Raw genomic sequence first — 57,009 nt, 5'->3', positions numbered from 1 at the left:
GCGAGTACCCGGTGGAGCGAATGCACCGCGACAGCGCGATCTACACCATCTTCGAGGGCACCAGCGAGATCCAGCGCCTGGTGATCGCCCGCACCCTCTCGGGCATGCCGATCCGCTAGCGCGGGGCTCGAACGGGGAAGGGCCCCCGGCGCCACGAGGCGCCGGGGGCCCTTCCGCTGCCGGTTGCCCGGTCAGCGCAGCGGCGTCAGGCAGTAGGGGACGGTGCCTTCGGGGCTGTAGGCCGGCAGGGCCAGGAAGTCGCCGGGGGCGCAGGACCCGCCCGGGGCCAGTGAGGGGCGGGTGGCGCGGTACTGGGCTTCCGGCGCGCCGCAGTCCGTGACGAGGAGCTTCTGGTGGCTCCAGTCGCCCTCGTTGCGGACGCACTGCCCCGACACCAGCGGGTGCGGGGTGTCGTCCCCGGCCGGCACGCCGATCAGGATCAGGGTGGGGATTGCCAGGAGGAGGAACAGCGCCGGTACGAGGAAGAGCAGTGCGGCCGGCCGGCGGCGCAGCGGCTTGCCCGGGTCGAGCGGGGGCCGGTGGCCGCCCGTCGGGGGAGCGAGCCGGCGGAAGGCCGCGCGCGGGCCGAGGTTCAGCAGCAGGGTGAGCGGCGTGATGAGCAGCGACAGCGGACCCCACCAGCCCTGCCACAGGGTGTCCGAGGACATGCGGCGGTAGGTGGCGAGCCCGCAGTCCCGGCAGAACGGCCCCCGCCGGCTCAGGAACCGCATCAGCACGACCATCCCCTGATGGCCGCGCACGGTCGCCTCGGCAGCCGGACCGGCCCCGCAGAACCGGCAGCCGTACGAGGGCTGCGGCGCGGACCAGGAGCCGTACGGACCCGGCTGCGGCAGCACGTGCGGCGCGTGGGCCGCGTACGGGCCGTAGGGGCCGGCGGACTGCGGCGGGGCGTACGGGCCCGTCGGCCCGGGCTGCTGCGGCTGCTGGGCCGCGTACGGACCGTACGGGCCTGCCTGCGGAGGTGGCGGGGTGGCCACGGAGATCCCCCTCGGTCGCGCGGTGATCACCGGGTGCGGTGACGGGGGAACCTTAGCCGCGGCCCTCAGGGCCGCAGCAGTCGGTCCAGGGCGCGGGTGAAGAAGAGCCGGGCCGCCGCCGTCACCAGGGGGTCGAAGGGGCGGCCCAGGCCGCGCACCCGCAGGTCCTCGCGCCATTCGGCCTCGCAGCCGCCCGCCGGCGAGGGGCGGAGCTCGATCTCCGCCCGGCCCCGCACCACGCGGCCGTGTTTGACCAGCCGGACCAGTCCCGCGGACCCGGTGTGCGGGGGCTGCCAGAGGGTGACCTCCATCGGGTCGTCGAAGGTGATGCTCCCCACGCCCGTACGCATGGTGAAACGGGTCCCGGTGTGCGTCGGAGGCGGCGTTTCGATGATCGCCCGGGTGAGCGGGACGGCGGCGGCGTGGCGTTCCCAGTCCGTCAGCCTCCTCCACGCCTCCCCGGTGTCGAGAAGTGTGTGGCGAATGATCCGGATAGCGGGCATGAGCGCATCGTAAGCGGGCATACACACCCTGAACTGGGCGGCGAATATGGGTTCCGCCCGGGGGTGGCGATCAGCAATACTCACCGCCACCGTGGATCGCGGATTCGACCGGGTGACCACCGGCCTTCCCGCCCCACTCTGCGAGGAGGTGCGCCATGTGCTCCCACCAGCCCCCCTGCCCGACCGCCGACAGCGTCGACCACGACGCCGCACGCACCGTGGCCTTCCACCCCGAACAGGGCTGGAACCTGCTGTGCAACGGTGCCGTGGTCTTCGATGACACAGGTGAACTGCTCCCCGACGGCCGCACGGTGGAACCCCGCCGCCCGGCCCTGGTCTGAGCGAGGAGGCAGCATGCGCCAGCAGCTGATCCGAAAGCCCGTCCCGAAGCCCGCACCCCGAGACCTGGACCTGCGTACACCGTCGGGCAGACCCCTCCCGTACTGACGGGAGCCCCGGATTTACGCCACGGCGCCATCGGCTGCGTCCACTGCTTGGGCCCACTGCTCGGGTCCACGGATCGGGCTCAGCCGGTGGACGCCGCCGCGCCGCCCAGGAAGGCGTTCTCGTACGCCTCGTCGCCGATTGCCGCCCTGGCCTGCCGTTCGCCCTGCTCGCGCACGGCCGTGAGCGAGGGGGAACCCATCTGCGGCCGGCCCACCGTGCGCCACCAGGCGTGCCCCGTGCCCAGCAGCCGGGCCGCCAGCTCGCCGTCTCCCATGGCCGCCACCGCCGCCGCCAGCAGGTCGAGACCGAGCGCGATCCCGAAGCGGTCGCCCAGCAGCCGTTTGCCCGACAGCATCGCCCGCGCGTGCCGGGCCGCCTCCCCGTGGTGGCCGAGCCCGAACGCCGCCACGGCCAGGATGTAGTCCGCGTACGCCCGCAGCCAGCGCTCGCCGAGCTCCGCGCAGGCCTCGCGCAGGCCCCGCGCCTCCTGCTCGGCCTCCTCGAAGCGCCCGAGGTCGCACAGGGCGTAGCCGGTGGCCAGCCGGCACAGCAGCCAGCCCACGCCGGTGGGTCTCCCGCCGTGCCCCCCGCGCGCCCGGGGGCCGGCGAGCGCCAGGGCCCGTAGGGGATCGCCCGGCATCAGCACCGCCACCGCGTGCAGGTACGCGGCGCGCAGCTCCGGCTCCGGGTCGGCCAGGGTGGCCGCGGCGCGGGTGCAGGCCTTGCCGAGCTCTTCGGCCGTGGCCAGGTCGCCCTGGAGCAATGTGGTGAGCCCCAGGGCCCACACGGCCTGCACGTACGCCGCTCCCGAGCGCGGGCCCCGGCTCAGGGCCCGTTCCAGGAAGGACCGGCCCTCGTGGACGTGGCCGCAGGAGAACCAGAAGAACCAGAGCGCGCCGGCCGTCTCCAGGGCCGCCGTGGGGTCCGAGCGGAGCAGGTGTTCCAGGGCGGTACGGAGCTGCGCCTGCTCGGCGGTCATCCTGCGGTACCAGTCCAGCTGGCCCGGGCCCATCCAGCCCGGGTCGGCGGCCTTCGCGAGCGCCGCGTACCAGTGGGCGTGCCGGTCGGCGACGACGCGTTCCTCGCCGAGTTCCGCCAGCCAGTCCTGGCCGTACTCGCGGATGGTGTCCAGCAGCCGGTAGCGGGCGCCCGCGCCCCGTTCCCGGCTGCACCGGACCACCGATTTCGCCACCAGGCCCGCCAGGACCCGCTCCACCCGTGCGGCGGGCAGGGGGCCGCCGGAGCACACCGCGCGGGCCGCGGCCACGTCGAAGTCCCCGGTGAACACCGACAGCCGGGCCCACAGCAGCCGCTCGACCGGCTCGCACAGCTCGTGGCTCCAGCCGATCGCGGTGCGCATCGTCTGGTGCCGGGGGAGCCGAGGGGCGGTGGTGCCGCAGAGCAGGTCGAAGCGGCCTTCGAGGCGCTGCGCCATCTGTTCCAGGCTCCACAGCCGCATCCGGGCGCCGGCCAGTTCGAGGGCGAGGGGGATTCCGTCCAGGCGGCGGCAGATGTCCGCGGCGAGGGCCACCCGGTCCGGGTCGGCGAAGGCGGCCGCCGCGTGCGGGGTGGCGGAGATCGCGCGGGCCCGGAACAGGGCCAGGGCGTCGCTGTCGGGTCCGCCGCTGGGCAGCGGGCTGACCTCGACCAGGTCCTCCCCGGGGCTGCGGAGCGGTTCGCGGGTGGTGATGAGCACCGTCAGGCCCGGTGCGGACTGCAGGAGTTCGCCCACCAGGTGCCGACAGGCGGCCACCAGGTGCTCGCACGTGTCGAGGACGAGCAGCAGCTCCTTGTCGGCCATCCACGCGCACAGTTCCTCGTCCAGGGGGCGCGGGGACTGGTGGGCGAGGCCGAGGGCGTGCGCGACGGTGGCGGTCAGCAGGTCGGCTTCGCGCAGCGGGGAGAGCTCCACCCACCACACCCCGTCGGGCCTGCGCTGGCGGGGGTCGCCGGCGGCCCGCAGGGCCAGCCTGGACTTGCCCACGCCGCCGACGCCCGTGAGCGTCACGAGTCGACGCTCGCGCAGCAGGTCGTACAGGAGGCCGAGTTCACGCTCGCGGCCCACGAAGCTCGCCGTTTCCGGCGGCAGGTTTCCCGGCACGGCGCCAGAGTCTGGCCCAGGATCGCCGTCCGTGGAATCTGCCTGATTGTTGTTGACCGAGTACTCACCGAACACGGGAGTATTCTGCGCGATCTTCTTTCTCCGCAGTACCGTTCGGGGCAGATCGAACGAACAGGTTGTCAGGAACTGCTCCCTCGGCGGGAGTTCGGGAAGCCGTTCGGGAGGGCGTTCAGGAGGCCAGTACGACCCGCCGTTCGGCGGAGAAGGCGCCCCAGGTGCCGTCGGGGAGCCGGGCCCGGAGCTTCACCGTCCATGTGGTGCCGGGCGGTTCGGCGACCGTGAGGCGGTGTTCCGCCCGGCCGGCCGGGACGGCGCCCTCTCCGAATTGGATGACGGTGGTGGGGCGGCCGTTGACGTAGAGCTCGTACGCGGTGGTCTGCCGGCCGGTGGCCGGGGCGGTCCAGGCGAGGGTGACCGCGCCCGGCGAGGCGACCGCCGTGAAATCGGCCGGAGCGGTGCCGGTCCGCTGTCCGGGCCCGGGCGGGGTGGTCACGTCCGCGGCGGGACCGGCGGGGGAGGAGTTGTCGGCGCCGTCGCGGGCCCGGACGGTGAAGGTGTACACGCTGTCGGGTCGGAGGTCTTCCAGGACCGTCGTGGTGGTGCCGGGGCCGACCGTGTGGATCCGGGCTTCGCCCTGGTAGACGTCGTACGCGGTGACACCCGTGTCATCGGTGGCCGCGGCCCAGGTCAGCCGGGCGGAGGTGGGCCCGAGGGCCCGGCCCTCCGTACGGGGCGGGGCGGTCGGGGCCAGCCGGTCCTCGGCCGTGGCCGCGGGGGTGGTGGCCGAGGCGGCCGCGCCGGCCGGGGAGGTGTTCCCGGCGGCGTCCCGGGCGCGGACCGTGAACGCGTAGGCCGTCCGCGGGGTGAGGCCGGTGATGTCCGTCATCGTCTTGTCGGCGGGCAGTTCACGGACCAGCCGGTCCGCCTGGTAGACGAGGAAGGAGGTCACCCCGTCGGAGGGCGCGGGCGATTGCCACATGACGTGGACCGAAGTGGCGCTGCCCGCCTGGGCGGTGAGCCCGGCCGGGACCGCCGGGGGTGTGGTGTCGGAGTCGCCGCACGCCGTCAGCGAGACCGCCGCGAGGGCCAGGGCCAGAGTCAGGGCCAGCGCGGGCGCGGCTCCGCGTGTGGACGGCCGACGGGAGCGGCGCGGGGAGCGCGGCGCGGTGCTGGGTGCGGGGTCGTGCACGGCGGGCACCCTCTTCTTCCGTTCTTCGGGTCTTCCGGCTCCTCGGAAAGGTCTAGACATATATGGCATGCTCCGCGGCGGCCGGGCAAGACCCCTGCGCGGCCCTTCCCGCCGGTGCGGCCCGGTTCGTGTTCCTCCGTCCCCGTCTGGCATTATTGCGAGCTCTTTGCAATAACGAAGGAAGTGCACCAGATGAAGGCCCGGACCGTACGGGGAATGGCCGGGGCGACCGCGGCCACGGTGATCGTCATGGGGGCGGCGGCCTGTTCGAACCCCGGGGGAGGCGCCGCGGCGGGCGCCGGGGCGGCCGATTCCGCCGTGGTCGGCATAGCCACCGAGCCGGAGAGCCTGAGCCCGCTGCTGGGCTACGGCAAGGACGGCAACTCGAAGATCTTCGACGGACTGCTGGCGCGCGGCGCCGACATGAAGCTGAAGCCCGCGCTGGCCGAGGCCCTCCCGGAGGTCTCCGCGGACGGACTCACCTACACCTACCCGCTGCGCCGGGGCGTGAAGTTCAGCGACGGACGGCCCTTCGGCGCCAAGGACGTCGTCTTCACCTACCGGACGATCCTCGACGCGAAGACGAACAACGCGTCCAAGTCCGAGCTCGACGCGATCGCGGACGTCACGGCGCGCGGTGAAGACGCCGTCGTCTTCACCCTGAAGTACCCCTACGCCCCCTTCGCCGAGCGGACCGTCCTGCCCATCGCACCCGAGCACGTCGCGGGCGGACAGGACGTCAACAGCGGCGAGTTCACCACCAAGCCCATCGGCACCGGACCCTACGTGCTCACCGCCTGGTCCAAGGGCGAGAAGCTGAGCTTCAAGGCCAACCCGTCCTACTGGGGCGGCGAGCCCGCCGTGAAGAAGTTCACCATGGCGGTCATCAAGGACGACGACGTACGCGCCACCCGGCTGCGCTCCGGCGAACTGGACGGGGCCGTCCTGCCGCCGAACCTGGCCAAGGGGTTCAAGGCCGACACGGCCGACGGGAAACTGAAGACCTACGCCGCCAAGACCTTCGACTACCGCAACGTCACCCTGCCGACCGAGCACCCCGTCACCGGTGACACGGCCGTCCGCCGGGCCCTGGACATCGCCGTGGACCGCGGCGCGCTGGTCGACAAGCTCCTGGAGGGCGCGGGCAAGCCCGCCTACGGCCCCGTCCCGACCGGCAGCCCGTGGTTCGCCGCCGGCACCGAGCGTCCGTACGACCTCGCCAAGGCCAAGAAGATCCTCGACGACGCCGGCTGGATCCCCGGCGCCGACGGCATCCGCGCCAAGGACGGGGTCCGCGCCGCCTTCCCGCTCTGGTACACCTCCGGCGACAAGCTCCGCCAAGACCACGCGCTCGCCTTCGCCTCCGACGCCAAGAAGGCCGGCATCCAGGTCACCACCGAATCCGGCAGCTGGGAGGTCATCGAGCCCCGGATGAAGACCGACGCCGTCCTCGCGGGCGGCGGCTCCCCGGCCGACCCGGACTTCGACCAGTACCTGACGCTGAACTCGGCCCTCGCGGGCGACGGCTTCAACAACATGGCCCGGTACGACAACCCGGCCGTCGACAAGGCGCTGCTCGACGGCCGCAGGAGCGCGGACCCGGCCGTGCGCAAGGCCGCGTACGACACGGCCCAGCGCGAGCTGGTCAAGAACCCGGGCTACGTCTACCTCACCCACATCGACCACCTCTACGTCGTGGCGGACCGGTGGGACGGGCCCTCCACCCAGATCGAGCCGCACGACCACGGCCTCGGAACCGGCCCCTGGTGGAACGTCGAGAGCTGGAAGCCGAAGCGGAAGTGACCCGTCTCCACCGTCTCCACCGCCTCCGGCGTTTCCCCTGGGGGCCGATGGCGCGCATGGCGGGCCGGCGGACCCTGTTCGCCGGCCCGGTCCTGCTCGTCGTGACCTTCGGGGTGTTCGCGGTCGCCTCGCTGTCTCCCTTCGACCCCGTCAAGGCGTACGCCGGCACCGCCGGGCTCACCGCCTCCCAGGCCGGACTCGACCAGCTGCGGATCAACCTCGGCGCCGACCAGCCCCTGCCCGAGCGCTGGTGGGAGTGGCTCACCTCGGCGCTGACCGGCGACCTCGGCACCTCCGCCGTCATGCGCCAGCCCGTCTCCGACGTGATCGCGCAGCGGCTCGGCTGGTCGGCGCTGCTCGCGCTGTGCGCCTTCGCCGTCGCCGTGCTGCTGGGCACCGGGCTCGGCGTCCTGGCCGCGCGCCGGCAGGGCGGGCGCCTGGACCGGGCCGTCTCCGGGCTCGCGTACACCCTCGAAGCGGCCCCGGCCTTCTGGCTGGGCCTGCTCGCCGTCTGGTTCTTCTCGGTGCGCCTGGGCGTACTGCCGTCCGGCGGCCTCACCGACGCGGGCAGCGACGTGGTCACCGCCGGGCAGGTGGCCCGCCACCTGGTACTGCCCGCGCTGGTCCTGGGCATCTCCCAACTGCCCTGGTTCTTCCTGTACGTCAGGCAGGGCGTGGCCGACGCGCTGGAGGAGGATCCCGTACGGGGCGCCCGTGCGCGGGGCCTGGCGGAGCGGCGGGTGCTGCTCGGCCACGGCCTGCGCTCCGGCATGCTCCCGATGCTGACCCTGATCGGGTCGCGGGTGCCGGAGCTGATCACCGGAGCGCTGCTGGTGGAGACCGTCTTCAGCTGGCCCGGCATCGCCGCGGCCACCGTCCAGGCCGCGACCTCGGTGGACTTCCCGCTGCTGGCCGCGCTGACGGTCCTGGCCACGGCTGCCGTGCTCGCAGGGAACCTGCTCTCCGACCTGCTCTACGGTCTGGCCGACCCGAGGGTGGGCTTCGATGGCTGACGCGACCGACGCGACCGACGCGACCGACGCGACCGACGCGACCGAGCCGACCGACCCGACCGGAGAGCGGCTCTGGCGGCCCCACGGTCGCGACCGGAGCTCCACCCGGACCCTGCGGGTGCGGACCTCGGCGGTGATCGTCGCCCTCATCGCGCTGGCGGTACTGCTCGTGCCACCTCTGGTCCAACTCGACCAGCAAGCAGTCGACTTGTCGGCAAAGCTCCTGCCGCCCTCCTGGGCCCACCCCTTCGGCACCGACGACGTGGGCCGCGACCTGCTGCTGCGTTGCGTGTACGGGCTGCGCGTCTCGCTGCTGGTCGGGCTGGTGGCCGCGCTGGTCGCCACCGTGCTCGGCACGGCGGTCGGCGCGCTCGCCGGGGCGCTCGGCGGGTGGCCGGACCGGTGCGTCATGCGGGTGGTGGACGCCCTGTCCTCGATCCCGCACCTGCTGCTGGGCATCTTCATCGTGGCGATGTTCCGGCCGGGGGTGTGGCCGGTGGTCGTCTCCGTGGCCCTGACCCACTGGCTCTCCACGGCCCGCATCGTCCGCGCGGAAGTCCTCTCGCTCCGCTCGCGACCCCACGTGGACGCGGCCGTCTCGGGCGGTGCCTCGCGGTGGCGGGTGGCCGTACGTCACCTCGTGCCCGGAGTACTGCCGCAGGCCGGGCTCGCCGCCGTGCTGATGATCCCGCACGCCATGTGGCACGAGTCGGCCCTGTCCTTCCTGGGCCTCGGCCTGCCGGCGCACCAGGCGAGCCTGGGCAACCTGGTCCAGACGGCCCGCGGTTCGCTGCTCGCCGGCGACTGGTGGCCCACGCTGTTCCCCGGGCTCCTCCTGATCGTCCCGACCCTGGCGATCGCCGGTCTCGCGGGCGCCTGGCGCGAGCGCCTCAACCCCCGCCGCCGCTCGGAGCTGACGCTGTGAAGACCCCCACCCCACCGGCGCCGGAGCCCGTGGCGGCGCCGGCCGGCGCCCCTCAGGGGCCGGATCGGCGTTCCGCCCGGCCCGTCCTCGAACTGGACCGGCTCTCCGTCCGCTTCCGCATGCGCGGCGGCCGGTACGTGGAGGCCGTCACCGACGCCACCCTCGCCCTGACCCCCGGCGCATGCCTCGCGCTCGTCGGGGAGAGCGGCTGCGGCAAGTCCGTGCTCGCATCCGCCCTCCTCGGACTGCTCCCGGGCAACGCCGAGACCGCCGGCTCGGCCCGGCTCGCCGACGGGACCGACCTCCTCGCCCTCGACGAACGCACCCTCGCCCGGAGCATTCGCGGCCGCCGCGTCGCCCTGGTGCCGCAGAGCCCGGCCGCGCACCTCACCCCGGTCCGCACCATCCGCTCCCACCTGGAGGAGACGGTCCGTGAACTGACCGGGGCCGCCAAGGCGGAACTGCGCGAGGCCGCCGAAGCCGCGGCCCGCCGGGCGGCCTTCCCCGCCACCCACCTCGACCGCCATCCCCACGAGCTCTCCGGCGGGCTCGCCCAACGCGCCGCCACCGCGCTCGCGCTGATCGGCGACGCGCCCCTGCTGCTCGCCGACGAGCCGACCACCGGCCTCGACCGGGACCTCGTCCACCGCACCGTCGACGAACTGCGCGCCCACACCCGGGACGCCGGCCGGGCCCTGCTGATGATCACGCACGACCTCGCGGCGGCCCACCGCATCGCCGACACCGTGGCCGTCATGTACGCGGGCCGCATCGTGGAAACCGCCCCCGCCGAAGCCTTCTTCGGCGCTCCGGGCCCCCGCCACCCCTACGCGCGCGGACTCCTCGACGCCCTTCCCGAGCGGGCCTTCAGGCCCGTCCCCGGCGCCCCGCCCGAGCTCGGCGCGCTCCCGCCCGGCTGCGCCTTCGCCGCCCGCTGTCCGCGCGCCGACTCCCACTGCCGGGCCGAGCGGCCCCCGCTCACCGAAGGGGTGGCCTGCCACCATGCTTGAGCTCACCGGCATCACCGCCGGCTACGACCGCCGGGCCCCCGTCGTCCGCGGCGCCCACCTGAGCCTCGCCCCCGGCGAATCCCTCGGACTGCTCGGCCCCAGCGGCTGCGGCAAGTCCACCCTGGCCAGGGTCGCCGCACTGCTGCACCGGCCCGACCGGGGGACCGTGGCCTTCGACGGCCGCGCCGTGACCGGCTTCCGGCACCGCGCGCCGCGCGCCCTGCGGACCTCCGTCGGCGTGGTGTTCCAGCAGCCCCGGCTGGCGGCGGACCCCCGGCTCAGGCTGCGCGAGCTCGTCGCCGAACCGCTCCGGGCCACCGGCCGGCGTGGCGACATCGAATCCACCGTGCCCGAGTTGGCGGAGCGGGTCGGCCTGGGCGCGGACCTGCTCGACCGGCGGCCCCACGAGGTCAGCGACGGTCAGCTGCAACGGGCCTGCGTGGCACGGGCCTTGGTGCTCCGGCCGCGCTGGCTGGTGTGCGACGAAATGACCGCCATGCTCGACGCGTCCACCACCGCCGCGCTGGTCGGCGTGGTCGAGGAGTACCGGGCGGAGTCCGGCGCGGGCCTGCTGGCGGTCGGGCACGACCCCGTGCTGCTCGGCCGCTGGTGCGGGCGAACGGCCCACTGGGACGAGATCGTCAAGGACTGAACACCGGTCACGGACCGTCAACACCCGTTTGGCGGACACGAGTTTCGCCCGAAGAGCCCTCCCGCTGCGCCACCATGGCGCCGCCTAAGGAGGTGTTCCGATGGTGATCTCCCTCTCCGTCCTCGTCCTGCTCCTCGTCCTCGCATGGATCTTCATGCGCGGCGGCGGCCTCAAGCTGTCGCACGCGCTCGTCTGCGTCCTGCTCGGCTTCTATCTCGCGAGCAGCAGCCTCGCGCAGACCATCCACAACGGGGTGTCGGCCACGGCGAACGTGGTCAGCGGCTTCAAGCCCTGACCCGCACCCGCGAGTTGATCAACTGTTGCGCCTTCGTGAATCATCCGGCCCTTCCATGGACTCCTCAGGCAGTGCGATCTAGCGTCTGGCCCCGGCGCGATGTCAGACGCAATGTCAATAAAAACCGAGGACGACCGAGGACAAGGGAGGAAGTCCGGATGTTCCGAAGAGCGCTGAACTGCGCCGTGGCACCCGCTCTCGCCGCATGTGCGGTGTTGTACGGGGTCTCGCCGGCCGCCGCCGACGAGATACCCCTGGCCCCGGGCCACCGCCTGGTCAGCCATTACGAAGGCGCCCCGGCCGCGGCCGCGCCGCTGCCCGGCGAAGCCCCGCCGCAGCACCCCTACCTCGCGCCCAACGGCCGCAGCGGCATGCACTCCGACGCGGCGGGCAGTGCCACCTCGCCCTGGTCGGGACCGCTCGGCAAGAACCCGAAGGTGACCAGCGAGAAGATCGCCGCCCTCGGCGGCGAATGCGCCACCGCCACCTTCGACTCGGGCGGCCGGCTGGTCACGGTGTGCGGCACCTTCGGCGGCTTCAAGGTCAAACTTCTGGAGCCCCGTACGCTCGCCACGCTCGCGGAGTACCAGCTCCCGCAGCGTTCCTCGACGGTCCAGGCGATCACCTCGCTCGACTTCTCGAAGATCTTCAAGGACACCTCGGGCGGCGCCTACTTCTACCTGGACAACCAGGACCGGGCGGTACTGGCCGACTCCCGCCAGCATGTCCTGAGGCTCTCGCACAGCCGGAATTCCGATGGTGTCTGGCAGTTCAAGGTGGACAACGACTGGGACCTCACCGGCCAGGTCCCGCACGACTGCGTCGACTGGACCAACCTGTGGCCCAGCGGCACCTGTGACCCGGTCACCTCGGTGATGCCCGACTGGGACGGCCGCATCTGGTGGGTCACCCGCCAGGGCCGTGTCGGCACCGTGGACCCGGCGACCTCGGTGATCCGCTCGGTCCGACTGGCGGGGGAGGAGATCCAGAACTCCTTCTCGGTCGGCGAGGACGGGGTCTCCATCGTCACCGACCACGCGCTGTACAGCTTCACCGCCTCCGCCGACGGCACCCCCGTCGTGCAGTGGCGACAGACCTACGACCGGGGTACGGGAACCAAGCCCGGCTCGGTCAACCAGGGTTCGGGCACCACCCCGGACCTCTTCGGCAACGGCTACGTCGCGATCACCGACAACGCCGACGACCGGATGAACGTCCTGGTCTTCAAGCGGGGCCCGGACGTGCCCGAGGGGCAGCGGCTGGTGTGCAAGGTCCCGGTCTTCGGACCGGGTGCCTCGACCACGGACAACTCCCTGATCACCTGGGGCAACAGCATCGTCGTCGAGAACAACTACGGCTACGAGAACGTCACGTCGCTGGTCCTCGGCAAGTCGGTCGTCGGCGGCGTGAGCCGCATCGACGTCCGCGCCGACGGCAGCGGCTGCGACACGGTCTGGCAGAGCGCGATCCGCTCGCCCTCCGTGGTCCCCAAGCTCTCCACCGCGAACGGGCTGCTCTACTTCTACGAGAAGGAGCCGAACGTCTGGGGGATCGACGCCTGGTACCTCACGGCCGTCGACTTCCGCACCGGTGAACGCCGCTGGCGTCAGCTGACCGGCACCGGCCCGCTGTACGACAACAACTGGGCCCCGATCACGCTGGGCCCCGACGGGACGGCCTACGTCGGCGTCTTCAACGGCATCGTCTCGGTCCGCGACGGCGGCTGAACCACCGCGGGGACCCGTCCACCGGACGGGTCCCCGCTCAGGGCAGCCGGCCGACGCGCTCGATGGCCACCATCGCCGCGTCGTCGCCCAGGAGGCCGTTCGGGGTGTGGGCGAGGAGATCCGCGCAGAGGTGGCGCAGGAGGGCTTCCGGGCCGTCCCCCGGCCAGTCCGCGGCCCGCTCCGGCAGGGGGTAGAAGACCCCCGACGCGTCACGGGCCTCGATGACGCCGTCCGTGTACAGCAGGACCACGTCCCCCGGCTCGAAGGGGAAGGACTGCGGGGTGAACCCGGTGTCCACGAACTCGGACAGACCCAGCGGCGGAGCCGGATGGTCCACCTGGAGGGGGACGACGCGGCCCGCGCGCAGCAGCAGTGGCGGCGGGTGCCCGCAGCTGACCACCCGCAGCGACGGCTCCCCGTCCGGAATGTCGACCACGGCCGCGGTGGTGAACCCCTCGTCCGGCCGCCCGGGGCCCGAGGAGCCGTCCGCGCCCCGGTCCGGGTCGGCGGCCACGGCGGCCTCCAGATAGCCCACCAGCCCCGGAAGGTCGGCCTCCAGGTGGGCGGCGGCCCGGAAGGCCCCGAGGACGACCGAAGCCTCTCCGACGGCCTCCAGCCCCTTGCCGCGGACGTCGCCGATGATCAGCCGGGTGCCGTCGGTGGTACGGGCGGCCGCGTACAGGTCGCCTCCGATCTGCGCCTCGGCCTGCGCCGACAGGTACACCGAGGCGATCCGCAGCGGACCCATCCGGTCGCGCAGCGGTCGTAGGACCACCTGCTGCGCCGCGACCGCCACGGAACGCAGCTGGGTGAGCTGTCGCTCGTGCACTTCGCGCAAGTGTGCGAAGAACGTGACGAAGGCGGAGATCAGGACGAGGGCGATGATCTGGAAGGTGTGGTTGAGGTCCGTCAGGGAGGTGCGTGCGATGGCCACGCCCACCTGCGCGAGGACCGCCACGGCGCCGACGAAGCCCGTCATGCGCGGCCCGGCGAAGGAAGCGGTGAGGGCGGGGGCGGCCACCAGGAAGGGGCCCAGGTGGACCTCCGGCGGGGCCAGCACGTCGACCACCGTGACCACGGCGATCAGCGCGAAGGGGACCGACAGCAGCACCGCGCGTGATTCCCGGAGCCTGCTGGAGCGTGGGTGCGCCGGTGAGTGGTCCATGCCTCCTGCATACACCGCACACGGCCGGGCGGCACCCGCTCCGGCCGTGGGGCCGGGGCGGATGCCGCCCGGGTGGTGCTCAGGGTGCCGGGGGCGTCAGCTCACCTGGAGGGTGACGTCGTCCACGACGAAGGAGGTCTGCAGGGAGGCGTCCTCCAGGCCCTGGAACTTCAGCGTGACCGTCTGGCCCGCGAACTGGGAGACGTTGTACGTCTTGAGCTGATAGCCGGAGGCCGCGTTCACGTTGGACAGGGTCGCCAGCGTCTGGCCGCCCACCGAGACCGTGAAGGTGTCGTAGACCGTGTTCTCGGTCTCGGCGGTGTCGATGTGCAGGTAGAAGCCGAGCTGGTACGAGGAGCAGCCGGTCGGGATGGTCACGGACTGCGAGGCGCTGTCCGTGCGGGTCGTGCCGTAGCCGTTGAGCCAGGCCTTGTACGTGCCGCCGTGCGGGGTCTGCCCCGCCTGGTTGGTGATGACGTTCGTGGTGGTCGTCCACGGGGTGGTGCCGCTCTCGAACCCGCCGTTGGCGACGAGCTGGCGCGGGGTGCAGGAGGGGCCGGTGCCCGTGACGGTCAGGGTGTAGGTGGTGGTGTGGCTGACCGAGCCCGAGCCCGAGCCGGTGACGGTCAGGGTGTACGTGCCGGGCGCGGTGTTCGCGCCGACCTGGACGGAGAGCGTGGAGGAGCTGCCCGACTGGACCGAGGTCGGGCTCAGCGAGGCGGTGGTGCCGGCCGGGGCTCCGGTCACCGAAAGGGCCACGGTCTGGGCGGCGCCACTCGTGGTCGCCGTGTTGATCGTGGAGCTCGCGGTGCCGCCCTGGGCGGCGCTGCCGGTGGCCGGGGATGCGCTGATCGAGAAGTCCGGGCCGGGGGTGGTGCCGCCGACGGCCTGGTTCCAGACGGTGTAGGCCACGCCGTCGGCGCTGCGGTCCAGGACCGTGGCGCTGATGTTGTTCGTGGTGTCGCAGGAGGCGTGGTAGCAGGGGTCGTACGCCGCGTTCGCGGTGCCGCCCCACTTCGTGGCCTGCGCCGAGGTCTTGCGGGCGCTGGCGCCGGCCGCGTAGCCGGAGGTGGGGATGCCGCCCTGCTGGAAGGAGTAGTCGTCACTGCGGCCCTGGCCCTCGGTGTTCTCCTCGGGAGCGAGGTTCAGGGAGGTCCAGTAGGCCTTGAGCGGGGCGGCCGTGGTGGAGTTGACGTTGTTGATGAAGTAGCCGCCGTTGGTCGAGCCGACCATGTCGAAGTTGTAGTAGGCCTTGATGGCGGTCTTCTGGGTGCTGGTGAGCTGGTTGACGTAGAACTTCGAGCCGTTGAGGCCCTGCTCCTCGTCCGTCCACCAGGCGAAGCGCACGTGCTTGGTCATCGTGGGGTTCTTCTGGGCGAGGACGAGGGCGTTCTCCAGCAGGGTCGCGGAGCCCGAGCCGTTGTCGTTGATGCCCGGACCCGCCGAGACGCCGTCGAGGTGCGCGCCGAACATGACCGTCTGGTCGGCGGGGCCGCCGGGCCAGTCGGCGATCAGGTTGTTCGACGGGTAGGTGCACGAGGTGCAGTTCTGCTCGGTCACCGTGTAGCCGGCGGCCTGCAGCTTGCCCTTGACGTACGCCAGCGAGGCCGTGTAACCGGCGCTGCCCGCACGGCGGTTGCCGCCGTTCTGGGAGGCGATCGTGTTGAACTGGCTCAGGTGCGCCTGGACGGCGGCCACGTCGATGTTCGGCGCGCCCGGGTTGGGCGTGGTGCCGCCGACGGTGAGCGCGTAGTCGACGGTGTGCGAGAGGCTGGTGCCCTGGCCCTTGACCACCACGGTCGAGGATCCGGGGGCCGCGCTGGAGGAAGCGGTCAGCGTCAGCGTCGAGGACTGGCCGGACTGCACGGTGGCCGGGCTGAAGGAGGCGGTGACCCCGGCCGGCAGGCCGGACGCGGTGAGGGTGACCTGCTGGGCCGTGCCCGTGGAGACGGCGGTGGCGACCGTGGTGGTGGCCGAGGCGCCCTGCTGGACGGTTCCCGAGGCCGGGTTCAGCGCCATCGAGAAGTCGCTGTTCTCGCCGCTCGGGGTGCAGGTCGGGTCACCGGCCTGGGCGGGCACGGTGATGGCGTCCCAGGCGCCCTTGGTCTTGTTGAACAGGTTGCAGGTGGCGTCCAGCGACTTGGCGGAACTGAGCGTCGCCGTCCGGTACTTCTTGTAGGACATGCTGGAGGTCTTCAGCAGCATGCCGCCGTAGAAGATCTTGCCGGCGTTCTGCACGCCCACACCGGTCAGCGTGGACTGGTTGCAGGTGCTGCTGTTCGGCTTGCCGCCGCCCGGGCTGGTGCCCTCGGCGAGCAGGTAGAACCAGTGGTTCAGGGGGCCGGCGGCCGCGTGCACCTCGGTACCGGGTATCGCGGAGCTGTAACAGGCCGGGTCGTTGTTGACGGCCGGCGGGTTGTACATGTTGCGGATCGGACCGTTGCCCACGAGGTTGATCATCTCGCCGACGGTGTAGTCCGGAGTGTCGTACGGGGAGGGCTCGTTGATGAACGCCTCGGTCAGCGCGCCGAAGATGTCGCCGGTGGCCTCGCCGAGCCCGGACTCCTGGCCGCTGGTGCCGCCGGGGGTGTTGGAGTCGATGGCGTGCCCGTACTCGTGGGCCACCACGTCCACGCCGGCGATCCACTCGTTGGCGTTGTTGTGGCCGATGCTGACCGAGCTGCCGTCCCAGTACGCGTTCACGTCGTTCAGGCCGACCTTGGCCGGGAAGCTGCGGCCGGTGCCGTTGACGCCGTTGCGGCCGAGCCACTGGCTCAGCATGTCCCACTGCTTCTGCGCCGCGAACATCAGGTCCACGCAACCGGTCTCCTTGGAGGTCGGGTTGCCGGTGCCCCAGGAGTCGGTGGACTTCGAGAAGACCGAGCCGCTGCTGTAGTCGGCGCAGCTCAGGCCGGTCCGGTTCGGGTCGCGCAGGGAGTACGTGCCACCGGAGGCCGTGGTGTCGATCGTCAGCGGGTTCGGGCCGTTCCACTTGCTGTTGCCGCTGCCCGCGACCACCTCGTCGAAGCGGTCGACGACCTTGCCGGTACGGGCGTCCACGAACACGTGCAGCTTGCTGGGGGCCTTGGCGGTCCGCCCGAGCAGGACGGTCTCCCAGGCCAGCACCGCCTTGTCGTCCTTGAGCTTGACGACGAGCCGGCGGCTCTGCACCTGGTCGGTCTTGACCTGCTCGGCGCGCGAGAGGGCCTCGGCGGCCTGGGCCGTGACCGTCGCCGTGGTGGCCACGTCGATCACGGTCGCGGAGGCCGACTGGAGGGCGCGCACCCGGCCCTGGCCGTCGGCGAGCACGACCGCGTCGCCGCCGACGACCGGCAGGCTGCGGTAGCTGCGCTCGTACGCGACCGAGTAGAGGTCCTTCACCCAGGGGGTGACCAGGCGGCGGTCGTACTGCTGCTGCGGGGAGTTGACCAGGCTGTCGAGGCCGCTGCGCACGGCCGCGTCGGCCGCGGCGACCGCCCGTTCGGCAGCGGTGGGCGGGAGGGGATCCGCGTTCTGCGCGGCGGTGGCGGTGGTGGCCAGCGTGCCGGCGAGGCCCGTGGTCAGCACCATGGCCGCCAGGGCGGCCATCCATCTGGTGGGCTGCAAGAGTCCACTCCGATCGTGTGGGGGGATGGGGAGAGGAGAGGAGGGAACGGCGGGAACGGCGGGAACGGCGGGAAAACCGTCTGGCTGTTCGCGGCCGAGTATGGGCGTGTCCATGACGACATCGGGACATCCCTGCCGACATAAGACCGGCGTTATGGTGCCGACGGATGACGCTGCGTAAGCTGCCGGGATGCAGCTGGAGTTGAGACATCTGCAAGCCGTCTGCCAGATAGCGGAGACCGGAAGCCTGGGGGGCGCGGCGCGGGTCCTCGGGGTCTCCCAGCCGGCGCTCTCCGCCCAGCTGCGCCGGATCGAGCGGGTCACCGGCGGCGAACTCTTCGTCCGGGGCCGGCTCGGGGTCGAACCCACCCCGCTCGGCCAGTTCGTCCTGGCGAAGGCCCGCCGGGTGCTCAGCGAGATGGACGCCCTCGGCTCGGAGGCGCGGGCCCGGACGGCCGACGCCCCGCTGCGCCTGGGCTGCATCCTGCTGGTGCTGATCGACGGCCTGATCGCCCGGCAGGACCTGGCCCTGGCGGGCCGGGAGATCACCGTGGACCTGGAGGACTCGGTGACGGCCCTGGTGCGGATGCTCGGCGCGGGCCGCTACGACGTCATCGTGTACGGCGAGGTCAACGACCACGAGGTGCCGCTGCCCGCGGGCGTGACGGCCCGCACCCTGGTCCCCAAGGAACCCTTCTGCATCCGGATGTCAGCCCGGCACCCGCTGGCCCGGCTGGAGGCCCTCGACCTCGCCGACCTCGCCGACGAGCAGTGGATGACCCTGGTGGAGGACGACGACGGCGGACCCGAGGCGCTGGTCGAGGCCTGCGCCAAGGCCGGCTTCGTCCCCGCGCTGCGCTACCGGATCACCGACCGCATGATGCAGTACGACCTGATCTCCGCGGGGCGCGCCGTGTCCCTCAGCCAGCCCACGGCACCCGCCGTGCCGGGCACGGTGATGCGCCCGCTGATCGGGGCGCCGATCACCGGGCGCATCCGGCTCGCCTGGAACCGCTCGACGGTCTCGGCCCGCCAGGCGGAGCTCTTCTACCGGTCGGCCGTCTACGCGTACCTGGCCAATGTGGACAACAACGCCTTCCACCGCGCCTGGTGGGACGACCATCCGGAAGCCCATCCGGTCCTCGACTGACGCTGTTCACAGACGCTGACGTCATTTCATACTCCGTACATGGAACGCCTATTGGGATCCCTTTACGCTCTCCGCATGGCAGTCGCCGCCACACCATCTTGTGAAGTTGATGGGGCGCCTTCGGAGAGCAGGAGGAAATACCCATGAGCAAGAGAATCCGTACGCAGGTCAGCCGGAGAGGATTCCTCGCCGGGACCGCGGCGGCCGCGGCCGCCGCCACCGTGCCCGCGATCGGCCAGGCCGCCGCGACTCCCGCGGCAGCGGCCGCCGTCCGTCCGAACATCCTGTTGATCGTCACCGATGACCAGCCCAAACAGACCGACTGGGCCCTCCAGAAGACCATCGGCTGGCTGGCCGGGGAGGGCGTGAAGTTCAACCACGGCCACGTCACCACCCCGCTGTGCGCGCCCTCCCGCTCCTCCGTGTTCTCGGGCCGCTACGCCCACAACCACGGGGTCCGCAACAACGCCGCGTCGGCTTCCCTTGACCAGAACACCACCGTCCAGCGCTATCTGAAGCAGGCCGGATATCGCACGGGCCTCTTCGGCAAATACCTCAATGCGTGGAACATTGCCGACGCGCCCCCGCATTTCGAGGATTTCGCACTGCTCCAGCCCTCGTACGTGGACGGCAAGTGGAACGTCAACGGGACGGTCCAGACGATCAACGGCTACACCACGAACATCATCAAGAACCGGACGCTGAGCTTCCTGGACAAGGCGGCCACCGACACCCGCCCCTGGTTCGCCTACGTCACCCCGTACGCCTCGCACGGACCGCGCACGCCCGAGGCCAAGTACGCGGGCGTGCCCGTACCCGAGTGGAACGGACGCCCCTCCGTCACCGAGGCCGACCGCAGCGACAAGCCGCCCTACATCAAGGAGGCCACCGGCACCCTCGAGGACGGCAAGCGCATCCGCGCCGAGCAGCTGCGGGTGCTGCTCTCCGTCGACGACGCCGTCCAGGCCTTCAAGGACAAGCTGGCGGCCACCGGCCAGCTCGACAACACGCTCGTCATCTACATCGGCGACAACGGCTTCGGCTGGGCCGACCACGGCTGGACCGCCAAGTCGGTGCCCTACAGCCCCGCCCACGAGGTGCCGTTCTACCTCTCCTGGCCCGCCGGAGGCCTCGGCGCCGGCACGGTGGACGACCGCATCGTCGCCAACATCGACATCGCGCCCACCATCCTCGACGCCGCCGGGATCACCCCGAACACCCCGCAGGACGGCACGTCGCTGCTGAGCGCGTACAGCCGCGACCACCTGCTCGTCGAATGGTGGCGGAAGGGACAGGGCACCGACCACCGCACCTGGTCCTCCTACGTCTCCAAGGACAAGCAGTACGTCGAGTACTACACGCTGTACACCGACGCCAACGGCACCGTGGCCGGCACCGGAGAGGTCAAGTTCCGCGAGTACTACGACCTCGCCGCCGATCCGCACCAGCTGGTCAACAAGCTCTACCAGGCCACCCCGGCGCAGGAACGGAACCTGGGCATCCCCGCCCTGGCCGCTCAGCTCGCAGCCGACCGGGTCGGCTAGCCCCCGCCTCCGGCCGGGCGCGCCCCCGCGCGCCCGGCCGGACCGCACCCATCCGCACGTACGTCCACCGGAGCCCTCATGTCCTCCTCCTGCTGCACCCCGGGCCACGACTCCCCGGCCGGCGCCCTGACACTGCTCGCCGCGCCGGTCGTCGCCGCGCCCCGGGCCGTCCGCGGTCTGGTCGACCTCCCCGGCGGGCGCTTCCTCATGGGCGCCGACGACGCGGACGGGTTCCCGGCCGACGGGGAGGGCCCGGTCCGGGAGGTGGCGGTGGCCCCCTTCCGGATCGCGCCGACGACGGTCACGAACGCCCAGTACGCGACCTTCGTCAAGGCCACCGGCCATGTCACGGAGGCCGAGGGCTTCGGCTTCTCCTTCGTCTTCGCCGGTCTCCTCACGGACGAACTCGCCGCCTCCGCACCGGCCGTGGACGGCGTTCCGTGGTGGCGGGCGGTGTCCGGCGCGAGCTGGAGGCATCCCGAGGGACCCGGGTCGTCGATCGCCTCCCGGCAGAACCACCCCGTCGTCCACGTCTCGTGGAACGACGCGGTGGTCTACTGCGGCTGGTCCGGAACGAGGCTGCCCACCGAGGCCGAGTGGGAGTACGCGGCGCGCGGCGGCCTGGAGGGGCGCCGCTACCCCTGGGGCGACGAACTCGCACCGGGCGGCCGGGTGCTGCTGAACATCTGGCAGGGCGACTTCCCCACCACCCACACCGCGGGCCGGACCGGCACCGTCCCGGTGAAGTCGTACCGCCCCAACGGCCACGGGCTCTACAACGCCGTCGGGAACGTGTGGGAGTGGTCCGCGGACCGCTTCGCCCCGGGCCACGAGTCCCGCACGATGCGCGGCGGTTCCTTCCTCTGCCACGACTCGTACTGCAACCGCTACCGGGTCGCGGCCCGCAGTTCCAACACCCCCGACAGCTCCACGTCCAACATCGGTTTCCGGGTGGCCGCCTGAGGGCGGATCAGTCCGTGCGGACGACGAGTCCGGCCACGTGGTCGGTGACCATGTCCAGGATTTCGGCGGCTGCCTTCTCGTCGCCGAGAACCAGGAAGTTCAGGGTCACCCCGTCCGTCATGGCCGCCAGATAGCGGGCCAGCACGGCCACCGGCACGCTCAGCTCGAACGGCGTGATCCGGCGCAGCTCCTCGAGCAGCTCGGCGTACGTATCGCAGTAGGACTCGTACTGCTTGCGCGCCAGGTGCCCGAACTCCGGCCGGCGCAGCGCGTACTGGGTGAGCTCGTAGGTGAGCATGTGCGCGTCCGGCCCGGCCACCACGTGGTCCCAGTACGCCTGGAAGCCGGCCCGGATGGTCTCCCGCAGCGTCGGCATCGGCACGATCGCGGCCTTCACGAGGGTCACGTAGTGCGCGGTGATGGTCTCGATGACCGACTCCAGCAGCGCCTGCTTGGAGTCGAAGCAATAGTGGAAGACGCTCAGGGAGACGCCCGCCTCGGCGGCGATGGACCGGGTCGTGGTCCTGGACACCCCGTCGCGGGTCATCGCGCGGATCGCCGCCTCCGTCAGCTGCCTGCGCCGGTCGGTCAACGGCATCCGTGCCATGTACGGGTCCCCCTTCGCTCCGGTGCGCCCCGAGCGGGGTGTCCGCGGGCGCACCGGCCCCCGGACACCCCGCTCGACGCCGTCAGCTGCTGTATACGCCGACTTCGTACAGGGAGTAACCCCACTGGGTACCGCGTCCCGCTCCGTGGACGCGCACGTACCGGGCCGGGACCCCCGCGAACTGCGCCGTGTCCAGGCCACCGTCACCGCTGGCCGTGGACCAGGCCGTCTGCCAGTTCGTCCCGTCCGGGGAGAGCTCGATGCGGTACGACTTCCCGTACGCGCGCTCCCATTCGAGCGTGACCCGCTTGACCAGGGACGGGGAGCCGAGGTCGAACTGCACCCACTGGCCGTCGCTCCAGTCGCTCGCCCAGCGGCTGCCCCGGTCGCCGTCCACGGCCCTGCCGGGCGCGTAGCTGACGAACGGGTTCCACTCGGCGGAGCTCGCCGAGGCGGCCGCCCCCGAGGCGAGGTTCACTCCGGCCTTGTGCTGCTCGGAGTTGCCCCAGGTGCGCAGGTAGGACTCGGCGCCCTTGAACAGGTCGTCCACCACGCCCTGCCCGCCGACCAGCCGGATGTCCTCGATCCAGTCGGGCACCAGGCCGTAGTGCGAGGCGCCGTCGGTGTTGAGGTCCCACGTGCGCTGGCCGGTGGTCACCTTGTCGATGACGGAGCCGCCGTCGGTGCTGCGGAAGGGGTACGTGACCGGGTTCGGCGTGTTCGCCCCGCGCGGGCCGGGCCAGCCGCCGACGCCGTTCATGTCGGTGCCGTAGCCGTAGCCGACGTTGTACTTCTCGCGCAGCGCGTCGGTCCGCTTGGCCTCCGCGCTGAAGCCCTCGGAGCCGCCCATGTACGCGGCGGCGAAACCGCCGAGCTTGTAGAGCCGCTCGGTCCAGCCCAGGTCCATCCAGCTGTGCGAGGAGATCACGCCCGGGTACGACTCGGTCTCGAGGATGTCGAAGGCCTGGCCGGCCGCCTTCACGCTCATGTGGTCGAGTTCGAGCATCATCTTGCGTTTCATCATGCCGCGCACCGCGTAGTCACCGAGGTCGGTGAGCCCGCGGGTGTTGCACTGGGCGCCCGAGGCGTACGAGGGCACGCTCACGCCCGCCGGCAGCTGCTTCTCGGCGGAGGCCGCCGGGGCCAGGCCGATGGGGTTGTCGTGCTGCGGGCCCGCGCACTGCTCGGTCTTCCAGAAGGTGCCCGTGGAGAGGAACTGCCCGACGTTGATGGCCGTTCCCAGCGCGCCCTCGTCGAAGCGGACCCCGCACAGGGCGTTGTCGAACTTGTGGCACAGGAACATGCTGCGCACGCCGAGGTTGTACAGCTCGTCGAGCCCGCGGTCGATGTCCTGCTTGCCGCACTGCGCGATGTCCAGGATCTGCTTGCAGCCGAAGGGCTCGGAGGTCTCGACCCCGAGGACCACGGCCAGCTTGCCCTGCTTGATCACCTCACGGGCCTGGGCGGAGTCGGTGACGATGCGGAACCAGCCCTTGCCCGCGCCGCCGTACATCTTGTCGATGTAGGCCTGCATGTCGTAGGTCTTCTTCGCCTCCAGGCGGATGGCGGTCATCTCGTCGCAGCCGCGGTCCTTGAAGAAGTAGACCGAGCAGATCACCCCGTTGGTGACGAGGTCGTTGACGAGGACGCGCTGCCCGCCGCGCCAGGCGCGCTCGATCCAGGCGTAGTAGTTCTGCTGGTGGGTCAGCGAGTCGTGGGCGGGCCAGTCCTTGAAGGTGGGCCAGCCGTCGGGGTCGTGCTTGCCGTCGCCGCCCTTGGTGATGAAGTCGAAGATCGCGAGGCTGCCGTCGGGGTAGTGCTCGGGACAGTCCTTGAGCGCGTCGGCGATGCCGGCGTCGGAGAAGGGCTTTCCGCAGATCAGGCGGCCACCGAAGCCCTCGTTGGACATGATGTGGTCGTGCGCGTCGACGAAGCCGCGGACGTTGCCCTGGGCGTCGGTGCCCTTGAAGGGTTCACCGGTCACGTTGATCTGGGAATCGGGCGCGGGCCGTGCGGTGGGGTTCCACCAGCCGTTGTCGGCCGCCGCTCCCGGTACGGGGCCGAGCGCCATGGCGAGCAGGCCGAGGAGCAGGGACAGGATCGCGAACGGCTTGCGCCGGCTGCGGGGGTGTGGTTCCGGTCGTTGCCTTCGTGGTTCTGGGGTCACGGCCACTCTCACGTCCTCGGTCGGCGGAGGGCGCGGTCGAGGACACGGTCCACCGGAGGCGTGGCCGCCCTGGCACCTGTTTGTCATGTCCCGCGCAAGCATTGGGTCGAGAATCGCTACTGCCGGGTACAGAGTCAAGAGTCCGGGTCACATGACCTGATGGATCGTCACCCTACTCGCCCGCAGGGCCGCCGTCAGCGGGATGCGGAGAAGCGGGCGTAGCGCCCGGGGGTGGTGCCGACGACGCGCTTGAAGTGCCGGGTGAAGTGCGACTGGTCGTAAAAGCCCGCCGCGGCCGCCACCTCGGCGGCCGGGCGGCCGTCGAGGAGCAGCCGGCGGGCCAGGGAGACCCGGCGCGAGACGAGGTACTGGTGCGGGGCGATGCCGAAGGCGGCGCTGAACGCGCGCACCAGGTGGGCGGGATGGGCCTGGAGCAGACCGGCCGCCTCCTCCAGGGACAGGCCGCCGGCGGCCCGCTCGTCGAGGAGCTCGCGCAGGCTCCGGGCGAGGCCGGGGCCGGGCGGTACGGCCTGGCATTGCGGGAGTTCGAGGCGGGGGCGGAGCAGGGTGCGCAGCCGTTCGCCGATCAGGGCCAGCCGGCTCTCCGCCTCGAACTCGTCACCGGGGGCGGCCAGGACCCGGTGGAGCTGCCCGACCCGCCGGCGCAGTACGGGGTCGGCGAGGTCGGGACCGTCCACGGCGGCGCCGATGAAGCGCGCGTCCAGCAGGGTGGTGTCGAGGTAGACGACCCGCTTGCGGAACCCGTGCGGGGTCGCGGCCGAGCCGTTGTGCGCAACCTGCGGCGGGAGCAGGCTCACGGTGTCGCCCGGGGTGCCGCGCCGGTGGCGGTCCAGGTCGTAGCGGACGGCGCCGTCGTCGACGATCAGCAGGGTCCAGGCGTCGTGGACGTGCATGGGGTACGCGTGCGCGGTGAAACGGGCGTGGAAGACCTCGACTACACCCGCGACCCGCGGACGCCAGGCCGAGACCTCCTGCTGGGGCTGCACGCAAAGAACGTACAAGACCGTGCGCGGGGACGCCCGGCAGTCTCGGGGCATGAGCGACGAGAAGAAGATCGAGAAGCAGGACGGGCGGGGCGAGCAGCCCGGCGCGGACGTGCCCGTGCGGTTCGACACCAAGATCGCGGTGCTGCTGCGCGAGGACCTGGAGACCTGGCAGCGACTGAACGTCACCGCGTTCCTCGTCAGCGGGCTCGGTACGGCGCTCCCCGAGGTGATCGGCGCGCCGTACGAGGACGCCGACGGGACCCCCTACCTGCCGATGTTCCGCCAGCCCGTGCTGGTCTTCGAGGGCGGGAAGGAGACGGTGACGGCGGCTCACGCACGGGCGGTACGGCGCGGCCTGGCGACGGCGGTGTTCACCTCGGACCTGTTCGGCACGGGCCACGACCGGGCCAACCGGGCGGCCGTGGCGGCGGTGGGCAAGGAAGGCCTCGACCTGGTCGGGATCGCCGTCCACGGGGCGCGCAACGCGGTGGACAAGGTGCTCAAGGGGGCCCGTATGCACCGGTGAGTGCCCGGGACCCGAGCCGGTGGCGGGATGCTGTTTCGGCCACCTGGTGGTGGGGCGGGGCCGCTGCGGCGCGGCCGGCGGGGAGGCCCGGGGCCGGGCGCGGGGGCCACGCCCCGAGCCGTTCGGCGCCTCCCGTCGCCAGGTCCTGAGCCCCCTTCGTGGTGTTTCTGTGGAGGTCGCCCGGAGGCCGGTCGCGGCCTGATCCCCGGCGCCACGGGCGAAACGCGCCATCGGACGCGAAACACGGCTCCGCTGCCCGTTCACGTGTTCTCCGTTTCTGCTTCACCGATCCGTGTGCCCCAGAGTCCTACGCCCCGTGGATTGTCATGCCCGCGGCCATGGGTGGGTGGCCGTTTTCCGGCCACGCACGGCTTGTGGGGAAGGGGGGCGGTCCGGTGTCTCAGCCACGTTTTCTGTTCGTGTCCTGGGTGGATGTAGAAAGACGTCAGGCGCCTGCACCGATGGCGGGGGGACCGCACGTGGTGTGCGGGAGCGGCGGCCACGGCGGCCAGGAAGGCGGGCCCGACGCCGTCACCTGGCGCCTGGTCGGCTCCAACAATCACGAACTCGGCCGCAGCCCTTCCGTGTTCCGCGCCCTCGGCGCCTGTGGCGCGGCCGTGGAACGGCTCCGGGAGCGGATCGGCGAGGCCGTCCCGATCGTGGCGATGTCCTCGGCCTTGGCTTCGGCCGCGAGTACGGGGACGAGTGCAAGTACGAGTGCAAGTACGGGTACGGGTACCCGTGGGGTGGGCGGCGTGCCCCCGGGCGGCTCCGGCGCCCTGTCCGGTTCCGGCGTCGGCGCCTGGACCTGGCAGCTCGTCCTCGACGAGCACTGCGTGGCCGTGGCCGTCCGCACCTTCCGTCGCCAGCGCGAATGCCGCCACAGCCTCCAGCTCTTCCTGTCCGCCGCCGTCGAGGCACAGGTGGCCTCCGGGGTCACCCACACCCGGCGGCTGCGCGGCCTGCGGCTGCCCGGTGCCGGCGACGCCCCGGGGCTGGCCCTGCGCGGGGGAGGCCTGCGATGACCGTGACCACAGTGATCCCCCCGGCCGCCCCCGAGGACGCGCACGTCACCCCGCGCGCCCTCGCCAGGAGCGGCGATCCGGCCGACCGGATCTTCCGCGGCTCGGCCCGCACGGCCGGCGCCGCCGTCCTGCTCGTCATGACCCTGGTCGGCGTCTTCCTCGGAGGCCGCGCACTGTCGGCCCTGGAAGATGCCGGTTGGTCCTTCCTCACCACCTCCGCCTGGGAGCCCGACTCCCACAACTTCGGTGTGGCGGCGGTGCTGGCCGGCACCCTGCTGATCGGCGGCGTCGCGATCTTCTTCGCGCTGCCGCTGGCGATGGGCACCGCCCTCTACATCACCGAGTACGCGCCGCGCCGCATCAAGCAGACCCTGATCAGCCTCGTCGACCTGATGGCCGCGGTGCCCAGTGTGGTCTACGGCTTGTGGGGGCTGTTCCTCTTCCAGCCGCACGTGGTCGGGCTGTCCCGCTGGCTGACCACCTACCTGGGCTGGTTCCCGCCCTTCGCGGTCGACGGGGACGACCCGCGCGACCCGCTCAGCCCGAACACCTTCTACACCTCCTCCACCTTCATCGCGGGCATGGTCGTCGCGCTGATGGTGACGCCGATCGCCTGTTCGGTGATGCGCGAGGCCTTCGCCCAGGCGCCGCCCGGCGAGCGCGAGGGCGCCTTCGCGCTCGGCGCCACCCCCTGGGGCGTCATCCGATCCGTCGTCCTGCCCTTCGGCAGGGGCGGGATCATCGGCGGCACCATGCTCGGGCTCGGCCGCGCGCTGGGCGAGACCATCGCCGTCTACCTGATCATCTCCCCGGTCTTCGTGATCCAGCCGCACATCCTCCAGAACGGCGCCATCTCCGTGTCCGCCCTGATCGCCCTGCGCTACGGCTCGGCCAGCCCCCTCGGGATATCCGCGCTGATGGCGGCCGGCCTCACCCTCTTTCTGATGACCCTGGTGGTCAACTTCATCGCCTCCTCGGTCGTGGCCCGCAGCCGATCCGGAGCGGGGGCCGACGCATGACCGCCCTCACGCACAAGCCGCACGTCCCGAACTCCGCCGACGTCACGGACGCCCCCGCCGCCACAGTCCGCCCTCCCGTGGTGCACGACGGCGCCGGGGTCCCGCCCGAACATCGGCGCAACACCGCGACGTTGCACCTGCGCGATGTCCTGGCCATGGCGGGTGCGGCCGCCGCCGCGCTCGCCGTGACCGCCCTGCTGTTCGGCCGGCTCCTGCCCTTCAACGCGCCGCTCGGCTTCGCGGTCGTCCTCTACCTGGCCTTCATGGCCCTCTACGCCGTCCTGGTGTCCCTCGACGAATCCGCCGCCACCGTGCGGGCCCGCCTCGCGCAGGCCCTCGTGCACAGCCTCGCCGCCCTGCTGATGGCGGCCCTGGCGTTCGTCGTCGGCTACGTGCTCATGCGCGGCTGGGCCGCCCTGGCCCACCTCAACTTCTTCACCGAGGACATGGCCGCCACCGGCCCGCTGGAGCCGCTGACCCAGGGCGGGGCGCTGCACGCGATCGTCGGCACCCTGGAGCAGATCGGCATCGCCCTGACCGTGTCCGTGCCGCTGGGGCTGGCCTGCGCGGTGTTCCTCAACGAGGTCCCGGGCCGCTACGCGCGGTTCGTCCGCACCATCGTCGAAGCCATGACCGCGCTGCCCTCCATCGTGGCCGGCCTGTTCGTCTACGCGACCTGGATCCTGCTGCTCCACTTCGACAAGTCAGGCTTCGCCGCCGCCCTCGCGCTGTCCGTGATGATGCTGCCGATCGTCATCAGGGCCTCCGACGTGGTGATCCGGCTGGTGCCGGGCTCGCTGAAGGAGGCTTCCTACGCCCTGGGAGCCGGTCAGTGGCGCACCGTGTGGACGGTGGTCCTGCCCACGTCCCGGTCCGGACTGACCACCGCCGTCATCCTGGGCACCGCCCGCGGCATCGGGGAAACCTCCCCGGTGCTGCTCACCTCCGGCATCGCCAACGGGCTCAACGCCAATCCCTTCGAGGGGCCGCAACTCTCGCTACCGCTGGCGGTGTTCAGCCTGGTCCAGTCCCCGGAGAAGTCCATGATCGCCCGCGGGTTCGGCTGCGCCGCCCTGCTGATGGGGCTGGTGCTGCTGCTCTTCGTGCTCGCCCGTGTCATCGGCGGCAAGGCCCCGGGCCAGCTCGGCCGCGGGGCCCAGCACCGCCGGGTCCTCGCCTCAGCCCGTGACCTGGAGCGGATGCGGGCCCGGGCCGCCGAGCGGGACCTCGCCCTGGCCGAAGACGAGGCCGGGGGGCCGGAGCCACGGGGATCGCGGGCCGTGCCCCCGCCCCGGGCGTAGCCGCCCCGCTCCTCGCGGCCCCGCGCCGCGTCCATTCGTACGATCTGTGACCGATCAGGAGAGTTACCCATGCCCGGACGACCCCCGGCATACCCCGTGCGCGGCCCCTCGGGCGACCGCGCACCCGCCCGGCGCGGACGTCTCCTCGTCCGCGGACTCGCGCTGCTCCTGGCGGTGCTGGCCGCCGTCCTGCCCGGCGCGGTCCCGGCCGCCGCCGAGAGCTACGTACCGGTCTCCGGCGCGGGTTCCACCTGGAGCCAGAACGCCCTCGACCAGTGGCGTGCCAACGTCAAGCAGTACGGCATGACGGTCAACTACAGCGGTACGGGATCGTCGGACGGCCGCAACCAGTTCCGCAACGGCACCGTCGACTTCGCGGTCTCCGAGATCCCGTACGGGATCAAGGACTCGGGGGTCGTGGACCCGCCGCCGGCGCGGAAGTACGCCTACATGCCCATCGTCGCGGGCGGCACGGCCTTCATGTACAACCTCAAGATCGGCAACCGCCGGGTCACCAACCTCCGCCTCTCCGGCGAGAACGTGGCCAAGATCTTCACCGGCGTGATCACCACGTGGAACGACCCGGCGATCAAGGTCGACAACCCGGGCCTCGCCGCCTCCCTCCCCGCCCGCAGGATCGTCCCCGTCGTCCGCTCCGACGGCTCGGGCACGACGGCCCAGCTGACCAAATGGATGAGCACGCAGCACGGGGCCCTGTGGGACGCTTATTGCGGCAAGGCCGGCCGCTCCACGCCCTGCGGGCAGACGTCCAACTACCCGACCGTCGCCGGCCGCGGGTTCGTCGGCCAGTCCGGCTCCAACGGCGTCTCCGGCTACGTGGCCCAAGAGGGCAACATCGGCACCATCACGTACGTGGAGTACTCCTACGCGGTCTCCACGACGGGCTTCCCGGTCGTCAAGGTCCTCAACAAGTCGGGCTACTACACCGAGCCCACCGCCCAGAACGTCGCCGTGTCGCTCGGCAACGCGCAGATCGACCCCGTCGACCTCACGCAGAAGCTGGAAGGCGTCTACACGGGGGCCGACGAGCGGACCTACCCGCTCTCCAGCTACAGCTACATGATCATCCCGACGGCGCAGGAGTCGAACTTCAACCCGCAGAAGGGCAAGGCGCTCGGCGCCTTCGCCTACTACTTCCTCTGCGAGGGACAGCGCTCCGTCGACCGGCTCGGCTACTCGCCGCTCCCCATCAACCTCGTCCAGGCGGGTCTGGAACAGGTGCGCCGCATCCCCGGCGTGGCCGTGGCCAACATCGACATCAAGAACTGCCGCAACCCCACCTTCTCGCCCGACGGCAGGAACATTCTCGCGGAGACCGCCCCCAAGCCCGCCGCCTGCGACAAGCAGGGCCCCACCCAGTGCGAGACCGGCACCGGCGGCAACAAGACCCCCACGCAGAACGGTAGTTCCGGTGGCGGCGGCGCGGCGGCCTCCGGCGGTGCCACGGGCGGCGGCGGTGCGGCCGCCTCCGGCGGTGCCACGGGCGGCACGGGCGGCACGGGCGGCACGGGCTCCGGCGGGGCCACGGGCGGCGGCTCCGCGGGCGCGGCCACGGGCGGTACGGGCGGTACGGGCGGAGCCGACGGCGGGAGCGGCGCGGCAGCCGCCACCGGCGGTACGGGTGACGGCTCGGCCAGCGGCGGCGCGGACGGCGGGGGAGTGGACCCGGTGACCGGCCAGCCCCTCGCGGCGGGCGCGGCCGACCTGTTCGGGATCCCCGTCACCACCTCGACCGGCATCGGCGGGTCCCTGCAGACCGTCCTGATGGTGCTCGGCGCCCTGATCCTGCTGGCCGTCACGGTCGCCCCTCCGCTGGTCACCCGGCGCCTGACGCGGCGCGGCCGCACGGGAGGCGGGTCCTGATGCGCGCACCGTTCGGCAAGCGCCGGATCCGGCTGCTCTTCGGCTCGCTCTGCCTGGCCCTGCTTCCCGTGGTCGCCACCTCGGGGCCCGCGGGCCTGGGCCCGCAGGCCGCTTACGCGGCGGGCGGGGAGGGCTCCGAGGTCACCGTGTCGGGGGCCGGCGACTTCGCCGACCTCAAGGTGACGGTCGGCCAGACCCGCAACCTCGTCGGTCAGGTCGTCAAGATCTCCTGGACCGGCGCCGTGCCCACGGTCTCCGACACGGCTTACAGCGCCAACTACCTGCAGATCATGCAGTGTTGGGGCGACGAGCCCACCGGGCCCGGTGCGGACCAGTGCCAGTTCGGCGGTTCCTCCGCCCTCGGCGCGGGCGCCGGCAACCAGGCCGGGGCCTACACCAACACGCGCCAGCTCAACTACGGCGCCAACCTCCAGGACGCGGAACACGAGCCCCTGCCGCCCCCCACCCCGAGCGGGATCTCGTACGCCCCCTTCCGGACGGTGGGCGGGGACCCGGTCACCCCGGGCAACTGGAACGAGTTCTACGACGTCAACAGCACCAACGAGGTTCCGTACGCCCGCACCAACGCCCGCGGCGCCGGCGAGGTCTGGTTCGAGACCCAGACCGCCGTCGAGGCCCCCGGCCTCGGCTGCGGCTCCCCGGTCAACGGCTCCTCGGTCAACGGCTCCTCGGTCAACGGCTCCTCGGCCAACGGCTTCTCGGTCAACGGCTCCCGGGGCGCGGTGACCGGACGCGGCTGCTGGCTGGTGATCGTGCCCCGCGGCGAGAAGGAGGTCGACGGGAGCCCGTACACCGCGCAGTCCAGCGGTCAGCTCCAGTCCTCCCCGCTCAGCCCGGCCAACTGGAAACAGCGCATCGTCGTCCCGCTCGGCTTCGAACCCCTCGGCAGCTACTGCCCGATCGGCGCCGAGGAACGCGGCACCATCGGCAGCGAGATGGCCGCCGAGGCCGTCACCCGCTGGCAGCCCGCCCTGTGCCAGACCGGCGGCAAGGCCATCTACGGCTACGCCCAGGTCCCCGACGAGACCGCCCGCGTCAAGCTGCTCTCCGGCACGCCCGGGCTGGTCTTCCTCGGCCGGCCGGCGCCGGCCGACCTCGCGCGGAGGCCCGTCTACGCACCCGTGACCCTCTCCGGCATCACCATCGGGTTCTTCGTCGAGAGCCAGGCCGGGTTCCAGGCGCCCGACGAGGTCAAGGCCCGCAACGGGGTCCGGCTCAGCAGCCTGCGGCTCACCCCCAGGCTGGTGGCGAAGCTGCTGACCGAGTCCTACCAGGACGGCAACTCGCGCTTCGCCGAGAGCACCGCGAAGAACCCGGTGAACCTGGGCCACGACCCGGAGTTCATGCACCACAACCCCGACTACGCGGGACTGGACTTCCCGGGCAAGCTCGGTGACGCCCTGGTCCCGCAGCCGCTCGCCGACACCACGCGGCAGCTGTGGGAGTGGGTGGCCCGGGACCCGGCCGCGCGGGAGTTCCTCGACGGCGCGCCCGACAACACGGGCGCGCACGGGGACGCCTCGTACACCGGCATGGCCGTGAACCCGAACTACCGCGGCCTCGCCCTGCCGTTGGACACCTTCCCCAAGAGCGACCCGTACTGCCAGCCCTTCCCGGAGGAGCACCCCGAGTTCCCGCTCTGCATCCAGGACAAGCACCCCTACGCCACCGACATGCACGCCGCCGCGCGCGCCGCGAGCCGCGGGGACACCCTGGCCCGTACCAGCTGGGACGCCACGGCGACCCCGCCCACCTACAAGAAGGACCCGCCGCAGCTCGCCGGTTCGCGCGCCGTGCTCGCCGTCACCGATACCGCGACCGCCGACCGGTACGGCCTGGTGCGCGCCGAACTCCTCAACGCGGGCGGGAAGTTCGTCGCCCCCGAGCCGGCTTCCCTGATCGCCGCCGCGAACGCCCGAAAGGCCGGGGCCGACGGGGTCAGTTCCCCCGACCCCGCGGCCGCGGACCCGGCGGCGTACCCGCTCACCGTCCTCACCTACGCCGCCACCGTGCCCGCCGACCTCACGGAGGCGGAGGGCAAGGACTACGGCGCCATGCTGGCCTACGCGGCCGCCCAGGGGCAGACCCCGGGCGTGTCCGCGGGCAGCCTGCCGCACGGCTACGCCCCGCTGCCGGAGGCCCTGCGCGCCCAGGCCCGGGCGGCGGCGCAGCGGGTGAGCACCGAGGCGGGCAAGAAGCCGACACCGGCGCCGGAGCCCTCGGCGCCGAGCAGCCCGGCCCCGGGCGCCGCGGGCGGTACGCCGTCCGGCCCGGGCGGCGCGGCGGCCCCCTCGGACTCCGGCGCGACCGGTACGGGAACCTCCGCCTCCGGAGCCTCGGCGGCGGGCGCCGGCTCCGCCGCCGGCGGCGCGGCCGCGTCCGTCCCCGCCACGGCCTCACCCAGCGCCGCCGCGGCGGCCACGGGCACTACGGGGGCCACCGGCACCTCGGGCGCCCCGGCGGCCCGGGCGGCCGGGACCACCCCGGACTGGGTGGTCGGAGCCATCCGCAACGTCCTGCTGATCTGCCTCGTGGTCGGGGCGCTCGCGGCCTTCGCGGGGCCGGTGCTCCCGCGCTTCCTGCCCAGGGCCGTGCCGTGGCTGCGGTCGCTGCGCGGCGCGGCGGGGGGAGCGGCCGTGGCGTCCGGCGGGGCCGCGGACCTTCCGGCGGACTGGGCGACCCACAAGAAGGCGGGCCCGAGGGACTGGAGCCCGCCGGACCAGGAGTGACCGGAGCCCGCCGGACCAGGACTGACCGGAGCCCGCATCCCGTCCCGGCTCCGAACGACGAAAGGAGGTGATGCCCGGCGACAACCGTCTGACCAATCCGCGCCAACGGAACTTCATCCCACGCGCGCCGGGCACCACCCCGGGCGCAGCCTAGCTGAGGGGTCATCCCAAGTGAACAAGAAGAAAATCGCCTTCGGCGTCTCGGCCTTCGCTCTCGCGGCGACCATCGCCGGAGCCGGCCTCGCCGCCGCCGACCCGTCGGGCGCGCCGACGTACCGACAGCTCTCCGGCGTCGGCTCCGACACGACCCAGGACGTCATGAACGGCATGGCCGCGGCCATCACCGTGGGCGGCCAGAAGGTCATCGGCTCCTACGACTCCACCGGCTCCGCGAACATCACCACCAAGGACCCGGCCAACGGGAACTGCACCATGGCCCGCCCGAACGGCTCGGGCGCCGGCCGCTCCGCGCTGCTCACCTCCCTCCAGGCCGGCAACGGCTGTCTGGACTTCTCCCGTTCCTCCTCGCTGAACCTGGCGGCGGCGGCTCCGGGCCTGACCTACGTGCCCTTCGCGGTAGACGGGGTCACCTACGCCATCACCCCCGGTTCGGCGATCCCGCGCAAGCTGTCGCTGACCGACCTGAAGGCGATCTACCACTGCGACCCGAACTACGTGGGTTCGGGCCCCAACTACGCCATGACGGTCTACCTGCCGCAGGCCGGTTCGGGCACCCGCAGCTTCTGGGAGTCCCAGATGGGGATCACGGACGCCGATGTCGTCGCCGGCATCTACCCCTGCATCAAGGACAAGAAGGGCACCACCCCGGTGCAGGAGCACGACGGTCGTCTCCTCGACGACAAGTCGATCGTGCCCTTCTCCATCGCCCAGTACCAGTCGCAGTCCTCGCAGACGATCGCGGACCTGCGCGGCCGCGCCATCCTCGGCACGGTCGACGGCACGGCGCCCACCGTCCTCAACAGCGGGTTCGGCGTGAAGCGCGACGTCTACAACGTGATCCCGACCAACAAGGTGGCCACGGCCCCGTGGAGCACCGTCTTCGTCGGCCCCAACTCCGAGATCTGCAAGCAGACCTCGGTGATCAACACCTACGGCTTCGCCACCAGCCCGAACTGTGGCGACACCACCAAGCAGACCCCGTGACCCTGATCGCCGCCCGAGCTTCACATTCTGGAGACGTTGTGCTGAAGAACAGAGTTCTGCGGACCATGGCCCTGGGGGTCGCCGCCGTGACCGCCGCCTTCGCGGCGGGACTGGCCGGGGCGGGCGCCGCGTACGCCGCCCCGATCGGCACCCTGGAGATCAACCCGGCGACCGGTGCGGACACGTCCGGCATCGCGTTCACCACCTCGGCCGCCTGCCCGGCCAATGCCACCAACGTGCTGGTCACGGTGGCGGGTTCCGGCTTCCCGGCCGAGGGTCTCAACGTGGTCGGCAACTCGCCCATCGCGACCTACCCGACCGCCGGCAACGGCGGCATGGTCATCCCGCTGACCTCCACCATGCGGGACTACGCCAGCCAGGCGGGCTTCACCACCCTGCAGGGCAAGTACGACTTCACCGTGATCTGCCGGACCGCCTTCAACGGCACCAGCCTCGGCGACTACACCGGCGCGATCTGGTTCACCTCGAACACGACGTACCAGAACACCGACCCGGCGGTGAAGACCGACACCGTCACCTCGCTCGCGGTGGCCCCGGCCGGCCCCGCGCAGGCGGGCACCCCGGTCACCCTCACCGCGGGCGTCACCCCGGCCGGCGCCGGCGGCACCGTCCAGTTCAAGGACGGCGCGGCCGACCTGGGCACCCCGGTCACCGTGAACAACGGCACCGCGGCGCTCACCACGTCCAACCTGACCGCCGGTACGCACAGCCTGACGGCCGTCTTCACGCCGGCGAGCGCCTCGTACAACGGCTCGGCCTCCTCAGCCGTCTCCTACGTGGTCACGGCCGTCCCGGCCACGACGACCACGACCGCCCTGGCGGTTTCCCCGGCCGGCACCGCGCCGCAGTTCAGCCCGGTGACCCTGACCGGTACGGTCACCCCCGCGGGCGCGGCGGGCTCGGTGAAGTTCACCGACACCGTCGGCGGCTCCACCGTCACCCTGGGCACCGTCCCGGTGGCGGGCGGCACCGCGGTGCTGAACACCAGCAGCCTCCCGGTGGGCAACCACTCCTTCACCGCCGTCTTCGTCCCGGCCAACGCGGGCGCCTTCACCGGCTCCGACTCGGGCGCGATCCCGTACGTGGTGGGCGCCTTCGCCGGTGTCTCCGCCTCGGAGACGATCACCACCACCGTCAACTCGGGCGCGCTGGCCATCAGCGTCGCCAACCCGCAGGTCACCCTGCCCTCGCCGGTGCTCAACTCCGACGGGGACCTGCTGACCACCGCCGGCTCCATCAACCCGGTCACCCTCACCGACACCCGCGCCGGCAACCCGGGCTGGACCGTCAGCGGCCAGGTCACCGACTTCTCCGACGGTGCCACCCACGCCATCAACGGCCAGAACCTGGGCTGGACCCCGAAGCTCGTCGACAAGGCGCCCGCGCAGACGGTGACGGCCGGTTCCGCCGTCCCCGCCGCCAACGGCGCGGCCACCGGCGACTCGGGCACCGCGGGCCTCAAGTCCGCCCGCACGCTCGCCAACGGCACCGGCCTCGGCACCGCACACGTCACGGCCGACCTGGCGCTGAACGTCCCGACCTCCACCGTCGCCGGCACGTACTCCGCCACCCTCACGCTCACCGCCATCTGATCCAGGCATGAGCTCCGGGCCGGAGCGGCCCGCGCCTTCCCGCGGCCCGCTCCGGCCCGTCCCTGACGCCTGGAACCGTCACAGCCTTCCTGACCGCCCGCCGCCGCAGCCGCCCGCCGGCCCGCCGCAGCCCTTCTCCGGATCGGACGCCCGAGCCATGAACCCCACCGCCCCCGCCACCCGGCGCGGCCGCCGCCCCGGCCCGCCGGCCCCGGTCGCCCCGCACCCCGCCCTCCTGCTCGCGCTGCTCTCGCTGCTCGTGCTGGTTTTCGTGGCGCCGGCCCAGGCCGCCGCCTCGACCCCGGCCGCTCCCGGGGAGGACCGCAAGTCCACCTTCGGCGTGCAGCCCGCCGGGCCGAAGGGGCCCGACGCCCGGGCCCACTTCTCCTACGGGGTCACCGGCGGAGCCACGACGCGCGACCAGATCGCCATCTGGAACTACGGCGAGGAACCCCTCACCCTCGCCGTCTACGCGAGCGACGCGGTCAACACCGCCGACGGCGGCTTCGACCTGCTCCCGGCCGGCCGGGCCCCGAAGGACGCGGGCAGCTGGATCAAGCTGGAGAGGGACCAGGTGACCGTCCCGGCCAAGGGCAACGTCATCGTGCCCTTCACCGTCAGCGTCCCCCGCGAGGTCACCCCCGGGGACCACACCGGAGGCATCGTCGCCTCGCTCGCCGCCGGAGCCACGGACGCCCAGGGCAACAAGGTCAAGCTCGACCAGCGGGTCGGCGCCCGCGTCTACGTACGCGCCGCCGGGACCCTGACCCCGCGCCTGGAAGTCCAGCAGGTCACCGCCTCGTACGAAGGTTCCGCGAACCCCTTCTCGGAGGGCTCGGCGACCGTCACGTACACCCTGAGCAACACCGGCAACGTGCGGCTCGGCGCCCGGCAGGCCGTACGCGTCAACGGCCTGTTCGGCACCTCCGTGACCGCGGACGGCGTGAAGGACCTCGGCGACCTGCTGCCCGGCACCTCGCTGGCGATCACCGCCAGGGCGGACGGGGTGGCGCAGGTGCTGCGGTCCTCCGCCGTGGTCTCCGTCCAGCCGGTCGCCGCCCGCGACGGCGTGGACCCCAAGCTCCCCTCCCTGACCCGATCGGTGTCGCTGTGGACCGTCCCGTGGGCGCTGCTCGCGATGGTCCTCGTGATCACCGGGGGCGGGCTGTGGGTCTGGCGCCGCAGGCGCCTGGCCCGGGCCGCGGCCGCCGTGTCGGCCCGCCGGCGCGCCACCTCAGAGACGAACGAACGCCAGAACGCCAAGAAGGAGTCCATCGTGCAGTTCACCCGCCCCAGCCGGCGATTCGCGGCAGGCGCCGCGACCGCGGCCGCCGCCGCCCTCGTGGGTCTGGCCCTGACCGTGCCGACGGCGGCCCACGCCGCCCCGGCCGGCTCGGCGAAGATCAACCCGGCCACCGGCAACGACGGCAGCAGCGTCGACGTGACCACGTCGGCCGCCTGCCCGGAGCCCTCCACGCACATCCTGATGAAGGTGGCCGGCAAGGGCTTCCCGGCCGAGGGACTCAACGTGGTCGGCAACTCGCCCATCACCACCTACCCGGCGGCGGAGTCGGGCGGCATCGGCATCCCGCTGACGATGACCATGCGGGACTACGCGAGCCAGGCCGGCTTCACCACCCTCGAAGGCCGCTACGACCTGACGGTCGTGTGCCGCAAGGCCTTCGGCACGGAGACCTACGGGGAGTTCGCGGCCTCCATGTGGTTCACCTCCAACACCGAGTACCAGACGACGGACCCGGGGACGGGGAACCCGACGCCCACCCCCACGCCGACGCCCAGCCCGACCCCCACCGCGACGCCCACGCCGACCCCCACCCCGACCGCGACGCCGACCCCCACCCCGACGCCGACCCCCTCGGAGTCGGCGTCCCCCACCCCCACCCCGTCCGAGACGCCCTCCCCGTCCGCGTCGGCCTCCACGGGGACGACCACGAGCGGCGGCAGCGTGGGCGTCTCCACCAACGTCTCGGGCGGATCCGCGGGCGGCTCCGGAGGCCCCGGCGGAGGCCTGGCCAACACCGGCGCCAACGCCACCACGCTCGGCCTGCTGAGCGCGGGCCTCGTCGTCACCGGCGGCGCGTTCGTCTGGTGGGCCCGCCGCCGCGGACTGCTGACCTTCTCGGGCAACTGACCGCGGCCGGCGCTTCCCGCGGCCGGCGCATCGCCGCCGTATCCCCGCAGCATCCGCACCCCGCAGCATCCGCATCCGCGTTCGGAGAAGACACGATGACAGCCACCTCCACCCCGCCGGTGGACGTGCGCCCCGACCCCGCCGGAGCCCCCGGGGCCCCGGCGGGGCGTACGGGCCCACCCGGCCTGTGGGCCACCGGCGCGGCCCTGGCCATCCTGGGCGCCCTGCTCCTCGGCTTCGTCGCGGAAGTGGGCCCGCTCGGACACCTCCGCCACGAGCGGGACCGCCGGGTGGGATACGCACAGCTGCGGGAACAGCTCGCCAACGCCACCGCGCCACTGGGGCCGACCGAGCCCGGCACGCCCGTCGCCCTGCTGGAGATCCCGCAGATCGGGCTGCGCGAAGTGGTCCGCGAGGCGACCACCTCCGGGGTGCTGGCCTCCGGGCCCGGCCACCGGCGCGACACGGTCCTGCCCGGCCAGCCCGGCACCAGCATCCTGATGGGCCGCCAGGCGGGCTACGGCGGCCCCTTCGCCCACATCGCGGACCTGGCGCGCGGGGAGACCTTCCTGGTCGTCACCGGCCAGGGTGAGCACACGTACAAGGTGCTGGGCGTCCGCCGCGCGGGCGACCCGCAGCCGGCCCGGCCGACCGGAGACGCGGCCCTGCTCACGCTCATGACCGCGGACGGGACTCCGTACATGCCCGACGGCGTGGTCCACGTCGACGCCGAACTCACCACGCCCGTACAGCAGTCCGGCGGCCGCACCCCGGGGCGGCTGGCCGCGGACGAGGCCCCGCTCGGGAGCCAGACCTCCGCCTGGTTCCCACTGGTCCTGTGGGCGCAGGCGCTGCTGCTCGCCGCGGCCGCCCTGGCCTGGGCTCGGATCCGCTGGGGCCGCGCGCACACCTGGCTCGTCGGTTTTCCCGTACTGGCGGCCCTCGGTCTGGCGGTCGCCGACCAGGCCGCCCTCCTCCTGCCCAACCTCCTGTGAACGAGGCCGTGATGACGACGCAGACGATCTCCCTCCCCGCGCTCCCCGCAACGGGTGCGTCCACCCTCGACGCCCGGGACATCTCCGCCTGGTTCGGCGGGCGCAAGGTCCTCAACCGGGTCTCCCTGACCATGCCCGGTGGCCAGGTCACGGCCCTCATCGGCCCCTCGGGCTGCGGAAAATCCACCTTCCTGCGGATCCTGAACCGGATGCACGAGCTGATCCCGGGCGCCGAACTGGCCGGCGAGGTCCTGCTCGACGGAGAGGACGTCTACGCCCGGGGCCGCCGCCTCACCGACGCCCGCCGCCGGATCGGCATGGTCTTCCAGAAGCCGAACCCCTTCCCGGCGATGTCGGTCTACGACAACGTCACCGCGGGCCTCAAACTGACGGGCATCCGCGCCTCGGGGGCCGAGAAGGACGCGCTGGTGGAGGAGTGCCTGACCAAGGCCGGGCTGTGGAAGGAGGTCCAGGACCGGCTGCGCCAGCCGGGAGGCGCGCTCTCCGGCGGCCAGCAGCAGCGCCTGTGCATCGCCCGCTCCCTCGCGGTCCGGCCGCGGATCCTGCTGATGGACGAACCCTGCTCGGCCCTGGACCCCACCTCCACGCGCCGCATCGAGGAGACCGTCCGCGAGCTGGCCGACGAGGTGACCATCGTGATCGTGACGCACAACATGCAGCAGGCGGCCCGGGTTTCCGACCAGTGCGCCTTCTTCCTCGCGGAACAGGGCACGCCCGGCCAGATCGTGGAACACGGCCCCACGGCGGCCATGTTCTCCACCCCCGCCGACCCGCGCACCTCGGACTACGTCCAGGGCCGCTTCGGCTGACCCCGGCGACTCCGTCCTGCGACGGATCAATACATTGGGGCACATGCCTACGCTGCCTCTGATCCTCTTGCTGTCGGGAAGCCTGCGGGCCGGCTCCTCCAACGAGACCGTCCTGCGCACCGCGCAAGCGGCGGCTCCCTCCCGGCTGCGGACCGTCCTCTACGAGGGGCTGGCGGACCTTCCGCACTTCAACCCCGACGAAGACACGGAACCGCTGCCGGGTCCCGTGGCCTCCCTGCGCGCCGCGATCGCCGAGGCGGCCGGGGTGCTGATCTGTACCCCGGAGTACGCCGGCACCCTGCCCGGTTCCTTCAAGAACCTGCTCGACTGGACGGTCGGCGGCACCGAGATCTGCGACAAGCCCGTCGCCTGGGTGAACGCGGCGGCCCCGGGGCGCGGCCAGGGCGCGGAGGCCACCCTGCGGACCGTGCTCGGCTATACCGGCGCGGACATCAGGGACGCGGCCTGCGTTCGGATCCCCGTCGACCGGGGGTCGGTCGGCGCCGACGGGACCATCGTCGACGAAGCCGTCCGCGCACGGCTCGGGGAGGTCCTCACCCTGTTGGCGTCCGAGGGCTAGGGAGTGTCTTCGGCCGGTCGCAGAGCGGGTTTGAGGCGGCGCAGGGTGTAGCCCTCGCGGGCCGGGTCCAGGGGTCTGGTGGTCTCCTTGAAGAGGTGCTCGGCGCGCTCGTAGGACAGACGGCGCCGGCCCGTGTCCGGGCAGAGGTCGGCCGGGCCGGGGGTGCGGGCCGGTCCGGGACGCCGCTCGGAGAGGAACACCGGGCCCCGGGTGCGCCCGGCCAGCAGCAGGGGCAGGAGCCGGGCCGTACCGGAGCGCCAGCTCACCCACGCGCGGCCCGCGCGGGCCCGGCGGTCCTCCAGGTCCAGGTCCTCCACGTTCAGGGACAGGACGGCCTTCACCCCCGCCCCCGACTCGTGCAGGAGCCGCCACAACGTCCGCTCCCGCAGGGGCACTTCGGGGTCGCTCCAGAGCGCGTCGAGCTGTACGGGGCCCAGGGCGGAGCCCCGGGGGAGGGGCTCGGCGCGTCGCTCCAGCCCTGCCGCGAGCCCGTCCACGCCGGCCCAGGCGCCGAAGGAGCGTACGGCCGAGCGGTGCCGGTTCCAGGTCCTGGCCGCCGCAGCGCCCCAGGCGGCCGAGCACACCCGTGTCACCTCCCCGGACGTCAGGCCGGACAGCGGCGTGTCGTCGCCGAGGTCCAGGCGCAGCCGCCGCAGGGTCTGCCCGTACGAGCGGACCGTCGCCGCGTCCAGCTCCGCCCGGCCCAGGAAGCCCTCCGCGGCCCGGCCGAGGGTCTGACCCGGTGCCGGATCGGCCGGGCCGCCGGTGGAGGGGACCTCTTCCGCGCGCCGGCGCAGGAAGGCGCGCTCGGCGGCGTTCTTGGCCAGGGCCTCCGCCCGGAGGAACTCCAGCCGCGCCTCCGGGCCGCGGTCCAGGCGCAGCAGCAGGTCTCCCCGGACACTGGGGAGGAGGTGGTAGTCGCGGAGCACGGGATCGGCGACCAGGTAGTCCACCAGGTCGAGGCCGGCCTGCGGCCCGTGGGCCATCCCGAGCGCCACCGCCCGGTTGAGCTGGACCACCGCCGTCGGCAGCAGCCGCGCCAAGGCCCCGTACAGGGTCGCGATCTGCGCCCAGTCGGTCTCCTCGGCGGTGCGTGCCTGTGCGTGGCACACGGCGATCGCCGCTTGCAGCATGTACGGGCCGGGGGCCCCGCCTGCCTCCCGCGCCCGCAGCATCGCGGTGAATCCGCGGCGTACGAGCAGCTGGTCCCAGCGCCCCCGGTTCTGCTCGTGGAGCTGGACGGGCTCGCCCGAGGGCCCGGTGCGCGCCGCCGAACGGGAGGCCTGGATCTCCATCAGCGCGACCAGGGCGTGGACCTCGGCCTCCCGGGGCGCCAGCTCGGCCAGCAGCCGGCCCAGCCGGAGCGCTTCCAGGCAGAGTCCGGGCCGCATCAGATCGTCGCCGGAGGTGGCCGAGTAGCCCTCGTTGAAGATCAGGTAGATGACCTCCAGCACCGAGGACAGCCGCTCGGGCAGCTCCGTCTCCTCCGGCAGGTCGAAGGGCACGCGGTGCTCGGCCAGCGTGCGCTTGGCCGCGGCGATCCGACGGGTGACGGCGGTCGCCGTGACGAGGAAGGCCCGCGCGATCTCCTCGGCCGTCAGGCCGCCCAGCAGCCGGAGGGTGAGGGCCGCACGGGCCTCGGCCGGCAGCACGGGGTGGCAGGAGAGGAACATCAGCCGCAGGACGTCGTCCTGTTCGGGCTCCTGGTCCTCCCGGTGCTCCCGTTTCTCCTCCAGCTGGTGGGCGAGCTGCTCCTGCTTTTCCGTCAGCATCCGGGAGCGCCGGATGTGGTCGACCGCCCGGCGTTTGGCCGTGGTCGTCAGCCAGGCGCCGGGGTTGTCCGGGACCCCGGCGACCGGCCACTGTTCGAGCGCGGCGACGAGCGCGTCCTGGGCCAGTTCCTCGGCCAGGCCGACATCGCGCACCAGACGCGTGAGCGTGGCGATGATCCTGGCCGATTCGAGCTTCCAGACCGCGTCGATCGTCCGCGAGGTGTCCGGCACGGGTCAGGGGCCGAAGACCTGCTGGACCACGCTCTCTCCGTCACCGACGATCCTGCGGAAGCGGCGGGCCAGCTCGATGGCCTCTTCCCTGGAGCGGACCTCGATCAGCGCGAAACCGGCCACGGCCTCCTTGGCCTCGGCGAAGGGCCCGTCCGTCACGGTGATCTCCTCGCCGGAGGAGGCCACCAGGATGCCGCCCGGTTCCAGGCCGCCCGTGGCCAGCAGTACGCCGGCCGCCGTCAGCTCTTCGATGAACCTGCCCATTTCCGCGTACAGCCGCTCGTCGGGGGCGGCGTCGGAAGGCTTCGTCGTCATCAGGTAGCGCATGGGGACTCCCTCGTCTCGTGGTGCGGAGCTGCTGCCCGTACCTGCCTACACGTCGAACCGGCCATGTGACAGGGAACGCGCGCATTCCCTGTCAATTTTCGGGTTCGACGTATCGGCGAGAACCGAACGAGAGCCGCCCACGACGAACCCGAGAGGTACCTGCCATGAGCACCCGGACCCCCACCGCCACCGCTTCCGCCCCCGCCCCCGCCACCATCTCCTCCTCCTCCGCCACCACCCGCTCCCTGCTCACCTGCGCGGTCGTGGCCTCCCCGCTGTGGGCGGTCGTCTCCCTGACCCAGGCCGCGAGCCGCCAGGGCTTCGACATCACCCGCCACCCGCTGAGCGCGCTGAGCAACGGAAGCCTCGGCTGGCTCCAGATCACCAACTTCCTGCTCGCCGGAACCCTGCTCGCCATCGGGGCGACCGGCCTGCGCCGGGCCCTGCGCGGCACCCCCGGATCCACCTGGGCGCCACGGCTGGTCCGGATCGCCGGCATCGGCATGATCGCCGCGGGAGCCTTCGTCATGGACCCGGTCGACGGCTTCCCCCTGGGCGCCCCCTCCGTGGAGACCGCCACGCTCACCTGGCACAGCTACGCCCACTTCGCCGCCGGGTCGATCACCTTCACCTCGCTGATCGCCGCCTGCTACGTCTTGGGCCGGCACTTCGGCCGCGCCGGGAACCGCCGGTACGCGATCGCCTCCCGGGTCGCCGGTACCGCCCTCCTGATCGGCAACGGCTGGGCGATGACCGGCGGCCCGGCCGGCACCCTGACGCTGGCCGTCGGAGCCGTCACGGCCCTGCTCTGGGTCTCCGTGGTCGCGTACCGCAGCCGCCGCGGCCTCTGACCCCGCAGGCCTCTCCGGCTTTTAACCGGTGATTCGGAGGGTGTCAAGTCCCGAGTTTCCGGAACATGACCCGGATGTACCGGCCGGGGCTTACTAGAGGCACAAGGGAAGCGGCAAACGGAAAGCCTCTCCGAGGAACTCCTCCTCTTCCCGAAATCACCTCACCGTCCCGAATATCCCGGGTACGCAAGCCAATAGGAGAAGGCCATGAACCGTAAGACTCTCACCAACAACACCGCCCGCACCAACCGCCGTGGATTCCGCATCGCGACGCTGGTCGCATCGGCCGCCATGATCTCGGGAGGGGTCCTCATTCCGGCCTCCATGGCGACGGCGGCTCCGGCTCCGGCCCATGTGGCCACCGCCCTCCCGGCCGCCGGTGGCGCCGGAGGGGACGGCGGGGAAGGCGGCGGCGGCCTCATCGGCGGCGGTGGCGGCTCCGGCGGCTCCGGCGGGGGCAGCGTTCTCGGTACCGGCGGTGCCGGCGGCAACGGAGGCAAGGGCGGCGACGGCGTCCTCTCCGGTGGCGGCGGCGGTGGCGGTGGCGGCGGTGGCGAAGGCGTCATCGGCGGCAAGGGCGGCAACGGTGGCGGTGGCGGCAGCGGCCTCTTCGGCGGCAGCGGCGGCAACGCCGGCAACGGCGGCGACGGCACCCTGATCGGCGGCAACGGCGGTAAGGGTGGCGGTGGCGGCTTCGGCGTCTTCGAGGGCGGCAAGGGCGGCAAGGGCGGCAAGGGCGGCTTCGGTGGCCTGTTCGGCGGCCTCGGCGGCGGTGGCGGCGCCGGAGGCGGCAGCATCTTCTAATCGCTGACTCCTCACCGCGCTCGACGGGGGTGGAGGCCCGCAGGGCCTCCACCCCACCCCACCCGCTTCACCCCACCTGCTTCACCCCCCTTCCCATCAGCGACATCCGTGCTCACGGAAACGGAGAACCCCCATGTTCACGAGCCCCTGGCAGCGTCCGCTCATCCTGGCGGCGGCCTCCCTGGCTTTCGTCACCGGTACGGCGTGCGCCGCGCAAGCTGCGCAGTCCCACACCCCCGCAAGCTCCGTTTCCTCGATCATGACCGGATCGCCCGCCCACTGCGGGTTCGGCGGTGAAGGCGGCGAGGGCGGCGAGGGCGGCGAAGGCGGCAAGGGCGGGCAGCCCGGCAAGCCCGGTGAGCCCGGCAAGCCCGGCCGCGCCGGCTGCTTCCGGTTCGACGACCTGCCGGACAAGCCCAAGGCGGAGCTGACGATGGTGGACAAGGTGCGCATCGTGGTGACCCTGGTGGCCGACGACTCCGACGAAATGAAGGAGAAGATCGCCAAGAAGTACAAGATCTCGACCGAGCAGCTCGACACCTGGAAGAAGAGCTACGAGGACGGCGACTGGCTCGCCCTGATGGGAAGCAGCAACCCCTTCTCCCCCCTCTCCACCTGACATACGGGCCCGACCGGCCGGTGGCCGGCCGGGCCTTTTCCCGTCCGAATTCCCGACACCGTTTCCGGTATCGATTTCAACCATCAACCCATCAGTCCATCAACCATCACCATCAATCGGCAAGGAGAATCCCATGCGTACGCGTTCCTGGAAGTTCCGTATAGGTCTTGTCATCTCGTCGACGTTGATCGGTGCCGGTGCGATGGCGCCCGCGGCCATGGCGGCTCCGGCGTCGACGGCCACCGTCACGACGGTCGCGGCGTCCAGCGGCTGGCAGGACGGTGGTGACAGCAGACCCGGCACGAGCCGCCTCGCCGGCAAGGTCAAAGTGGGCAACGGCAGCGTCCGCGTCGGTGACAAGGTGTGCGCCGGCAACTGCAACGGAACGGTGAACGGGACCAACGGCGGCAACGGCGGCATCTGCGCCGGACTCTGCAACGGCAGCGCCAACGGAGGCACCGGCACCCAGGGCCGGCCGTCCGGCGAAGGTTCGACGGGCGGCAACGGCGGAATCTGCGCCGGAGTCTGCGGCGGCAGCGTCAACGGAGGCACCGGCGGCAAGGGCGGCAACGCGTCCCCCGGCGGTGACGGCGGCAAGGGCGGCAAGGGCGGCACCGGCGGCATCTGCATAGGCGTCGGCTGCGAAAGCAGTGGCCGTGGCGGCAACGGCGGGGCCGGCGGCGACGACGACTGACCGCCGGGCCGACCAACCGCCGGGCCGGGGGACCGGCCCGGGCACGGCACATCCCCTGTGGGGCGAGCACCGCTCGCCCCACAGGCGTGCGTGTGGATCACTGGATAGACTTTCCGAGGGAGGCGCCTGATGGGCACGGCAGCGAACCAGGGCCTTTATACGGGCCGGGCCTCCGGCCTGATCGGCAGGCAGATCGCCGGCTACCGGATCGAGCGCATCATCGGCCGGGGCGGCATGGCCGTCGTCTACCAGGCGAAGGACCTGCGCCTGGACCGTACGGTCGCGCTCAAGCTGATCGCCCCGGAGCGCGTCCGGGACGAGGTCTTCCGGCGCCGCTTCGCCCACGAATCCCGGGTCGCCGCGAGGATCGACCACCCGCACATCGTGCCCGTGTTCGAAGCCGGGGAGACCGACGGGGTCCTCTACATCGCCATGCGGTACGTCGCCGGGATGGACCTGCGAGCCCTGCTGGACCGTGAGGGACCGCTGCCCGTCCCGACGGCGCTGCGCATCGCCGCCCAGGTGGCATCGGCGCTCGACGCCGCCCACGAGCACGATCTCGTGCACCGGGACGTCAAGCCCGCCAACATCCTGGTCGCCGCGGGCACCGACAGCGACCACCCCGAGCACGTCTACCTCACGGACTTCGGCCTGACGAAGAAGTCGCTGGCGCTCACCGGCTTCACCACGGCGGGGGAGTTCGTCGGCACGGTCGACTACATGGCGCCGGAGCAGATCTCCGGGCGCCCGGTCGACGGCAGGTGCGATGTCTACAGCCTCGGCTGTGTCGTCTACGAGTCCCTCGCGGGCGGGCCGCCCTTCGTCCGGGACGATGCTCCGGCGCTGCTGTGGGCGCACCAATACGACAAGCCGCCTCCCCTGTCGGAGAAGCGGCCCGATATCGCGCCGGCGGCCGGCGCCGTACTGGAGAAGGCTCTGGCGAAGATCCCGGAGGACCGCTACGACTCCTGCCTGGAATTCGTGGCGGCGCTGCGTGCCGCGACCACCACCGCGGCGGCCCGGCGAACAGGTGCGCCGCCCCCCGGGGATCCGGAGAGCGGCGAGCCGCCGCGGGAGCCCCCGAACTGGGCGCGGCCGGTGTTCACAGACCCAGGGAGATCGCCAGGCGGGTCATCTCCGCCGTGGTGTTGATGCCCAGCTTGGCCCGGATGCGGCGCAGGTAGGCGTCGACCGTGTGCTTGGAGAGTCCCATGGAGCGGGCCGTCTGCACGTAGGTGCACCCGGCGGCGATGTGGCGCAGGGCCTCCTGCTCACGCGGGGCGAGGACGGCTGCGGGGGCCTCGGTGGCTTCGGGGTGCGGCGCGACGAGTGTGAGGCTCATGGGACTTCCTCCGGCACTTCGGCTCGTTCATCACGGCTGCTCGCACCTTTGGAAGCAGAGGACATGTCCACGAATGTGAATGTATGTCCGTGTTAAAGAGCCTGTCGGTGGGAGTTCATCACCCTGTCCGTCGTCTGTCACGAGCGTGTCACAGGGGAGGGCAGAAGGTCCTCGGAAGGGCCGCCGAAAGTCCTGAGAAGGTCCTCAGATCCCGGCGAGGGACTGCTCGGCCCAGATGGTCTTGCCGAAGAGGGTGTGCCGGGTCCCCCAGCGCTGGGTGAGCTGCGCGACCAGCAGCAGGCCGCGCCCTCCCTCGTCGAAGATCCGGGCACGGCGCATGTGCGGGGCGGTACCGCTCGCGTCCGAGACCTCGCAGATCAGCGTCGTGCCCTCGTGGATCAGCCGCAGCTGGACCGGCGCCTCGCCGTAGCGGATGGCGTTGGTGACCAGCTCGCTGACCACGAGCTCGGTGACGAAGGCGGCCTCGTCGAGCCCCCAGACGGTCAGCTGGTCGGTGGCGCTGCGCCGGGCCTGCGCGACGAAGGAGGGGTCGGAGGGCAGGTCCCAGACGGCGACCTTGTCGGTGTGCAGGGCCCGGGTCCGGGCGACGAGCAGGGCCACGTCGTCATCGGGACGGTGGGTCAGCAGAGCCGTCAGCACCCGGTCGCAGACGGTGTCCAGAGTGGAGGCGGGCCGGACCAGGGCCGCGAGCATGCTGTCCAGGGCCTCGTCGACGTCGTGGTCCCGGGCCTGCAGGAGGCCGTCGGTGTAGAGCGCGAGGAGGCTGCCCTCGGGAAGTTCGACCTCGATGGTCTCGAAGGGCAGGCCCCCCAGGCCCAGCGGCGGCCCCGCCGGGACGTCGAGGAGGTACGCGGAGCCCTCGGGGGAGACCACGGCGGGCGGCGGATGGCCGGCCCGGGCGGCCGTGCACCGACGGGTCACCGGGTCGTACACCACGTACAGGCAGGTGGTGCCGATCCCGCCGGAGGATTCCTGACCCGCCTCGTCCGCCGACAAGTGGATGATCAGGTCGTCGAGGTGGGTGAGCAGCTCGTCGGGCGGCAGGTCGACGTCGGCCAGCGTGCGTACCGCCGTGCGCAGCCTGCCCATGGTGGCGGTGGCGCGCATGCCGTGGCCGACGACATCGCCCACGACCAGGGCCACCCGGGCTCCGGACAGCGGGATCACGTCGAACCAGTCGCCGCCCACACCCGCCTCGCCGCCGGCGGGCAGATAGCGGGAGGCGATCTCCAGCGCCGACTGCACGGGCATCGTGTGCGGGAGCAGGCTGCGCTGCAGCGTCATGGTGCTGGTGTGCTCCCGGGCGGTCCCGCGCGCCCGGTGGATGGACGTGGCCGCTCGGGCCGTGAGCTCCTCGGCCAGCCGCAGGTCCTCCGGGTCGAAGGGCTCGCGCTGCTGATGACGGCTGAAGACGGCCAGGCCGACGGTGACCCCGCCGTCGCGCAGCGGCACGAGCATCATCGAATGGGTCCCGTACTCGCCGATCCAGCCGGCCCCGGGATCCTGTGCCACCCACCGGGCGACGGCCGGGTCGGCGGTCCCGTACACGGCGCCCCGCCCTGCGGCCAGACACTCCACGGGGGGCGACAGTGCGGGGTAGAGGGTCGTCTCACCGACCGCGAACCGGGACTCGTGACTCCCGCCGAGGACGGACCGTACGGCGCTACGGGACACCGTGAGCGCCCCCGTCCCGGGACTCCGGGACGGGGCCTCGCCGCGCGGTGAAGGCTCCAGCAGGTCGACGAGCGCGAAGTCGGCGAGCCGGGGGACGGCCGCGTCGGCCAGTTCCTGCGCGGTGCGGGCACTGTCCGGGGTTGGGGCGATGCGGGCTCCGGCCAGGGTCGGCGGAAGCGGCTTGCGCGGCGCGGTGTCACCCGTGGCCCTGTCGTGTGCGGTCAGGTACACGGCCCGTACCCGGCCGTCCGGGCCCGGTACGGGAGCCAGCGTCGTCGCCCAGCCGGACGCCGCGCCCGCACCGGGCGGCCGGACGAAGCCGTCCACGGACTGCGGCTCACCCGTCTCCAGTACGCGGCGCATCCCGCGCTCGGTCTCCTCGCTCACCGGGTCGGGGGCGATCTCCGACAGGCGCAGTCCGCGCATCTCGGCCTCCGTGAGGGCGAGCACGCGGTGCATGCCCGCGTTCGCCCGCACCAGCCGCAGGTCCTCGTCGAAGACCGCCAGGACGCAGGGGGAGCGGTCGAAGGCCCATTCGCCCAGGGGCCCGTTCCAGGACGCGTCCGGCGCGCCCGCCACGGCGGACACCAGGAACCACTCGGCCGTCCCGCCGTCGGCCGTCCTGCGGTGCGCGAGGAGTCCCGTGTCCAAGCGGCGGCCGTCCCGGTGGCGCAGCGGCACGGTACCGCTCCACCGCTCCCGCTCGGGTGCGACCGGCCGCGCCGAAGTGCCCGTAGCGCCGGATCCACCGTGTTCGCCGGATCCGCCGTGTTCGCCGTGCCGGTCCGCGAGCAGGTCCGCGGCGGGCAGGCCCACGACCTCCGAAGGGACGTAGCCGAGCAGCCGGCGGGCTTCCTCGCTCCACCCGGTCACGATGCCCTGCTCGCTGACGGTGGCGGTGGCCGTGTACGCCGCCCCCGGGGAGGCGTGCGTCGTCCCGGCCGGCCGCTCACCGGGAGGGGTGGGAAGTTGCTCCATCGCCGCTCATCTCGCCTTCGCTGGCCAGGGGCTCCACTGACAAGCATGAGACGGCGCGGCAAGGAGCACCAACGCAGTGCCGTCACGTGCCCGGGTGCGCCAGGACGACGGCCAGGACCGCGTCCGCCGCCCGCCACACCACCGCGCGCCGCCGCCCGCCGAGGAGGGGCGGCCGCAGGCGCAGGATCTCCACGCGGAGCGGAGCGGCGCCGAAGATCCCGCTGCGGTCGGCCTTGACCGCCGCCTCCTTCAGGGCCCAGGCGGCGGCCAGGAACTCGGGCCGGTCGGTACCGGCGAGGGAGAGCTCCCCGGGGGAGAGCACGCGGTCCGCCACCCGGCGCACCGCCTCGGCCGAGGCGGTCTCGCACAGGTCCACTCCGACCGGTTGCGGTGCGAGGGCCGCGGCGACGTGCCCGGCGGTGTGGCTGATGGAGAGCCGCAGGTCCGGCTGCGGGCTGCCGCCGACCAGGACGTACGGGCTGCCGTCCGCGCGGGGCAGGACCTCCACCTCCCGTTCCGGAGCGCCGACGGCCTCGCGGACCAGCCGCTTGGCGAGCAGTCGGCCCGCGGTCCACTCGGCCTGCCGCCAGGCCGGCAGCGCATGGACCACGCGCAGCTCGGCGGGGGAGAGGAAGGGGGACCGGTCGAGATCGCCGCGCCGGGCCACGAGGAGCACGGCGCCACCCCAGCGGTGGACGTGACCCGGTGCGATCGGCGGGAAGGCGTCGGCGTGCACGGTGCGCATCACGGCGGCGGCCCGAGGGGGCTCAGGCGGCCCGGGCCGCGTCGACATCGGCGTCCTGACCGGAGCGCGGCGCGGCCTTCCCCTTGGCGGGGGCGGGGGCGGCGGCCGCGCGAGGGGCAGGGGCCGGAGCCGCCGGGACCGCGAGGGGTGCGGCGAGGCGCAGGGCCGCGGGGCCCGGTACGGCGGGCGGGGCGGGTGCGGGCCCGTTCGCGGGGCGGCGGGTCGTGACCCGGTAGGACTGCACCTCGAGCTTGGCCACCGGCAGGTCCAGCAGTCGGCGCTCCTGCGCGGGGACCAGGGCACGCGGGTCGACCGGGGCGCCCAGGACCGCGAGCCGGGCGAGGGCCAGGACGAAGGTGCGTCCGTCGTCCGGCACCTCCCCGGTGACGGGGATGACGTGGACGTCGCCGTGGCCGGTGAGGTTGCGGCGGACCGAGGTGAGGAGCGAGGTCCCGCCGGCCACCTGGAGGAAGACGCGGGCCCCCTGGTCGTAGGCGGTGCGGACGGCGTCGTCGAAGAGGACCGGTGCGGACGCGTGCCGGGTCCACAGCTCGCGCAGCCGGCCGGGGTCGGTACAGACCTCGGCGTTCACGGACGAGACGAACGCTACGGCGGGGCTGCTGATGCGACGGGCGGCGAGGCCCGAGCGCACGGCCTCCTCGGCGCGGGCCAGCCGCGGGGTGTGGAAGGCGTTGGCCACGTCGAGCGCCGCCGTGACGATCCCGGCTTCCGCGCAGGCCTCGCGCAAGGCGGCGAGACCTTCCGGCGTGCCGCTGACCACGACCTGCCGCGGCTGGTTGAAGCAGGCGAGCCACACGTCGTCGATGCCGTCGACGAGCCGGCGGCAGGTCTCCTTGTCGGTCTGCACGGCGAGCATCCCGCCCCGGAGCCCGGACCCGGCCCGCCGCAGGGCCGCGCCCCGGTGCACCAGCAGCCGGACGGCGTCCACGTGGGTCAGGGCACCGGCCGCCGCGGCGGCCGCGAACTCGCCGGTGCTGTGGCCCAGGGCGAGGTCGGGGGTGATCCCGCAGTCGGCGAGGACCCGGGTGGCGGCGATCTGGACGGTGCCGAGCAGCGGCTGGCACACCTCGGTGGCGGCGAGCATGCGCCCGAGCTCCCCGTTGTCCACGGGGGACGGCCGGGACGCCTGAGGCGTCTGGGATGCCCGGGACACCTGGGGTGCCTGGGGCGCGGAGGCCTCGCCGTACAGCAGGTCGGCCAGGTCGAAGCCGAGGTCGGCCCGGGCCACGGCGCTGAGTACGCAGACGGCCGAGCGGTAGGCGGGGAACCTCTCGTAGAGGTCCCGCATCATGCCCGGCCGCTGGCTGCCCTGGCCGGGGTAGAGGAAGGCGGTGCGGCGGCGCGCGGTCGGCAGCGGGGCATCGGCGGCGAAGGCGCCGTCGCCGAGGTCGCCCCGGGCTCCGGCGAGGAGCTGCTCACGGGCGTGCCGCAGGCGCCGCAGGAATCCCGCCGTGTCGGTGGCCACGATCGCGAGCCGGGCCGGCAGCGGCGCCCGCGCCCCTAGGGTGTGGGCCACGGCCGCCAGCGGCGTACGGTCCGCCGCGTCGAGTACGTCGAGAACCTCGCCGATGTGCTGGTCCAGCAGCTCGGGGTTTCCTGCCGAGAGGAAGACGAGCTGGGACCGGGTGACCTCGGTGCCATGGTCGGCTCGGGCGCTCTCGGTGGCGGCTGCGCGGTGCGCAGGCCGTCGGGGGACCGGGTCGGGGCGCTCCTCGAGCACCACGTGGACGTCGGTGCCGCCGAAGCCGAACGAGCTGACGGCGGCACGGCGCGGAGTGCCGCCTCCCGGAAAGGGCCGCGGCGTGTCGGCGAAGCGCAGGCCGGCGGCGGAGATGCCCAGGTCGGGGTGGGGGGTGGTGGCCGGCTGCGGCACGATCGTGCGGTGGTGGACGACCAGGGCCGTCTTGATCAGGCCCGCGATGCCCGCCGCGGCCAGGGAGTGCCCGATCAGGGCCTTGCCCGAGGCGAGGTAGCACAGGGCCGGGTCGTCGTCGGGGTATTCGGTGCGCAGTCGGCGCAGGGCCTCGGCCTCGGCACGGTCCTCGGCCGCGGTGCCGGTGCCGTGGGCCTCGACGAAGCCCACGGAGGACGGGGCGACCCCGGCGTCCTCGTAGGCCCGGCGCATGGCGCGGAGCCGGCTGTCGGAGGCGGGTTGCAGGGGTCCGGGGGAGGCGCCGTCGTTGGCCGAGCCGATGCCCTTGATCACCGCGTAGACGCGGTCGCCGGCGGCGAGGGCGTCGGCGAGGGGCCGTATGACGACGACACCGGCGCCTTCGCCCAGGACGAAGCCGTCGGCCTCCGCGTCGAACGGGCGGCACACCCCGGCGGCGGACAGGGCACGGAGTCGGGAGAAGCCGACCAGGCTGTCGGGGGTGAGATTGAGGTGCACGCCGCCGACGAGGGCGATCCGGCAGGTGCCCTGACGCAGGTGCGCCATCGCCTGGTCGAGGGCGACCAGCGAGCCGGAACAGGCGCTGCCGACGGCGAGGGCGGGCCCGCCCAGGTCGAACTGGCGGCTGACGGTGCCGGACGCCGTGTCGAGCAGGCTCCCGGGCAGGTCTGCGGGGTCCGCGAAGAAGACCCCGGTGTTCTCCCGGTCGAAGTCGCCGCGGCCCATCCCCGCGTCGTCGAGGGCCTCGCGGCTGACATCGAGCAGCAGCCGGTGCTGTGGGTCCATGGCCCGCGCGCGGGCGCGCGGCACCCCGTGGTGCAGGGCGTCGAAGCGGTCCACGGAGTCCAGGAAGGCCACCTGGTCCGTATAGGCGGTATGGGCGGTATGGGGGGCGTGGGGGGCGTGGGAGGCATGGGGGGCCGACCGCTCGCCGGGGGCGTGGAAGGTCTCGTGGTTCCAGCGTTCCCCGGGCACGGCGGCGAACTGCCGTGCCCCGCCCAGCAAGAGGTTCCAGTAGCCGAGGACGTCGGGAGCGCCGGGAAAGCGGCAGCCGAGTCCGATGATGGCGATGTCAGCAGTCATGGCGGGTCTGCCTTCGGTCCGGATGGCGTCGCTCCCGCTGTGCGCGGGACGGTCGCTTTCCACCGTGCCCGGAGGCGGTGCGGGGCCGTAGACCCGGCTATTCGTTACTTGACAGGTGCCCGCTCGAGTGCGCGCTCAGGTGCCGTGTGCGCCCTCCTGGAGGTGAGCGGCGATCATGGCGACGTCGTTGGCGATGTCGAGGATGCCGCTCGGGTCGGTCGTCGGGGTCGAGGCGCCGGTGACGCCCGCGTAGAAGACGTCGAAACGGCCGTCGCCCTTGTCCAGGTAGCCGGCGATGGTGATGGCGCCGATGCCCAGGCGGTCGTTCAGGGCGTCCAGCCCGACGGCTGCCCCGGTCTTGGCGAACACCTTGCCGCGCGCCGGGCAGTCGCGGCAGTTCTCGGCCAGCAGCCCGTCGACCCCGAGGATCGGCAGGGCCTCGCGGAAGCGGCGCGCCTCGGGGGAGCGAAGCCAGTACGTCAGCATCTGGATCTCCGCCTGCGGCGTGGACCGGTCGACGGGGTTGCCGCCCCGTCCGTCCAGGAGCTGCACCTGCGCACGGTCGACCTCGGCCTCGTCCAGGAAGGAGGCCAGGACGGGGAAGCCGTCCATGCACGCGTGGCTGCCCGTGGTGACCGCCATCAGGCACATGCCGAGGTTGGCGCCCAGGTTGTGGCTCACCTTGAGGATGAGCTTGGCGTAGTCGGCGAAGGGCGGCGAGGTGTACGCGGCCACCCGCGCCCGGCCCTCGTAGCCGGCGGGCAGCCGGTCCACGGGGTTCCCGCCCACCGGATCCGCGGTCACGTCCACCCCGGCCCGTTCGAGGGCCTCGATCAGCGCGGTCCGGCCGAAGGCCGCCGGGTCGGTGATGGGGGAGACCTTCAGCACGGGTGCGGCGCCCGCCGCGATCGTGCCGGACAGCCTGATCCGGGTGCCGTTGTCCGAGGTCGTGACCGTGATGGCGGTCGGCTTGCCCGCCGCCACCGTCTTCACCGTCGAAGTGACCCGGTACGGGGCGACCTTCGGCCGCCAGTCCAGCCGGGCGGGAGCGTCGGCGCGGTCCCCGGGGGTGGTCGTCAGGTCGATGAGGTTGTCGTTGACGATCAGCGGGGTCGGGGTGGGGACGAGGACCGGTTCGGGCTGGAACAGCCGGTCGTCGACGATCACGTTCCCGTCGACGCGGGTGATGCCGGAGTCGCGCACCTGGCGCGCGAGGAGGTCGATGCCGGCGAGCGGGTTCTGCGGGGTGAGCGTGGCACCGGGAACGTCGTCGGCGTAGGTGTGGTCGAGGTCGGTGAAGGCGACCGTACCGTCGGGGCGGGTCCTGCCGCCCATGGTCAGATCGCCTTGGGCGACGAGGGCGAGATCGCCGGTCAGGGTCGCGCCGCGCCGCTCGCCGACCGCGTAGAGCGGTGTCACGAAGCGGTGGTCGGGACCGAGGGCGTGCCAGGCGCCGGAGACGCTGAACAGCTTGGCGGTGGACCCGGGGATGAAGAGCTGGTCGGGGAACCGGCTGTGGACGGTCCGTCCGGTGTCCGGGTCGACCTGGAGGAGACCCCACTGGGCGTTGCGGTAACCCGGCTTCCGCATGATCTCCGTGATGCGGGGGTCGAGCGGGTCGGAGCCACCGCGGTCGGAGGGCGTGGGTGTGGGCGTGGGCGCCGGTGGTGTCGCCCCGGCGGCCGTGCCCGCGGTCAGGACCACGAGCAGGAGGGCCGCGCATCCGGCGGCCATGCGCCGCCGCAGGGGCCGGGGGTGCGTTCCTCGTGGCACGGCGGGCCCCGTTCGTCCGGGCGGCGGGCTCCGCAGGCGTCACCCGGTCGCGTGTACCCGGTACCCCGTAGGCGGTACGCAGGGTTCAGCCAGCGTGGCACGGCCGCATCCGGCACGCACCTCGCCCGGGCACCACCGCCCACGGCAGGTGCGGTCCCGGAGCGGCGGCGTACGTTGGGAGGGGGCCGCACGAGGGCTGCTGCAGAAAGGGCCGACCCATGGCGCACACGGCTGGTGCCCGGGGCACGAACAAGGTCGCGCAGTTCCTGGAGAGCCCGTTCGTCGGGTTGTCCCCCTGGATCGTCTTCGCCCTCGTGGTGGGGCCCGGACGCTTCGAATGGGCGGTGGGGCTGGCCCTGGCCATCTCCGTCTGTCTCGTCGTCGGCAGCCGTCTGGTCAATCCCGGCTCCTCCCTGAAGATCCTGGAACTCGCCGACGTCGTGTTCTTCACGGTCCTGACGGTCGTCGGGGCCTTCGCCAGTGACGGCACACGGCGCTGGCTGGAGACGTACGCGGGCGAGATCTCGAACATCGCCCTCTTCGCCATCGCCCTCGGCTCCATCCTGGCCGGGGTGCCGTTCACCCTCCAGTACGCCCGGGAGCAGGTCGACCGGAAGTTCTGGGACTCGCCCGTCTTCAAGCGGACGAACTACCTGATCACCGGGGTCTGGGGGCTGGCCTTCCTGATCAACGCGATCGTGGGGGCGTACGGCGACCTCGTGCTGCGCGACCCGGACAACATGTGGACCGGCTGGATCATCCAGGTCCTCACCATCGTCGGAGCGCTGCGCTTCACCCGCCGGTACCCGGAGGTCGTGCGGGCCCGTGCCCCGGCCGGCGCCGAGGGGCAGGCCCCGACCGGTTCCTGACACCGCACGAGCCGTGGGGGCCGTCGCGGATCGCGACGGCCCCCACGGTTGCGAGGCGGTGGATCAGCCGGTGAAGCCGGCCGTGATGGAGCTGAACTGCCAGTCGCTCTGGGCGATGCCGGAGCAGGTCTCCTGGAGGCCGCCGCCGGGGCAGCCGCGGTCGCGGTTCACCGACCAGAAGGCGAGGCGCGCGATGTGGTGGGAGTTGGCCCAGTTGCGGATGTCGGTCCAGTTCTGGACGGTGGTGGTCTCCTGGGTGTCGCTGATGCCGTTCATGCCCGAGATGCCGATGTGGGAGTACGCGGTCGCGTCGTCCCAGCCGTAGGTGGACTTGAGCTTGGCCTTGAGGCCCTCGGTCGCGCTGACGGTGCTGGCGTACATGTCCGTCGAGGCGTTGCCGAAGTCGAACGGCATGATCGTGAAGACGTCGATGCCGGTGTTCAGCGCCTTGGACTGCTCGATCAGGCGGTTGCCCCAGCTGGTCGGGCCGGTGGTGGAGGTGCCGAAGGTCAGGATGGTCTTCAGACCGGGGTTGTTCTGCTTGACGATCTTGAGCGCGCCGAGGATGCGGTCCTGGACCAC

Annotated in this window: 47 protein-coding genes (2 of these 47 running past the window's edge); 30 read left to right on the top strand and 17 right to left on the bottom strand. The window is 72.7% G+C overall.

Annotated elements, in window-relative coordinates; all coding sequences use genetic code 11:
* Positions 1–119, top strand: partial view of an acyl-CoA dehydrogenase family protein gene (locus OG247_RS07895; RefSeq protein WP_327251567.1) — the 3' end only. Its footprint begins 1,138 nt before the window's first position; 119 of the gene's 1,257 nt are visible here — the last part of the coding sequence; its start codon lies off the left edge, out of view; its stop codon occupies positions 117–119.
* A 72-nt stretch (positions 120–191) separates the two neighbouring features.
* Here OG247_RS07895 and OG247_RS07890 read toward each other — a convergent pair whose 3' ends face one another.
* Positions 192–998, bottom strand: coding sequence for an LppU/SCO3897 family protein (locus OG247_RS07890; protein WP_327251566.1), 807 nt, complete (start codon positions 996–998; stop codon positions 192–194).
* Between the two features lie 65 nt (positions 999–1,063).
* A complete protein-coding gene (locus OG247_RS07885; RefSeq protein WP_327251565.1) occupies positions 1,064–1,501 on the bottom strand; it encodes an SRPBCC family protein in 438 nt (145 codons plus the stop codon).
* A 155-nt stretch (positions 1,502–1,656) separates the two neighbouring features.
* Here OG247_RS07885 and OG247_RS07880 point away from each other — a divergent pair, with 155 nt between their 5' ends.
* Positions 1,657–1,842 (top strand): DUF5999 family protein, encoded by a 186-nt coding sequence (locus tag OG247_RS07880; protein ID WP_243341733.1) that lies wholly within the window; start codon positions 1,657–1,659, stop codon positions 1,840–1,842.
* Positions 1,843–2,027: 185 nt separating this feature from the next.
* Here the strand turns inward: OG247_RS07880 and OG247_RS07875 are convergent, their stop codons facing one another.
* Complete coding sequence (locus OG247_RS07875; RefSeq protein ID WP_327251564.1) at positions 2,028–4,049, bottom strand: ATP-binding protein; 2,022 nt, start codon at positions 4,047–4,049, stop codon at positions 2,028–2,030.
* 190 nt (positions 4,050–4,239) lie between these two features.
* On the bottom strand, positions 4,240–5,259 hold the full coding sequence (locus OG247_RS07870) for a fibronectin type III domain-containing protein (RefSeq protein ID WP_327251563.1): 1,020 nt from the start codon (positions 5,257–5,259) through the stop codon (positions 4,240–4,242).
* A gap of 192 nt (positions 5,260–5,451) precedes the next feature.
* Between OG247_RS07870 and OG247_RS07865 the strand changes: the two genes are divergently transcribed.
* From OG247_RS07865 to OG247_RS07835, 7 genes are all read left to right on the top strand, one after another.
* On the top strand, positions 5,452–7,062 hold the full coding sequence (locus OG247_RS07865) for an ABC transporter substrate-binding protein (protein WP_327251562.1): 1,611 nt from the start codon (positions 5,452–5,454) through the stop codon (positions 7,060–7,062).
* Between the two features lie 47 nt (positions 7,063–7,109).
* On the top strand, positions 7,110–8,075 hold the full coding sequence (locus tag OG247_RS07860; RefSeq protein WP_327251561.1) for an ABC transporter permease: 966 nt from the start codon (positions 7,110–7,112) through the stop codon (positions 8,073–8,075).
* Entirely contained in the window at positions 8,068–9,000 is a 933-nt protein-coding gene (locus OG247_RS07855) for an ABC transporter permease (RefSeq protein ID WP_327251560.1), read from the top strand. Before OG247_RS07860 ends, OG247_RS07855 begins: the two co-directional genes overlap by 8 nt.
* Positions 9,001–9,119: 119 nt before the next feature.
* The gene (locus OG247_RS07850) at positions 9,120–10,010 is read left to right on the top strand and encodes an ABC transporter ATP-binding protein (RefSeq protein ID WP_327257376.1); all 891 of its coding nucleotides are present in this window, start codon (positions 9,120–9,122) and stop codon (positions 10,008–10,010) included.
* Positions 10,003–10,662 carry an ABC transporter ATP-binding protein gene (locus OG247_RS07845; protein ID WP_327251559.1) on the top strand — a complete coding sequence of 220 codons (660 nt, stop codon included), beginning with the start codon at positions 10,003–10,005 and terminating at the stop codon, positions 10,660–10,662. The genes OG247_RS07850 and OG247_RS07845 overlap by 8 nt, the downstream gene beginning before the upstream one ends.
* Before the next feature lie 100 nt (positions 10,663–10,762).
* Positions 10,763–10,957, top strand: a complete 195-nt coding sequence (locus OG247_RS07840; protein ID WP_243341740.1) for a hypothetical protein — start codon at positions 10,763–10,765, stop codon at positions 10,955–10,957.
* Positions 10,958–11,115: 158 nt separating this feature from the next.
* On the top strand, positions 11,116–12,684 hold the full coding sequence (locus OG247_RS07835; protein WP_327251558.1) for a hypothetical protein: 1,569 nt from the start codon (positions 11,116–11,118) through the stop codon (positions 12,682–12,684).
* Between the two features lie 37 nt (positions 12,685–12,721).
* On the opposite strand, the gene OG247_RS07830 is transcribed toward OG247_RS07835, so the two are convergent.
* Positions 12,722–13,849 carry a PP2C family protein-serine/threonine phosphatase gene (locus OG247_RS07830; RefSeq protein WP_327251557.1) on the bottom strand — a complete coding sequence of 376 codons (1,128 nt, stop codon included), beginning with the start codon at positions 13,847–13,849 and terminating at the stop codon, positions 12,722–12,724.
* A gap of 96 nt (positions 13,850–13,945) precedes the next feature.
* Entirely contained in the window at positions 13,946–17,428 is a 3,483-nt protein-coding gene (locus tag OG247_RS07825; protein WP_442813586.1) for a M28 family peptidase, read from the bottom strand.
* 217 nt (positions 17,429–17,645) lie between these two features.
* Here OG247_RS07825 and OG247_RS07820 point away from each other — a divergent pair, with 217 nt between their 5' ends.
* The 3 genes from OG247_RS07820 to OG247_RS07810 all read left to right on the top strand — a co-directional run bounded on the left by OG247_RS07820 (position 17,646) and on the right by OG247_RS07810 (position 21,112).
* Entirely contained in the window at positions 17,646–18,605 is a 960-nt protein-coding gene (locus tag OG247_RS07820) for a LysR family transcriptional regulator (RefSeq protein ID WP_327251556.1), read from the top strand.
* 143 nt (positions 18,606–18,748) lie between these two features.
* Complete coding sequence (locus tag OG247_RS07815; RefSeq protein ID WP_327251555.1) at positions 18,749–20,149, top strand: sulfatase family protein; 1,401 nt, start codon at positions 18,749–18,751, stop codon at positions 20,147–20,149.
* A 78-nt stretch (positions 20,150–20,227) separates the two neighbouring features.
* Positions 20,228–21,112, top strand: coding sequence for a formylglycine-generating enzyme family protein (locus tag OG247_RS07810; RefSeq protein WP_327251554.1), 885 nt, complete (start codon positions 20,228–20,230; stop codon positions 21,110–21,112).
* Positions 21,113–21,119: 7 nt separating this feature from the next.
* Here OG247_RS07810 and OG247_RS07805 read toward each other — a convergent pair whose 3' ends face one another.
* The 3 genes from OG247_RS07805 to OG247_RS07795 all read right to left on the bottom strand — a co-directional run bounded on the left by OG247_RS07805 (position 21,120) and on the right by OG247_RS07795 (position 24,944).
* Positions 21,120–21,719 carry a TetR/AcrR family transcriptional regulator gene (locus tag OG247_RS07805; protein ID WP_327251553.1) on the bottom strand — a complete coding sequence of 200 codons (600 nt, stop codon included), beginning with the start codon at positions 21,717–21,719 and terminating at the stop codon, positions 21,120–21,122.
* A gap of 82 nt (positions 21,720–21,801) precedes the next feature.
* The gene (locus OG247_RS07800; protein ID WP_327257374.1) at positions 21,802–23,790 is read right to left on the bottom strand and encodes a galactose-binding domain-containing protein; all 1,989 of its coding nucleotides are present in this window, start codon (positions 23,788–23,790) and stop codon (positions 21,802–21,804) included.
* A gap of 290 nt (positions 23,791–24,080) precedes the next feature.
* Entirely contained in the window at positions 24,081–24,944 is an 864-nt protein-coding gene (locus tag OG247_RS07795; protein ID WP_442813236.1) for a helix-turn-helix domain-containing protein, read from the bottom strand.
* Between OG247_RS07795 and OG247_RS07790 the strand changes: the two genes are divergently transcribed.
* The 12 genes from OG247_RS07790 to OG247_RS07735 all read left to right on the top strand — a co-directional run bounded on the left by OG247_RS07790 (position 24,943) and on the right by OG247_RS07735 (position 40,732).
* Positions 24,943–25,419: a DUF2000 domain-containing protein gene (locus OG247_RS07790; RefSeq protein ID WP_327251551.1), complete on the top strand. Its 477-nt coding sequence runs from the start codon at positions 24,943–24,945 to the stop codon at positions 25,417–25,419. The two genes, OG247_RS07795 and OG247_RS07790, sit on opposite strands and share 2 nt — an antisense overlap.
* 461 nt (positions 25,420–25,880) lie before the next feature.
* On the top strand, positions 25,881–26,444 hold the full coding sequence (locus tag OG247_RS07785; protein ID WP_327251550.1) for a hypothetical protein: 564 nt from the start codon (positions 25,881–25,883) through the stop codon (positions 26,442–26,444).
* A complete protein-coding gene (pstC, locus tag OG247_RS07780) occupies positions 26,441–27,463 on the top strand; it encodes a phosphate ABC transporter permease subunit PstC (protein ID WP_327251549.1) in 1,023 nt (340 codons plus the stop codon). Before OG247_RS07785 ends, pstC begins: the two co-directional genes overlap by 4 nt.
* On the top strand, positions 27,460–28,764 hold the full coding sequence (gene pstA / locus OG247_RS07775; protein WP_327251548.1) for a phosphate ABC transporter permease PstA: 1,305 nt from the start codon (positions 27,460–27,462) through the stop codon (positions 28,762–28,764). The genes pstC and pstA overlap by 4 nt, the downstream gene beginning before the upstream one ends.
* A gap of 69 nt (positions 28,765–28,833) precedes the next feature.
* Positions 28,834–30,648: a phosphate ABC transporter substrate-binding protein PstS gene (locus OG247_RS07770; RefSeq protein ID WP_327251547.1), complete on the top strand. Its 1,815-nt coding sequence runs from the start codon at positions 28,834–28,836 to the stop codon at positions 30,646–30,648.
* Entirely contained in the window at positions 30,648–33,398 is a 2,751-nt protein-coding gene (locus tag OG247_RS07765; protein WP_327251546.1) for a hypothetical protein, read from the top strand. Before OG247_RS07770 ends, OG247_RS07765 begins: the two co-directional genes overlap by 1 nt.
* 171 nt (positions 33,399–33,569) lie before the next feature.
* The gene (locus tag OG247_RS07760; RefSeq protein ID WP_327251545.1) at positions 33,570–34,562 is read left to right on the top strand and encodes a substrate-binding domain-containing protein; all 993 of its coding nucleotides are present in this window, start codon (positions 33,570–33,572) and stop codon (positions 34,560–34,562) included.
* 38 nt (positions 34,563–34,600) lie between these two features.
* Positions 34,601–36,175 carry an Ig-like domain repeat protein gene (locus tag OG247_RS07755; protein WP_327251544.1) on the top strand — a complete coding sequence of 525 codons (1,575 nt, stop codon included), beginning with the start codon at positions 34,601–34,603 and terminating at the stop codon, positions 36,173–36,175.
* Positions 36,176–36,332: 157 nt separating this feature from the next.
* On the top strand, positions 36,333–38,327 hold the full coding sequence (locus OG247_RS07750; protein ID WP_327251543.1) for a WxL protein peptidoglycan domain-containing protein: 1,995 nt from the start codon (positions 36,333–36,335) through the stop codon (positions 38,325–38,327).
* Between the two features lie 95 nt (positions 38,328–38,422).
* Positions 38,423–39,322: a sortase gene (locus tag OG247_RS07745; protein ID WP_327251542.1), complete on the top strand. Its 900-nt coding sequence runs from the start codon at positions 38,423–38,425 to the stop codon at positions 39,320–39,322.
* Between the two features lie 11 nt (positions 39,323–39,333).
* Entirely contained in the window at positions 39,334–40,152 is an 819-nt protein-coding gene (locus OG247_RS07740) for a phosphate ABC transporter ATP-binding protein (RefSeq protein ID WP_327251541.1), read from the top strand.
* A 43-nt stretch (positions 40,153–40,195) separates the two neighbouring features.
* Positions 40,196–40,732: an NADPH-dependent FMN reductase gene (locus tag OG247_RS07735; protein WP_327251540.1), complete on the top strand. Its 537-nt coding sequence runs from the start codon at positions 40,196–40,198 to the stop codon at positions 40,730–40,732.
* On the opposite strand, the gene OG247_RS07730 is transcribed toward OG247_RS07735, so the two are convergent.
* Positions 40,729–42,735: an RNA polymerase sigma factor gene (locus tag OG247_RS07730; protein WP_327251539.1), complete on the bottom strand. Its 2,007-nt coding sequence runs from the start codon at positions 42,733–42,735 to the stop codon at positions 40,729–40,731. The two genes, OG247_RS07735 and OG247_RS07730, sit on opposite strands and share 4 nt — an antisense overlap.
* 3 nt (positions 42,736–42,738) lie before the next feature.
* Positions 42,739–43,062, bottom strand: coding sequence for a YciI family protein (locus OG247_RS07725; RefSeq protein ID WP_327251538.1), 324 nt, complete (start codon positions 43,060–43,062; stop codon positions 42,739–42,741).
* Positions 43,063–43,226: 164 nt separating this feature from the next.
* Here OG247_RS07725 and OG247_RS07720 point away from each other — a divergent pair, with 164 nt between their 5' ends.
* The 5 genes from OG247_RS07720 to OG247_RS07700 all read left to right on the top strand — a co-directional run bounded on the left by OG247_RS07720 (position 43,227) and on the right by OG247_RS07700 (position 47,182).
* Entirely contained in the window at positions 43,227–43,913 is a 687-nt protein-coding gene (locus OG247_RS07720) for a DUF998 domain-containing protein (RefSeq protein ID WP_327251537.1), read from the top strand.
* A gap of 207 nt (positions 43,914–44,120) precedes the next feature.
* Positions 44,121–44,717 (top strand): hypothetical protein, encoded by a 597-nt coding sequence (locus OG247_RS07715; RefSeq protein ID WP_327251536.1) that lies wholly within the window; start codon positions 44,121–44,123, stop codon positions 44,715–44,717.
* 133 nt (positions 44,718–44,850) lie between these two features.
* Complete coding sequence (locus tag OG247_RS07710; protein WP_327251535.1) at positions 44,851–45,336, top strand: hypothetical protein; 486 nt, start codon at positions 44,851–44,853, stop codon at positions 45,334–45,336.
* A 133-nt stretch (positions 45,337–45,469) separates the two neighbouring features.
* The gene (locus tag OG247_RS07705) at positions 45,470–46,030 is read left to right on the top strand and encodes a hypothetical protein (protein ID WP_327251534.1); all 561 of its coding nucleotides are present in this window, start codon (positions 45,470–45,472) and stop codon (positions 46,028–46,030) included.
* Between the two features lie 129 nt (positions 46,031–46,159).
* Positions 46,160–47,182 carry a serine/threonine-protein kinase gene (locus OG247_RS07700; RefSeq protein WP_327251533.1) on the top strand — a complete coding sequence of 341 codons (1,023 nt, stop codon included), beginning with the start codon at positions 46,160–46,162 and terminating at the stop codon, positions 47,180–47,182.
* Here OG247_RS07700 and OG247_RS07695 read toward each other — a convergent pair.
* From OG247_RS07695 to dacB, 5 genes are all read right to left on the bottom strand, one after another.
* Positions 47,133–47,372, bottom strand: a complete 240-nt coding sequence (locus tag OG247_RS07695) for a response regulator transcription factor (protein WP_327251532.1) — start codon at positions 47,370–47,372, stop codon at positions 47,133–47,135. The two genes, OG247_RS07700 and OG247_RS07695, sit on opposite strands and share 50 nt — an antisense overlap.
* Positions 47,373–47,576: 204 nt before the next feature.
* Positions 47,577–50,045, bottom strand: a complete 2,469-nt coding sequence (locus OG247_RS07690) for a SpoIIE family protein phosphatase (RefSeq protein WP_327251531.1) — start codon at positions 50,043–50,045, stop codon at positions 47,577–47,579.
* Between the two features lie 82 nt (positions 50,046–50,127).
* Complete coding sequence (locus tag OG247_RS07685) at positions 50,128–50,838, bottom strand: 4'-phosphopantetheinyl transferase family protein (protein ID WP_327251530.1); 711 nt, start codon at positions 50,836–50,838, stop codon at positions 50,128–50,130.
* Positions 50,813–53,785, bottom strand: a complete 2,973-nt coding sequence (locus OG247_RS07680) for a type I polyketide synthase (protein WP_327251529.1) — start codon at positions 53,783–53,785, stop codon at positions 50,813–50,815. Before OG247_RS07680 ends, OG247_RS07685 begins: the two co-directional genes overlap by 26 nt.
* Positions 53,786–53,920: 135 nt before the next feature.
* Positions 53,921–55,558, bottom strand: coding sequence for a D-alanyl-D-alanine carboxypeptidase/D-alanyl-D-alanine endopeptidase (gene dacB, locus OG247_RS07675; protein ID WP_327251528.1), 1,638 nt, complete (start codon positions 55,556–55,558; stop codon positions 53,921–53,923).
* A 218-nt stretch (positions 55,559–55,776) separates the two neighbouring features.
* On the opposite strand from dacB, the gene OG247_RS07670 reads away from it, so the two are divergent.
* A complete protein-coding gene (locus tag OG247_RS07670; RefSeq protein ID WP_327251527.1) occupies positions 55,777–56,427 on the top strand; it encodes a hypothetical protein in 651 nt (216 codons plus the stop codon).
* A 63-nt stretch (positions 56,428–56,490) separates the two neighbouring features.
* Here OG247_RS07670 and OG247_RS07665 read toward each other — a convergent pair whose 3' ends face one another.
* On the bottom strand, positions 56,491–57,009 hold the 3' end of the coding sequence (locus tag OG247_RS07665; protein WP_442813235.1) for a carbohydrate binding domain-containing protein. Its footprint extends 1,161 nt past the window's final position; only the last 519 of its 1,680 coding nucleotides appear in the window; its start codon lies beyond the right edge, outside the window; its stop codon occupies positions 56,491–56,493.

The sequence above is a fragment of the Streptomyces sp. NBC_01244 genome, assembly GCF_035987325.1.
Taxonomy (GTDB): Bacteria; Actinomycetota; Actinomycetes; order Streptomycetales; family Streptomycetaceae; genus Streptomyces.
This window is presented reverse-complemented; position numbering and strand designations above follow the sequence as displayed.

Excerpts from the sequence above, each read along its gene's own strand:
- OG247_RS07850 (WP_327257376.1), top strand. The coding sequence starts at position 9,120 with ATGCGCGGCGGCCGGTACGTGGAGGCCGTCACCGACGCCACCCTCGCC.
- OG247_RS07710 (WP_327251535.1), top strand. The coding sequence starts at position 44,851 with ATGTTCACGAGCCCCTGGCAGCGTCCGCTCATCCTGGCGGCGGCCTCC.
- OG247_RS07860 (WP_327251561.1), top strand. The coding sequence starts at position 7,110 with ATGGCGCGCATGGCGGGCCGGCGGACCCTGTTCGCCGGCCCGGTCCTG.
- OG247_RS07685 (WP_327251530.1), bottom strand. The coding sequence starts at position 50,838 with ATGTCGACGCGGCCCGGGCCGCCTGAGCCCCCTCGGGCCGCCGCCGTG.
- OG247_RS07810 (WP_327251554.1), top strand. The coding sequence starts at position 20,228 with ATGTCCTCCTCCTGCTGCACCCCGGGCCACGACTCCCCGGCCGGCGCC.
- OG247_RS07835 (WP_327251558.1), top strand. The coding sequence starts at position 11,116 with ATGTTCCGAAGAGCGCTGAACTGCGCCGTGGCACCCGCTCTCGCCGCA.
- OG247_RS07855 (WP_327251560.1), top strand. The coding sequence starts at position 8,068 with ATGGCTGACGCGACCGACGCGACCGACGCGACCGACGCGACCGACGCG.
- OG247_RS07880 (WP_243341733.1), top strand. The coding sequence starts at position 1,657 with ATGTGCTCCCACCAGCCCCCCTGCCCGACCGCCGACAGCGTCGACCAC.
- OG247_RS07720 (WP_327251537.1), top strand. The coding sequence starts at position 43,227 with ATGAGCACCCGGACCCCCACCGCCACCGCTTCCGCCCCCGCCCCCGCC.
- OG247_RS07670 (WP_327251527.1), top strand. The coding sequence starts at position 55,777 with ATGGCGCACACGGCTGGTGCCCGGGGCACGAACAAGGTCGCGCAGTTC.
- OG247_RS07735 (WP_327251540.1), top strand. The coding sequence starts at position 40,196 with ATGCCTACGCTGCCTCTGATCCTCTTGCTGTCGGGAAGCCTGCGGGCC.
- OG247_RS07750 (WP_327251543.1), top strand. The coding sequence starts at position 36,333 with ATGAACCCCACCGCCCCCGCCACCCGGCGCGGCCGCCGCCCCGGCCCG.
- OG247_RS07805 (WP_327251553.1), bottom strand. The coding sequence starts at position 21,719 with ATGGCACGGATGCCGTTGACCGACCGGCGCAGGCAGCTGACGGAGGCG.
- OG247_RS07785 (WP_327251550.1), top strand. The coding sequence starts at position 25,881 with ATGGCGGGGGGACCGCACGTGGTGTGCGGGAGCGGCGGCCACGGCGGC.
- OG247_RS07770 (WP_327251547.1), top strand. The coding sequence starts at position 28,834 with ATGCCCGGACGACCCCCGGCATACCCCGTGCGCGGCCCCTCGGGCGAC.
- OG247_RS07705 (WP_327251534.1), top strand. The coding sequence starts at position 45,470 with ATGCGTACGCGTTCCTGGAAGTTCCGTATAGGTCTTGTCATCTCGTCG.
- OG247_RS07840 (WP_243341740.1), top strand. The coding sequence starts at position 10,763 with ATGGTGATCTCCCTCTCCGTCCTCGTCCTGCTCCTCGTCCTCGCATGG.
- pstA (WP_327251548.1), top strand. The coding sequence starts at position 27,460 with ATGACCGCCCTCACGCACAAGCCGCACGTCCCGAACTCCGCCGACGTC.
- OG247_RS07800 (WP_327257374.1), bottom strand. The coding sequence starts at position 23,790 with ATGGCGCTCGGCCCCGTACCGGGAGCGGCGGCCGACAACGGCTGGTGG.
- OG247_RS07790 (WP_327251551.1), top strand. The coding sequence starts at position 24,943 with ATGAGCGACGAGAAGAAGATCGAGAAGCAGGACGGGCGGGGCGAGCAG.
- OG247_RS07815 (WP_327251555.1), top strand. The coding sequence starts at position 18,749 with ATGAGCAAGAGAATCCGTACGCAGGTCAGCCGGAGAGGATTCCTCGCC.
- OG247_RS07795 (WP_442813236.1), bottom strand. The coding sequence starts at position 24,944 with ATGCCCCGAGACTGCCGGGCGTCCCCGCGCACGGTCTTGTACGTTCTT.
- OG247_RS07695 (WP_327251532.1), bottom strand. The coding sequence starts at position 47,372 with ATGAGCCTCACACTCGTCGCGCCGCACCCCGAAGCCACCGAGGCCCCC.
- OG247_RS07820 (WP_327251556.1), top strand. The coding sequence starts at position 17,646 with ATGCAGCTGGAGTTGAGACATCTGCAAGCCGTCTGCCAGATAGCGGAG.
- pstC (WP_327251549.1), top strand. The coding sequence starts at position 26,441 with ATGACCGTGACCACAGTGATCCCCCCGGCCGCCCCCGAGGACGCGCAC.
- OG247_RS07725 (WP_327251538.1), bottom strand. The coding sequence starts at position 43,062 with ATGCGCTACCTGATGACGACGAAGCCTTCCGACGCCGCCCCCGACGAG.
- OG247_RS07690 (WP_327251531.1), bottom strand. The coding sequence starts at position 50,045 with ATGGAGCAACTTCCCACCCCTCCCGGTGAGCGGCCGGCCGGGACGACG.
- OG247_RS07845 (WP_327251559.1), top strand. The coding sequence starts at position 10,003 with ATGCTTGAGCTCACCGGCATCACCGCCGGCTACGACCGCCGGGCCCCC.
- OG247_RS07680 (WP_327251529.1), bottom strand. The coding sequence starts at position 53,785 with ATGACTGCTGACATCGCCATCATCGGACTCGGCTGCCGCTTTCCCGGC.
- OG247_RS07740 (WP_327251541.1), top strand. The coding sequence starts at position 39,334 with ATGACGACGCAGACGATCTCCCTCCCCGCGCTCCCCGCAACGGGTGCG.
- OG247_RS07865 (WP_327251562.1), top strand. The coding sequence starts at position 5,452 with ATGAAGGCCCGGACCGTACGGGGAATGGCCGGGGCGACCGCGGCCACG.
- OG247_RS07885 (WP_327251565.1), bottom strand. The coding sequence starts at position 1,501 with ATGCCCGCTATCCGGATCATTCGCCACACACTTCTCGACACCGGGGAG.
- OG247_RS07765 (WP_327251546.1), top strand. The coding sequence starts at position 30,648 with ATGCGCGCACCGTTCGGCAAGCGCCGGATCCGGCTGCTCTTCGGCTCG.
- OG247_RS07715 (WP_327251536.1), top strand. The coding sequence starts at position 44,121 with ATGAACCGTAAGACTCTCACCAACAACACCGCCCGCACCAACCGCCGT.
- OG247_RS07745 (WP_327251542.1), top strand. The coding sequence starts at position 38,423 with ATGACAGCCACCTCCACCCCGCCGGTGGACGTGCGCCCCGACCCCGCC.
- OG247_RS07700 (WP_327251533.1), top strand. The coding sequence starts at position 46,160 with ATGGGCACGGCAGCGAACCAGGGCCTTTATACGGGCCGGGCCTCCGGC.
- OG247_RS07830 (WP_327251557.1), bottom strand. The coding sequence starts at position 13,849 with ATGGACCACTCACCGGCGCACCCACGCTCCAGCAGGCTCCGGGAATCA.